Below are 57,671 nucleotides of genomic sequence, written 5' to 3'. Positions count from 1 at the left end.
TGCGGAGCACGAAGCGGGTCTGGGGCAGCGGGCCCTCAGAGGCGTCCACGAGGAGGACGACCGCGTCCACCATCGACAGGCCGCGCTCGACCTCGCCACCGAAGTCGGCGTGGCCGGGGGTGTCGATGATGTTGATGGTGATGACGTCTCCGCCATCCTTGGGGTGGTACTTGACGGCCGTGTTCTTGGCCAGGATCGTGATGCCCTTCTCACGCTCCAGGTCGTTCGAGTCCATCATGCGGTCGTCGAGGGACTCGGCTGCGTGCGCGGCGAAGGAGCCGGCCTGCTTGAGCATGGCGTCGACCAGGGTGGTCTTGCCGTGGTCGACGTGGGCGACGATGGCAACATTACGAATGTCATGGCGCGTGGGCATACGAGCTGCGCTTCTCCCGGGAAGAGTGGATGGCCGCGCGTACGGTCTGGCACGCGTGCCCTGCCGGGCAGAACACGCCACGGCCTCACCCCAGTCTACGGCCCTTACGTGGAGGTCACCTCCGCGGGGCCCTCCTATCCAGCCTGACCTGGGGTTATAAGGGGTATCAGGGGGTGCTGGGCCCGTGCGGGGGCGTGGGGGGAGAACGTACAGGTCAATGGGTGGAAACGACCTTGCCCGCCGGAGGCGCCGGCGGGCAAGGGAGTTGAGCGGAATCTGAGCCTGACCTGCGGCGGAGCTACTTCGCGGCCGGCTTGCCCGAGGGTTTCGCGCCCGGCTTCAGGAAGCCCATGTCCTCGAAGTTCGGGGACTGGAAGCCGAACGCGCCCGCGTTCGCGAGGTTCGTGCGGGCCGCCATCAGCTGGGGGCGCTGATAGAGGGGGATGGAACCGGCCTCGGCCCAGATGCGGGCGTCCGCCTTCTTGACCAGGGCGCGGCTCTCGTCCTCGTCCAGCTCCCCCATCGCCTGATCGAACAACTGGTCGATGTGGTCCGTACCGACCCGCGTGTAGTTCTGCTCGACGTTCAGCGAACCGTCCGCGGCCGGCACCGGCTTGGCGAAGATCGGGCGCGCGTCCGTGGCCGGGAAGGCCGAGGCGGGCCAGGAGTAGAGGGCGAGGTCGTACTGACCGGACGCGATGTGGTCCTTGAAGTAGCTGTCGTCGGCGACCTTCGCCGTCTCCGTACGGATGCCGATCTTCTCCAGCATCCGCGAGATCCGGTCGGCCACCGTCCGCAGCGACTCCGAGCCCTCGCCGGACGGCAGGACGAAGCGGAGGGTGAGGGGCTTGCCGTCCTTCGCCATGGGGCCGCCCGCCGCCGGGGTCGCCGCGGCGGGCGCCGCGGTGCCCTTGGGGGCGTACGCGCCGGGCGCACCGCCCTTCGCGGCCTGCTTGTCGGCGCGCTTCTCCGCCTGCTGCTTGGCGTGCCCGCCGGGGTCCTTCTTCTTCTCCTTGTCCGCCTCGCGGGGAGCCGTGAGGGACGCCGCCTGGCGGGTCAGCGCCGCCTGCTGGTAGGCCGCCGCGGGAGCGGGCGCCAGCACCGAGGTGCCGCTGTCGCCCGGCTTCTGGTCGTCCTCGCCGACGACGTACGAACCGTCGTCATCCGAGTCCTCCCCCGCGTCCGCGTCGGACTCCGAGCCGGAGTCCCCCTTGGCCTTCTTGGCGTCGGCCTCACCGCCGGCCGTCTTCCCCTTGGGCTCCTTCAGCGGACCGCCCGGCGTCCACCCCGCGTCGGCGAGCAGCGCCCGCGCCTCGGTGGTGTCCTGGTCGCCCAGGGCCCCGCTGTTGTCCGCGTACGCCTGCTGCCCGGCGAGCGCCAGATGGCTGCCGACCGGTTTGGCGGGCAGGCCCAGCGGCGAGAGGACCGCCTTGGCGAGCTCGTCGCGGTCGAGGGCGCGGGCCACCGCGCGCCGCACCCGGTCGTCGGCGAGCGGGCCCTCGGTGCCGTTGAGGGCGAGCTGGGTGTAGGCCGGTTCGAGGGACTTGCGGACGGTGTAGCCCCGCAGGCCCGACTGCTCGGTGGCGTACTTCTTGATCGCCTTGTGGGTCTTCGCGCGGACCTCCTGCTCGCTGTCGGCCGCCTCCTCGTCGGAGCCGTTGGCGATCGCCCAGGAGCGCAGCGCCTTGGCCGGGGTCAGCCGCGCCTCGGGGCCGTGGGCGAGCGGACCCTGGGCGCCCTGGTCGCGCGCCGCGTTCGTGATGCGTCGCGCCTCCGGGGCGTCGATCTCGGCGAGGTCGACCTTGCCCTGCGCGAGCGCGGACGCCCGCTCGTCGCGCGGCACCTCCCGCAGGACGACCTTGGAGAGCTTGGCGGGCCTGCCCCACCAGCGGGGGTTGCGGACCAGCGTGACCTCGTCCGCCTTGCTGTCGAAGTCCTGCACCGCGAAGGGGCCCGCGCTTACCTTGAGCTTGCGCCGCGCACCGTCGTTGAAGGTGTCGGGAGTGCCCATGACCTCCTTCGGATACAGCGGCGAGAAGAGCGAACGCCAGTCCGCGTACGGCTTGTTGAAGGTGACGCGCACCTCCAGGTTGTTCTCGCCGCGCTCGATCTTCTCGATGCGGTCGTAGCCCGCGTTGCGTGCCGTCCAGTACGCGCTGTCCTTCCCGGACAGGGCGCGCTGCTGCGCCGCGAAGTCGTCGGCCCCGATCTCCCGGCCGTCGCTCCACACCGCCTGCTGGTTGAGCTTGTAGAGCACGACCTGCTTGGGCTCGCGCTCGACGACCTTCGCCGACTCCAGGAAGTCGGCGTTCTGCTGCGCCCTGCCCTGTGCGTCGAGGCGGAACATCGACGGCAGGACCGCGCCCGCGATCCGCGACGTGCCCGCGTCGGCGTCCGACTGGAAGGAGTTGAGGGTCTCCGGCATCGCGTCGACGGCCCAGTTCATGGTCCCGCCGTCGGCGACGAGGTCCCGGGCCGCGGGCGCGACGTCCTGACCGGCGGTCGGGGCGCCCGCCTCGTCCTGAGAGCTGCAGGCGGCGAGGGCGGGCAGAGCCAGCACGCCCGTGGCGAGGAACACGGCAGATCTCAGTCTGGCGCGGTCTGGGGTCATGGCGGGTACCTCCGGGGCTCGCCCGGCCGCCCGCTACCAGGACCGGGGCCGGGTTTGATCACGTTTGGCGGTATATGGAGCTGATCACATCTATCGACCCACTGAAGGGGACGAGGTCCGGCACACGGGAGCGACACGGCGTGGGTGCGTCAGATCCCACTCGTGCGGCCCAACCAGGCGTGACCGAGCGTGACGACGGCGGTCGACAGCGGAGGACGGGCAGCCACGTGCGCCCCGAGGCGCGGCCGTGACGGCGGCGTGCACCCCGGCGCGTTTCAGCGCGTACGAGCCGGGAATCCCGGCAGATCCCTTCACAAGCCGGGATGTGACGCGCGACACTCGCAGGCGCATGAACGTTGCCGCCGCACCCCTGAAGTGAGGGCAAGTCATGGCTCTGCAGGATGATCTGACGGCTGTTCAGCGATGCGTCGACGATCTGGTCCGCACCGTCGGCAAGCTGGAGCAGCAGGTCGGCGAGGGTTCCCAGGGTGGTCTTCCCGGACTCGACGTCCGCCGCGTCCGCACGGACGCCGACCACTTGCGCGAGAGCGTCGCGCTTCTTCGCGCCACGGCCCCCGATCCGGGCGCCGCCCCCCAGAAGAAGCGGCCCGACCTGGTCACCATCCCCGATACGCCCTACGACAGCTCTCTGTGGACGGACTCGGACGACGAGGGCCTCGGCGCGAGCGACCGGCATGCCCCTTGAGCCGGTGTGCACCTTGAACCGGTGGGACCCATGAACCGGCCCGCCCCATGACCCGGCACGCCGTCTTGAGGCGCCGCACCCGCCCTGAGCCCCGCCGCCGACCTGAGGACAGTCGACCGAAGGGCGGTCGCCGCGACGACCGCCGACGTGAGGACTGCCGATCTGAGGACAAAGGAGTGGAGCCTCGTTGGCCACTGGCACGGAACCCCATCTGAAAAGCGGTCAGGATTCCGGCGGCGTACGAGCGGCGACGCGCGCCGCGATCAGCGCTGCCCATCTGCGGACCGACCGCTGGTGGCTGGCGCCCGCCGCGACCGCCGCCGGCCTCTTCGCCTTCATCGTCTACTCGACGTGGCGGGCCTTCGCGAACGCGGACTACTACGCGGCCCCCTACGTCTCGCCGTTCTACTCGCCCTGCCTCGCCGAGAACTGCGAACCGATGCGGTCGGGCCCCAACTGGGAGATCTTCGGCAGCTGGTGGGGCCTCTCCCCCGCTCTGCTGATCCTGATCTTCCCGCTCGGCTTCCGCCTGACCTGCTACTACTACCGCAAGGCCTACTACCGCGGCTTCTGGGCCTCACCGCCCGCCTGCGCGGTGGCCGAGCCGCACAAGAAGTACTCCGGAGAGACCCGCTTCCCGCTCATCCTCCAGAACATCCACCGCTACTTCTTCTACGCGGCGGTTCCGGTGGCGGGCATCCTCACGTACGACACCGTGCTCTCGTTCCGCGATGAGCACTACGAGTGGGGCCACATGGGCCTCGGCACCCTCGTCTTCCTGGTCAACATCGTGCTGATCTGGGCGTACACGCTCTCCTGTCACTCCTGCCGGCACATCGTCGGCGGCAAGCTCAAGCACTTCTCCAAGCACCCCGTGCGCTACCGCATGTGGCAGTGGGTTGGAAAACTGAACGCACGGCACATGCTGCTCGCCTGGGCCTCCCTGGTGAGTGTGGCGCTCGCCGACTTCTACGTGTACCTGATCGCGTCCGGCGCCTTCGACGATCCGAGGTTGTTCTGATGTCTCAAGTGGAGCGGCAGCAGTGGGACGTTGTCGTGGTGGGAGCCGGAGGAGCGGGCCTGCGGGCCGCGATCGAGGCACGAGAACAGGGCGCGCGCACCGCCGTGATCTGCAAGTCCCTGTTCGGCAAGGCGCATACGGTGATGGCCGAGGGCGGCATCGCGGCCTCCATGGGCAACGTGAACTCCGGGGACAACTGGCAGGTCCACTTCCGCGACACCCTGCGCGGCGGCAAGTTCCTCAACCAGTGGCGGATGGCCGAGCTGCACGCGCAGGAAGCGCCCGACCGGGTCTGGGAGTTGGAGACCTGGGGCGCCCTGTTCGACCGTACGGCGGACGGGCGGATCTCCCAGCGCAACTTCGGGGGGCACGAATACCCCCGCCTCGCGCACGTGGGCGACCGGACCGGCCTCGAACTGATCCGCACGCTCCAGCAGAAGATCGTCTCCCTCCAGCAGGAGGACGAACGCGAATTCGGCGACTACGAAGCCCGCTTGAAGGTCTTCCAGGAGTGCACGGTCACCCGTGTGCTCAAGGAGGACGAGCGGGTCAGCGGCACGTTCTGCTACGACCGCGAGACCGGCCGCTTCTTCGTGCTCGAAGCCCCGAGTGTGGTCCTGGCGACCGGCGGCATCGGCAAGTCCTTCAAGGTGACGTCGAACTCGTGGGAGTACACCGGAGACGGCCACGCGCTCGCGCTGCTCGCCGGGGCGCCGCTCCTCAACATGGAGTTCGTGCAGTTCCACCCGACGGGGATGGTCTGGCCGCCCTCGGTGAAGGGCATCCTGGTCACCGAGTCGGTGCGCGGCGACGGCGGGGTACTGCGCAACTCCGAAGGCAAGCGGTTCATGTTCGACTACGTACCGGACGTCTTCAAGGAGAAGTACGCGCAGTCCGAGGACGAGGGCGACCGCTGGTACGAGGACCCGGACAACAACCGGCGGCCACCGGAGCTGCTGCCGCGCGACGAAGTGGCGCGCGCCATCAACTCCGAGGTGAAGGCGGGCCGCGGTTCGCCGCACGGCGGAGTCTTCCTGGACGTGTCGACGCGCATGTCCGCCGAGGTCATCAGGCGCCGACTCCCCTCCATGTACCACCAGTTCAAGGAGCTCGCGGACGTCGACATCACGGCCGAGGCCATGGAGGTCGGACCGACCTGCCACTACGTGATGGGCGGCATCGCGGTCGAGTCGGACACGGCGGCGGCCCAGCGCGTGCCGGGTCTGTACGCGGCCGGTGAGGTCGCCGGCGGCATGCACGGCTCCAACCGGCTCGGCGGCAACTCCCTCTCGGACCTGCTCGTCTTCGGCCGGCGCGCGGGCCTGCACGCCGCGCGGTACGCGGCCGGGTTCCCCGCGGCCGACGCGCGGCCCCAGGTGGACGAGGTCCAGGTGGACACGGCCGCGGCCGAGGCGCTGCGGCCGTTCAGCGCGGAGGGCCCCGAGGACGGGGCGACGCCGGAGAATCCGTACACCCTGCACCAGGAACTCCAGCAGACGATGAACGACCTGGTCGGCATCATCCGCCGCGAGGGCGAGATGGAACAGGCCCTGGAGAAGCTGGCGGAACTGCGGGTGCGGGCACGGCGGGCAGGCGTCGAGGGCCACCGCCAGTTCAACCCCGGCTGGCACCTCGCGCTCGACCTGCGCAACATGCTGCTCGTCAGCGAGTGCGTGGCGCGGGCCGCCCTGGAGCGCACGGAGAGCCGGGGCGGGCACACCCGCGAGGACCATCCGGGCATGAACCGCGAATGGCGCCGCGCGAACCTGCTCTGCCAACTCACCGATCCCTCCGGAGGGTTGGCGGCCACGGACCCCGTACGCGGCCAGATCGATCTGGTGCGGGTCACCACCGAGCCCATCCGTCCCGACCTGCTTGCTCTCTTCGAGAAGGAAGAGCTGGTCAAGTACCTGGCCGAAGAGGAGCTTTACGAGTGAGTACCGCTACGCCGAGTCCTTCGGCTTCTTCAGGTCCTTCAGGTCCTTCAGGTCCTTCAGGTCCTTCAGGTCCGTCCAGCTCTTCGAGTACGTCGTACGACGCTCGGTTCCGGATCTGGCGCGGGGACATCGAGGGCGGCGACCTGGAGGACTTCAAGGTCGAGGTCAACGAAGGCGAGGTCGTCCTCGACATCATCCACCGCCTGCAGGCGACCCAGACGCCCGACCTGGCGGTGCGCTGGAACTGCAAGGCGGGCAAGTGCGGTTCGTGCTCGGCGGAGATCAACGGCCGACCACGGCTGATGTGCATGACGCGGATGTCGGTGTTCAGCCGCGAGGACGTCATCACGGTGACCCCGCTGCGGGCCTTCCCCGTGGTGCGGGACCTGGTGACGGACGTCGGCTTCAACTACACGAAGGCACGGGAAGTACCGGCCTTCGTGCCACCGGCGGACCTCGGTCCCGGCGAGTACCGCATGCAGCAGGCGGACGTGGACCGCTCCCAGGAGTTCCGCAAGTGCATCGAGTGCTTCCTGTGCCAGGACACGTGCCATGTGGTGCGTGACCACGAGGAGAACAAGGCGGCCTTCGCGGGCCCGCGTTTCCTGATGCGGGTCGCGGAGCTGGACATGCACCCGCTGGATGCGGCGGCCGAGAGCGGCCTCGACCGCAAGCAGACCGCCCAGGACGAGCACGGACTCGGGTACTGCAACATCACGAAGTGCTGTACGGAGGTGTGCCCCGAGGGCATCAAGATCACGGACAATGCCCTGATTCCCTTGAAGGAACGGGCAGTCGACCGGAAGTACGACCCGCTTGTGTGGCTCGGGAACAAGATCCGGCGGCGGGGGGAGAAGTAGTAGCGCCGCTCGCAGGCTTCGGCGGGGCGTGGAGGTCGCGGCGTGGAGGGGCCTGGGGGTAATCCCCCAGGCCCAAGAGTCGAGATTTCCCCCATGGTCACGGGGCCGGGGCGAGATCAGCATTGAGGCATGAACTCTTCCTCGGCGGTGACTGGTTCGGATTCTCGGTCAGCTCCTCGTTCGGCGGTGACCCGGCGCTCGGCGCTCGGCCTCGCGGCGGCCGGTCTGGCGGCCACGGTGCTGGCCGCCCCGGCCCCCGCGCAGGCGCGGTCCGCGCGATCCACGCGGTCCATGCGGTCCATGCGGTCCACAGGCATCGCGGCGAAGCTCCCCGTGCCCACGGGCCCGCACCGGATCGGCACGGTGTCGACGCGCCTCGTCGACACCTCACGCCGCGACCCGTGGGTGAAGTCCGTGCCGTACCGGGAGCTGATGATCAGCATCTGGTACCCGGCGGCGGAAAGGCCGGGCGGCGCGGGACACCGTCTCGCTCCGTACATGACGCCGGGCGCGGCGAAGGCCTGGAACGCGACAGCACCCCACGGCATCCCCCAGGACGCGATCGACTTCGCGGCCATGCGGACACACGCGCGGGAGGGAGCCCCGGCCGACACGAGCGGGGGCCGACGACCGGTCCTGCTGTACGCGGCGGGCGCCAACGACCCGCGCACCTGGGGCACCTCGGTGGTCGAGGAGCTGGCGAGCCACGGCTATGTGGTGGTGACGATCGACCACACCTACGAGGCGCCGGGGGTGCAGTTCCCCGACGGCTCGGTCAAGGGCGACGCCCCGCTCCTCAAGGCCTTCGAGGAGGCGCAGCGGAACGATGCGGTGCCTGCGCTGCTCAAGCGGGTCCTGGACATCCGGGTGGCCGACTCGAAGTTCGTCCTGGACCGCCTCGGCTCACTGCCGCACGGCCTGTCCGGGGTCGTGGACCAGCAGCGGGTGGGCATGCTCGGCCAGTCGGCGGGCGGGATCGCGGCCGCCGAGACGATGTACGAGGACGACCGGGTCAAGGCGGGCCTGAACATGGACGGCACCCTGGAGAACAACCCCGAACCGAACGGCACGAACCTGACGCCGGTGGCCCGGCACGGCCTGACGGGACCGTTCCTCCTGATGGGCAGGCAGGGCAGCGACCGCACGACGGAACCGTCGTGGCGCGCGTTCTGGTCCCACACGAGCGGCTGGAAGCGGAATCTGACCCTGCGCGGCTCCATGCACCAGACGTACACGGACCTGGCGGCGCTGCTCCCCCAGGCCGGGGTGGACCGCAAGATCATCGAGGAGAACCTGGGCACGGTCGACCCGAGCCGCGCGGTGGCGGCGGAGCGGGCGTACGCGCGATCGTTCTTCGACCGCTGGCTGCGCGAACGGGACGACCACCTCCTTGACGGGCCTTCGGGTAGGTATCCGGAGATGGAGTTCGCGGGGTGAGCGAGGTCGGGCGGCGGCATGTCCTCCCAGCCCCCGGTCGCGCACCCCTCAAGACGGCCATACGCTCCCAAATGTGACGCCGTCCTCGCACCCGACCGTGCGGGCGACAGCGGCAGCCACCGCACTGCTCACGTGGTGCCTGCTGCTCCTGTCCGCCCCCGCGGCATCCGCCGCCCCGGCCGACGACCCGGTCACGCTCTCCCGCGACGGCCAGATCACCGACAAGGTGGGCGCGCTCGGCGACCGCCGGGACGCCACCGGACGGGCTCTCGACCAGCTCTACGACGACCGCGGCCTCCAGCTCTTCGTCGTCTACGTACGCGACTTCTCCGGACGCGGCGCACAGGACTGGGCGGACGCCACCGCCGAGCGCAACGGGCTCGGCCTGGACGACGCGCTGCTGGCCGTCGCCACGCACGACCGCCAGTACGCCTACTCCGTAGACGTCGGTTCCCGGCTCACCGAGGCCCAGCTCCAGGACGTCGCGACCACCGCGATCAAGCCCGCGCTGCGGCAGAACGACTGGGCCGGCGCGGCCATCGGCGCCGCGAACGGCTACCGCGCGGTCCTCTCCGGGCAGCCCGTCCCCACCCCGACGCCCACCCCTGGGGAGGCCGACCCTGGCGGCGGCAGCGGCAGCGGCGACGACGTGGCCACCGGCGACCTCGTCCTGCCCATCGTGGCGGTCGGCGGCGCGGGCGCCCTCGCCGCGGTCGCCTACAGCCGCCGCAAACGGCGCACCAACACGCGTACGACGCCCGGAGGCGGTGGCTGGGGCAAGGGAGCGGCCGGCGAGCAGCCGACCCCGCTGCCGGAGCTCGACAAGCAGAGCAAGCAGCTCCTGGTGGAGACCGACGACGCGATCCGCACCAGCGCCGAGGAACTCGGCTTCGCCACCGCACAGTTCGGCGACGAGGCGGTGCGGCCCTTCACCGAAGCGCTCGCGTACGCACGCGCCGAGCTGACCGCGGCCTTCAAGCTGCGCCAGCGCCTTGACGACGCCCATCCGGAGGACGACGCGACCAAGCGCACCATGCTGGACGAGATCGTCTCGCGCTGCACCGAGGCGGGCCGGCGTCTGGACGCGGAAGCCGCGGGCTTCGACCAGCTGCGCGCCCTCGAACGTGACGCGGCGCAGGCCCTGGAGCACGCCGAAACGGTGTTCCGGCAGGTCACCGGGCGTACCAGCAGCGCGGAGAGCACCCTCGGCACGATCCGGGAGCGCTACGCCCCGTCCGCGTCCGCGCCGGTCGTGGGCCACGTGGAGCAGGCCAAGGACCGCCTCCTCTTCGCCACGACGCACCTCAACGAAGCCCGGCAGGCCATCGACGCGGGCGACAACGGCAAGGCCGCCGTCCATCTGCGGGCCGCCGAAGGCGCCGTCGACCAGGCGGGCACCTTCGTGGACGCCGTCGAGCGCCTCGCCGAAGAGCTCGCGCTGGCCGCGGAGAAGCTGCCCGACGCGCTCACCGAGACGGAGACCGACCTCGCCGAGGCGCGCGGCCTCCTGGAGGGCACCATGGCGGGCGCCTCCACGGCAGACCTGCACGGGCGCATCGCCCGCGCGGAGACGGTGGTCGCCGAGGTCCGCAAGAAGATGGCGGCGGGCCCGCACGACCCGATCGACGCCCTGCGCCGGGTCGAGGAGGCCGACACGGTCCTCGACGAGTCGCTCACGGGCGCCCGTGAGCGCGAGGTCGGCCGGCAGCGCGCCTCCTCCCTCCTCGGCCAGGCCCTGCTCACCGCGCGCAGCGCCGTGGGAACGGCTGCGGACTTCGTCGACACGCACCGGGGCGCGGTGGGCAGCGAGGCGAGGACCCGCCTTGCCGAGGCACAGCGGCACCTCTCGGGCGCGGAGGCCGCCCAGGACACCGACGCCGCCTCGGCACTCGCCGAAGCCCAGCAGGCCGACGCCCAGGCCCGCCAGGCGCAGCAGCTCGCCGAACGCGACGTACGCGGCTACGGCAACCCCTACGGGAGAGGCGGCGGGCGTGGCGGCGGCATGGGCGGCGCGGTGCTCGGCGGCATCATCCTCGGCGAGCTCTTCGGAGGCATGGGCCGCGGGACGGGCGGAGGGGGATTCGGAGGCGGCGGTTTCGGAGGCGGCGGCCCCGGGAGCTTCGGCGGAGGCGGGACGCGGGGGCGGATGGGCGGGGGCGGGAGGTTCTGAGACCGGCGCATCATGCCGCCGCCCTCGCGGCGGCCCTTTCGTACGTCCCCTGGAGCCCTCGCACAGAGCCCTCGCACCCCGATCACTCCTACCACCCCACATAGAAGGAGCTCGTCATGACGAAGCAGACGATCCTCGGCCGCGTGGCACAGCTCGCCAAGGCCAACATCAACTCGCTCCTCGATCAGGCCGAGGACCCGCAGAAGATGCTCGACCAGCTGATCCGCGACTACACGAACAACATCCGGGAGGCCGAGGAGGCGGTCGCGACCACCATCGGCAATCTGCGGATGCTGGAACTGGACCACAAGGAGGACCAGGACGCGGCCGACGAGTGGGGCTCCAAGGCGATCGCCGCCAGCAAGAAGGCGGACGAGCTGCGGTCCGGCGGGAGCGCCGTGGAGGCCGACAAGTTCGACGGCCTGGCCAAGGTCGCGCTGCAACGGCAGCTTCAGTCCGAGCGGGAGGCCAAGGACGCGGAGCCGACGATCGCCTCGCAGACCGAGGTCGTCGACAAGCTGAAGTCCGGGCTCGACCAGATGAAGATCAAGCTGACCCAGCTCCAGTCGAAGCGCGATCAGCTGGTGGCCCGCGCCAAGACCGCCCAGGCGCAGAACCAGATGATGGACGCCGCGCAGAGCATCGATGTGCTCGACCCGGCCAGCGAGTTGAGCCGTTTCGAGGACAAGGTGCGGCGCGAGGAGGCCAGGGCGCTGGGCAAGCAGGAGCTCGCCGCGTCCTCCCTGGACGCGCAGTTCGAGCAGTTGGACGGCATGGGCGACGAGGCGGAGGTCGCGGCCCGCCTCGCTGCCCTGAAGGCCACCACGTAACCGGCCGCCCGTAGAGGAGCGGGAGCCCTCAGCACAGGAGGGCTCAGAGCGGGAGCCCTCAGAACAGGCTGAGCAGCGCCTCCGCCGCGTCCATCGGCTCCACGCCGCTCTCCGGCAGCGGCATCTCGAACCACACCGTCTTGCCGCGCGGCGTCCTGCGCGAGCCCCACGCGGCGCTCAGCAGACCGACGAGCTGAAGCCCGCGGCCGCCCTCGTCCGTGTCACGCGCCCGGCGGCGGCGCGGCTGGACCAGCCCCGCGTCCCACACCTCGCACACCAGGGTGCGGTCGAGCAGGAGCCGCAGCCGGATGTCGCCCTCGCCGTACCGCAGCGCGTTGGTGACCAACTCGCTGACCAGCAGTTCGGTCGTGTCGCAGAGCGGTTCCAGGTCCCAGGTGCGCAGCTGCTCGCAGGCCAGTTCGCGGGCCCGGCCCACCGACTTCGGGTCGCGCGGCAGCGTCCAGTCGCCGACGGCCTCGGCGGGCAGGCCCTGGATGCGGGCCATGAGCAGCGCGATGTCGTCCTCTCCGTGGTGCGTGTCGAGGGTGTTCAGGACGTGGTCGCAGACGTCCTCGAGAGCGGGCGCGGGGTCGTCGAGCGCGCGGACGAAGGCGTTGAGGCCCTCGTCGAGGGGATGGTCGCGGGATTCGACGAGACCGTCCGTGTAGAGCGCGAGCAGGGCGCCCTCGGGCAGTTCGACCTCGACCTCCTCGAAGGGTTCGCCGCCGACGCCCAGCGGCATGCCGGGCGGCACGTCGAGCATGAGCGGCGATTCGCCGGGCTCGACGAGCACGGGCGGCAGGTGGCCGGCGTTGGCGAACGTGCAGCGACGCGTGACGGCGTCGTAGACCGCGTAGACGCAGGTGGCGAGGTAGACCTCCGAGAGGTCCGTGCCGTTCGCGGAACGCGTCTGGCGGGCCGCTCGCGTGGCCTGCTGGGTGCCTGAGGGGTCGCCGAGGCCGCGGGCGATCTCGTCGAGCGCGGAGAGGACCTCGGCGGGCTCCAGGTCCAGGAGCGCCAGGGTGCGTACGGCGGTGCGCAGTTCCCCCATGGCGACGGCGGCGCGCAGGCCGCGGCCCATGACGTCGCCGACGACCAGGGCGGTGCGGTGGCCCGGCAGCTCGATGACGTCGAACCAGTCGCCGCCGACCTCGGTGGCCGCGTTGCCCGGGAGGTAGCGGCAGGCGATGTCGAGGCCGGACGCCTCGGGGTCGCCCGGCGGCAGCAGGGAGCGCTGGAGTATCAGCGCGCGTTCGTGCTCGCGGCGGTAGAGGCGGGCGTTGTCGATACAGACCGCGGCGCGCGCGGCGAGCTCGACGGCGAGGGAGCGATCGCGCTCCCCGAAGGGCTCGCTTCCCTTCGTGCGGGAGAACTGGGCGATGCCGACGACCGTGTCGTGGGCGACCATCGGCACGGCAAGCGTCGACTGGATGAGCCCGCCGGTGAGCCTGCTCGCGGAGCCGTCGTCGGCCCCGGAGACCAGCCGCGGCCGTGCGGTGCGCAGGGCGTCGGCGCAGGGCGAGGTGAAGGCGAAGCGGTGCACGGCGCCCACGTCGACGGGGTGGCCGCCCTCGGGGAAGGGCGCGTCGGCGACGGCGCTCGCGAAGGCGACGCGGCGCAGTTCGGCGCTGCCGTCGGCGAGGCCCGGAGGCGTCTCGTCGCCGTCGAGCAGCCCCTGGTAGAGGTCCACGGACGCCAGGTCGCAGAAGCCGGGGACGGTGACGTCCAGGAGCTCGCGCGCGGTCGTCTCCAGGTCCAGGGAGTTGCCTATGCGGGCGCCCGCCTCGTTGAGCAGGGCGAGGTTGCGGCGGGCGTGGGCGGCCTCGCGGGCGGCGGCGTGCCGCCGGGTGACGTCGGTGCCCAGGCCCGCGACGCCTATGGGGCGGCCCGAACCGCTGTGCACGCGGTAGAGGTTGATCGACCAGTGGCGGCGTTCGTTGCTGCCGGGGGCGGGGCCGACGATCTGCATGTCCGTGACGGAGTCGCCGGTCTCCAGGACGCGCTTGAGCGCGGCGGCCATGCGGTCGGCCTCGTGCCGGGGGAGGTAGTCGTGGACGGTGCGTCCGCGCTGCTCGTCGACGCCGCCCCCGAAGACCGCGGCGAAGCGGCGGTTGGCCCGCTGCACCTTCAGGTCCGTGCCGAACAGCAGGAACCCGAAGGGAGATTGGCCGAAAATCGCCTGCGACGCGGCGAGGTCCGTCTCGATCTGCCGGAGCGCCCGTACGTCGACGACGATGCAGACGGCGGCCCGTTCCCCCTCCTCCGTCTCGGTCGGCATCACATAGACCTCGGCGATGCCTTCGGAGCCCTTGAAGACCCCCGCGCCGGAATCAGCACCGGAAGCCGCGCCGAGACCCGCGTCGGGCTCCGCACCGGAACCCGCGTCGGCCTCCTCGGCCTGCCCGGGCGCCCGGAAGGGGACCGACCCGGTCCACTCCCTGCCGTCCAGGATCTCCGCCATCTTGCGGTGCCCGCTGCTGCGCAGCTCAGGCGCCACGAAGGCTTCGATCGGGTCCCTGCCCACGGCGTCGTCGGCGGACACGCCGAACAGCCGCTCGGCCCGCAGACTCCACTGGTCGATGAGACCGTCGGGGCCGATCGAGAACGAGGCCACCTTGATGTAGTCGTAAATCGAACCGGGTGGACTGCTCTGCCACATCACGTCATCCGCAGCTTCGCCCCTAGCGTCACCCGACGGCCCGTCCTGCTCCGTCGCCTTCGCTGGTATCTCGCTCACGCGAACCGTCCCCTCCAGCTCACCACGTCCGGCACCGGTCACCGGATGCGGCTGCCCGCAGTATCCAGCACTACGGAGCCACGCCACACGGCGTTCACGATCACAGCACGGACTCAACTCTTTTTGGCCCGCCACCGTCTTGTGTCCGTCCTACGCTGCCAGTCTTCTAACCCGGCAGCACCAGCTCGAACCACACCGTCTTCCCCGTCTTCCCCGTCCTGCCCTGTCGTGTCCCCCAGCGCCGTGACACGCGGGCCACCAACTGGATGCCTCTGCCCCCCTCGTCATCGGGGGTGGCATCGCGCTCCAGGGGCGGGTCGGGGAGCGGATCGGAGACCTCCACGAGAAGGGTGCCGGACGGTCCGGCAGGGCGTACGAGACGTACGCCGATGGGGCCGGAGGCGTGCCGCAGGGAATTGGTCACCAATTCGCTCACGAGAAGGACGGTGATGTCACCGAGGGCGGCGAGGTCCCAGGCGGCGAGCTGCTTGCGGACGACGGCACGGGCCGTGCGCACGGCGCCCGGGTCCGCGGGAAAATCCCACTCGGCGCAGTCGCCTTCGGTGTCGATCACGCCGATCACTTCCAGACCAGCAACAGCGGACCCTTGTCCGGTTTCATGGGGTTAATGGGCACATACCCGATATCCCGCCGGAACTACCGCGCACCTGGGCGCACTGTGGCACGAACGGCGTAGGTGGGGCTCAAGCGCGGGGAGAGATGACCTCGCGCGCTCCCCCGCCCGGCGGCACCCGATCCGCCCAGCGACAGTCGATCCGCCTAGCGGCAGTCGATCCGCCTAGCGACACTCGATCGCGGCCGCCACCGCGGGGACGTCCGCGTCCAGCCACTCCACCGACCAGACCTCGTCCGGCGCGAGCCAGCGCAGTTCGTCGTGATCCTCCAGGGGCTCGGGGGCTCCCGAGCGGAGCTTCACCGTCCACACCCACAGGACGTATCCCGGCTTGAGCGGCCACTCACCGGGGACTCGCGCGACCGGTTCGGCGTCCACGCCCAGCTCCTCGCGCAGCTCGCGCACCAGGGCTTCCTCGGGGTGCTCGCCGGGCTCGACCTTCCCGCCGGGCAGTTCCCAGCGGCCCGCGAGCTCAGGGGGCGCGCTGCGTCGCGCGGCCAGCAGGCGCCCGTCGTCGTACAGGGCGGCGCCCACCACGATCCGTTCCGTCATGCGACGGAGCCTAAGCGGTCAGTGGGCGTTGCTGTTCTGGCTCAGCTTCTCCACCCAGTACAGCTGCTGGTGGCCGTGCTCGTCGAGGCTGTCCGCGATCTTCTCGGCCTCCGCCTTCGTCGCGTACCTGCCCACCCTGTAGCGGTTGCCGTTGTCGTCCTGACGTATCACGAGCCAGGGAAGTACGACCGTCCCGTCATTCATCGCGCCCCTCCGCTCGCCGCCCCCGGCGCGCGCCACGCCTCGATCAGTAAGGAAACCGCAATCCGCATATGCCCGAGCCTACGCCCGACCTTTACTCAGCGGATACGACTTTGCACAAAGAGGTACGCAATTGGCCAACGTCGAGGGGGCGCACTTTGTCGGGTGCGCCCCCTGGTGAGGTTGGTTCAGTCGGTGCGGGCGCGCGTCAGCCTGCGCGACCCCGGCCCCGCGTCACTCGGCGCGCACCGTGGGCATCGGCATGAGCACCGGCACACTCGACGGCGACGTACGGCAGACGTCGCCGCACTCCGCGTCCAGCGAGCAGCACAGGGAGCAGATCGGGCCCGACTGGACCGGGCAGTCGGCGATGTCCGGGAGTTCGTACTCCGTCTCGCAGACGGCGCACGCGTGCGTGGCCGTCACGTCGGGCACCTCGACATGCGGCCCGTTCACCGGGTTCGGGCGCGCAAGGTAGTACTTGCCCTTCGTGGCCCAGGCGATCAACGGGCACAGGACGACGGCGAGTCCGGCCGCGATGAACGTCGAGAAGGCCTCCGCGTACCGGCCGAAGAGGCCGAAGAAGGCCAGGATCGACACCACGGAGGCGATCACCATCGAGCCGAAGCCCGCCGGGTTCACCGCGTACAGGTAGGCCCTCTTGAACTCGATGTACGGGGGACTCCAGCCCATCCTCTTGTTGATGACGAGGTCGGCGGCGACCGCCACGATCCACGCGATGCCCACGTTCGAGTAGAAGCCGAGCAGCTTGTTGAGGGCGGCGAACATGTTCATCTCCATCAGCGTCAGCGCGATGGCGAGGTTGAGGAAGATGTACCAGACCCGGCCCGGGTGCTTGTGCGTGATGCGGGAGAAGAAGTTCGACCACGACAGCGAGCCGCTGTAGGCGTTGGTCACGTTGATCTTGATCTGCGAGACGATCACGAACAGGGCCGCCGCGGGAAGGGCGAACGAGCCGAGCCAGGGCTTCAGGGCCTCGATCTGCGGGGCGATCGGCTCCAGGGCGTGCGTCTTGCCGACGGCTTCGAGGGCCACGAACGCCAGGAGCGCGCCGCCCAGCTGCTTGGCCGCGCCGATGACGACCCAGCCGGGGCCCGCCGCGAGAACGGCCAGATTCCAACGCCTCTTGTTCTGCTCGGTCTTGGCCGGCATGAACCGCAGATAGTCCGCCTGCTCGCCGATCTGCGCGATGAGCGAGAGCGCGACGCCCGTGCCGAGCCCGAAGGCGACCCACGAGAAGCCGCTGCCCGCGCCCTCGGTGCCCCCGAAAGAGGCGAAGGCGCCCCAGGCGTCCGGTGCCTCGAAGGCGAGCACCACGAAGGGCAGCACCATGCCGACGAGCCAGATCGGCTGCGTCCAGGCCTGCACCTTGGCCAGGGCTCCCATGCCGCGGAAGACGATCGGGATCACGATGAGCGTCGTGATCAAGTAGCCGATCTCCACCGGGAGTCCGACGGCCTGGTGCATGGCCTGGGCCATGATCGAGCCTTCGAGCGCGAAGAAGATGAACGTGAACGAGGCGTAGATCAGCGACGTCAGCGTCGAGCCGAAGTAGCCGAAGCCGGCGCCCCGGGTGACCAGGTCCATGTCCAGGCCGTACTTGGCGCAGGCCCGCGCGATCGGGATGCCGGTGACGAAGATGATCGTCGCGGCGCACAGGATCGAGGCGAGTCCGCTGGTGAAGCCGTAGGTGAAGACGATGGACGCGCCGATCGCGAAGTCCGCGAGGTAGGCGATGCCGCCGAGCGCGGTCGAGGCCACCATCGTCGGCGACCAGCGCCGGAACGAGTGCGGCGCGTACCGCAGGGAGTAGTCCTCGCGGCTCTCGTCGGCCGCCATCTTCGCGTAGCTGCGCTGGGGCGGCGGGCCGGCGGCGGCACTGGTGTCGCGGGTGGCCGTATCCGTCATGTGGGCTCCTGTCGTCCGACCGGATTGCGGGTACGGGCGACGAAGTTAGGAGCCGTGCATGACAAGTTGCCGCAGGGGACGATTGCTCCGGCGTTACGGAAGTCGGGCGCGGGTTAACTCGCGATCACGGCGGGCGGACGGGCCCGTCCGGATTCCGGGCGTGCGGGCCAGTCCTGATTCCGGGCGTACGCCGGAGCGTCCGGTCACCTCACCGGCAGGTGGTATGCGATCCGATACCGGTCCGCGGGCACCACGACGTCGGCCGTCTCGACCGGCTTGCCCGACGCGAAGTACGTCCGCTGCACGACGATCACCACATGGCCGGGGACACCGCCGAGCGCCATGAGCTCCTCCGCAAGCCCCGGGCGCGCTCCGACCTCCTCCGCGACGTTGTCCACGATCACGTCGATGGCCGCCATGCGTTCGACCACTCCGCAGCCGCCGAGGGGTCCCTCCTCGGGGAGCATCACCGGAGTGCGTCCGGTGACGGCGAGGGGCTCCCAGGAAGTGGAGAGCATCATCACCTCGCCCGCGTCGCGGTAGACGTACTTGGTGCACATCACGCGGTCGCCCGCGCGGATGCCGAGGCGCTCGGCGACCGCGCTGGTCGCCTCCGCCTGTTCGCTGCGGGACTCCCAGGTGCCGCGCGCGCCGTCCTCCGCCTGCTCCTGACGGAAGGGTGTCGAGCCGCCGGAGCCGCGGTAGCCGGTGCGGGCCACGCGGCGGGGCACCGGTCGCTCGCGCACGTACGTGCCGGATCCGGAACGTCCCTCGACCAGGCCTTCGGCCATCAGGACCTTGCGTGCCTCCAGGGCGACCGTGTCCGACACTCCGTACTCCTCGCGGATCCTGGCCTGCGAGGGGAGTCGGGTGTGCGGCGGCAGGGAACCGTCGACGATCTTCTTGCGGAGATCACCCGCGACACGCAGATACGCCGGCTGTTCACCGAAAGTCACTGGCCACTCCCATCAGGTTGACAGACAGCAACAGCCTGGCAACCGTCGGTTGTTGGCCGCAACCCAAGGCCAATGAATCACCCGATGTGATGAAGTCTGTGCGTGCAGGGCTTTACGCAGGGGCTTTCCCCAGCTATGGCGATCACCCTTCCGCGGCGCTCCAAGGGGCCGCGACGGCACTCCAGAAGGGCCGTGATCAGGCGCTCGCGCCCCGGACGGCGAGGAAACGGGAGACCGCCGAGCGCGCGATCTGGCTCCCCCAGCCGCCCCAGTTCACGTCGAAGCAGTGGTCCGCCCAAGGGAGTTCGACATACGTCGCCGGCGCTCCGGCCGCGTCCAGGCGCCGCGCCAGCTCACGCGCCTGCGCCACCGGCACCGCGCGGTCCGCGCTGCCGTGCAGCAGGAGCGTGGGCGGCACATCGGTCCGTACGAGCCTCGCGGGCGAGCCGAGGAGGTAGCGGGCGGGTGCGGTCTTCGCCGAACCGCCCATCAGGCGCGGGATCATGGGGTCGGCGCGCAGCGCGGTCCCGGCGACGAGGCGCGCCATGTCGGTCGGCCCGTAGAGGGAGATCACCCCGGCGACCGAGCTGTCACGCACCGCACAGGACGCGGGGACGCGGTCATCACCCTCCGTGTAGGCGGCCGCGAGGGCGAGGTTGCCGCCCGCCGAACTCCCCGCGAGGACAAGGCGGTCGGGATCGATGCCGTACGCGCGCGCGTGCCGCCGCACCCACCCCACGGCGCACTTCACGTCGCCGATCTGGTCGAGCTGGGTCACGCGGGGCGCGAGCCGGTAGTCGATGTCGAAGACCGACCAGCCCTGTTCGTTGAACCAGCGGTTCCATGCGGGGCTCTGACCGCGGTGCCCCTTGTTCCAGCCCCCTCCGTGCACCCAGACCACGGCCGGGTGACGCACCCCGGCCCGCTTCGGCAGGGTCCAGAGGTCCAGCTTCTCGCGCCGCTCGCCGATGCGGGCGTAGCGGCGGGTGCGCTCCCCGTCGGGGGCCTTGGCGTAGTTGACGCCCTCGAAGTAGGCGGTGGGGGCCAGGGGTTGCCCGAAGGCCTCGGCGGCGCGGTGCGCGGCGGCGTACGGCATGACTCCGTAGACGAGCGCGAGGAACGCGGTCAGGACGGCGAACCCGGCGCACCAGGGGTACCGCCGCCCCGCGAGCACGCCGGCCGCCAGGCCGACGACCGCGGGCGGCACGAGCACGAGCCCCCAGGAGGTGATCGCCGCCGCGACGAGCACCAGGAGGGGGATGCGGGGCAGCGGGGCGGCGACGAGCACGACAAGGGCGGCGTTCAGGAGGGCGACGAGGACGAGGAGCCCGCGGGAGAGGTGCGCGACGCACGAAACCCTGGGCCCGTTCCTGCCGTTGCGGCTGCCCCTTCGGGGAGAGTCCGGCGCCGCGGGCCCCGGAGTGCGCTGGGCCGCGACGGTCGGCGTCATGACGGTCGTCACGCCGAAGAACTATCACAGAAGCGGACAAAAAGCCCTTAAGGTGAGTGGTGTGAGCGGCCGTTGCGGCGACCGGCCCCGCGGCCGACGCACCCCACGCCACACCACCACCAAGCCACACCACCGCCCCCTTCCGTCACACCGCGGCGCCCGCCCCGCCCCCGGCGCCCCCGGCGTCTTCGTGGCTCCCGCCGCCCCCCGGCACGTCACGAGGCGAAGTGGTCGCCAGGCCCAGGGGTTTGCGGGCCGCGGCCTCGCGCTCGCCGCTGATGTGCCGCTGCGCCGGCACGTAGTACGCGTCGAAGGCGTCGGCGTCCTTGGCGGTGGACGCCTTCTTCCACTGCTTGCGGTTCTGCTCGATGGCGTCGACGAGGGCGGCGACATCGGCGTCCGCCTTCGCGGGCCAGTCGTGCGCGCGCAGCAGCCGCGCCTGCTCGGCGAGGCCCTTCTCGACGCGGCCCGCCCACTCCTTGTGGCCCGGCAGGTCGTCCGCGAAGCGCTCCGTGTCGGGTTCGGTCCCGTACGCGTCGTAGAGGGCCTTGTCCGCCTTCAGGTAGGCCAGCTGGTCGGCGTCGAGGTTCGTCGCGTCCCGCCGCACCGTTCCCTTCAGGGTGCGCTCCCGCTCCACGACGCCGTAGAGGCAGGTGATGTGGCGGTCCCCCTGGCTCCAGGTCTCCCGGTCGGGCATGAAGTACGTGAGCTCCGCGTCCCCGATGTCGACCCAGGAGTCGAGCACGTAGGAGGCGTCCAGGTCGACGCACTTGCGGGCGGCGAGCGAGGTGAGCGCGTCCTCGCCCGGGAAGGTCGCGTGGTTCACCCGGAACTGGGCGATGACCTCGCCGTCGTGCCGGTCCGAGCACGGCGCCTCGTCGATCTCGAAGGCGTACTTGGCGCCTTCGAGATCGCTGCCGGGGACGTTGAAGCACTCCCCCTTGCCGATGGGGAACCCGGAGCTGTTCCGGGATTCACGCGCGGCGTCCCTGAAGCCGTCCATGAAGTCACGCGCACCCCCGGTGACGACGGCGAGCACCAGCAGCACGATGCCGAGGGCGGACAGGATGCTGCCCGCGATCGCCATACCCTTGCCGCGCTCGCCCTTCTTCGCGATCTGCGAGAGCGCGACCAGGCCGAGGACCAGACCGACGGCGGGTATGCAGCACAGGATGCCGAGGACGAGCGAGGCGATCGCGAAGCCGTTGACCGGAGGGCGCGCGTACGGCGAGTACGCGCCGGGCCACCGCTGGTACGGGACCTGGGGTCCGCCCGGGTACGGGGGCTGCGCGGGCGGCCCGTACGGGGCCTGCCCGTAGGGCTGCTGAGGGCGGCCACCGGGGTCGGGCGGCGGGGGTATGTCCACGGGTCCGTGCTCCTGCGTTCGTGCCGGTCGGTCGATGCGGGGGGCTTCGCATCGTATGCGGGGCACGCGCGGGAGACTGAAGAGGCACATCGGGCGACATACGACGCGCTCTCGGCCCCGGAGCGGACCGGGTCGAGGACCCGAAGCCCTTCCCCGAGGACGAGAGCGCGTACGGAGCGGAGCGGCTCAGCTCAAGGCCTGTGGCCTAGAACTGCAGCCCCCAGGAGTCGATCTTGCCGACGTCCTGCGCCGCGTTGTCACTCACCCGCAGCTTCCACGTCCCGTTGGCCGTCTCGGACGACGCGTTCACCGTGTACGAGGTGTTGATGTCGTCCGAACTGCCGCCGGTGCCGTAGCCCTTCAGCGTGTACGCGGTGCCGTCGGGCGCGATCAGCTGCACCTGGAGGTCACCTACGTAGGTGTGCTTGATGGCGACCGGCACGCTCAGGGCGGCGGGGGCGTTGCCCGCGACGCCGCTCACGGTGACCGGCGATTCGACCGTGGCGTTGTCGCTGATCGCGAAGTCGGTCGTGTTTTCGAACTTGGGGCCCGGAGGGTTCGTCGAGCCGGGACCCACGTTCAGGAGGCGGTTGGGCGAGCCCGTCCCCGGGCTGGTGACGACGCCCGTCGATGAGGCGCTGACCAGGGCCGCGGACACCTGCGCCGGGGTCGCCGTGCGGTTGTCCGCGAGGTAGAGCGCCGCGGCGCCCGCGGTGTGCGGGGACGCCATCGACGTACCGGAGATGGTGTTCGTCGCGCTGTCGCTGGTGTTCCAGGTCGAGGTGATGGACGAGCCGGGCGCGAACAGGTCCAGGACGCTGCCGAAGTTGGAGTAGCTCGCCTTGGCGTCGGTGTTCGCGGTGGCGCCGACCGTGATGGCCTCGGTCACGCGCGCGGGAGAGCGCGTCGAGGCGTTGACCGACTCGTTGCCGGCCGCGACCGCGAAGGTGATGCCGGACGCGATGGAGTTGCGTACGGCGGTGTCCAGGGCGCTGTCGGCGCCGCCGCCCAGCGACATGTTCGCGACGGCGGGCTTGACCGCGTTCTGGGTGACCCAGTCGATGCCGGCGACGACCTGCGCGGTGGTGCCCGAGCCCTGGTTGTTCAGGACGCGGACGCCGACGATCTTCGCCTTCTTGGCGACGCCGTGCAGGGTTCCGGCGACGGTGCCCGCGACGTGCGTGCCGTGTCCGTGGCCGTCCTGCGCGGTGTTGTCGTTGTCGATGGCGTCATAGCCGTACGAGGCGCGTCCGCCGAAGTCGCTGTGGCTGATGCGGACTCCGGTGTCGATGACGTACGCCGTGACGCCCTCACCGGCGGAGTCCGGGTAGGTGTAGGAGTTGTTCAGCGGGAGCGTCTTCTGGTCGATGCGGTCCAGACCCCAGGACGGCGGGTTCGGCTGGGTGGCGTCGACCGTGAAGGTCCGATTCTGCACGACGGAATCGACCGCCGGGTCGGCTGCGAACTTCTTGGCCTCGGCCGCGGAGAGCTCGACCGCGTAGCCGTTGAGCGCCTTCTTGTACGTGCGCTCGATCTCGGCCCCGTACTTCGCGGCCAGGGCCTTGCCCGCCTTGGAGCCCGCCTTCGCGGCGTCCTCGTCGAGGCTGACTATGTAGCTGCCCGGTATCGCGCCGGGGGCTCCGGCGTTCTCGATCGTGCCTTCGGCCTGACCCGGCTGGGCGGTCGCGGGGAGGGCGGAGACGACGCCGAGGGCGAGGGCCGCGACCGCTGTCGCGCTGATCCCGGCCAGTCTTCGGCGGGTATGACGCATCACTGCCATCTGAGGGGTCCTCCTCAATAGGTGGTGCGCTGGTGGGGGATGGTGCCAGAAGTGCCAGAGGTACTGGTGGCGCTGGTGGTGCCCACACGCACGGAGGCAAAAGGCAGGGACATGTCAAGAACCCCGCCCACTCTTGCCCTCGTCGGGACGAAAGATTGGCGGATCCATAGGAATCCCACAAGAGCCAGGACCGGACGTAACACGACCGCCACGCACCCGCCATGACACACCGGTCCCAACCGGCCGAACTAGCCTGCCCGCATGACAGCATTGCCGGATTGTTTCTGCCCCACCGACGGAACGCGGGTCCCCGCGGGCACCCTCGCCTGGTGCTGCCCCGTCTGCCGCGGCCCGCTCGACCTGGACTTCTCCCCCAATCCCGCAGCGCTGAAATCCCTGAACGGAAGGGTCAATTCACTGTGGCGGTACGCGGAGTCCCTGCCGCTGCCCGTCCCCGCGTTCTCGCTCGGCGAGGGCCGCACTCCGCTCGTGCCGCTGGATGGCGCGATCTCGGCCAAGCTCGACTTCCTGATGCCGACGCTCTCCTTCAAGGACCGCGGCGCGGTCATGCTCGCCGCGCTCGCGCAGCGGCTGGCCCCGGAGCGGGTGATCGCCGACAGCAGCGGCAACGCCGGCACGGCGATCGCCGCGTACTGCGCGCGGGCCCGACTGCCCTGCACGGTGTACGTCCCCGAGGGCACGTCGGCCAAGAAGCTGGAGCAGATCGGCGCGCACGGCGCACGGCTCGAAGTCGTCCCGGGCGGCCGCGAGCAGACGGCGCAGACGGCACGGAAGGCGGCCGACGAACCCGGCGTCTTCTACGCCTCGCACGTCCACAACCCCTACTTCCTCCAGGGCACCAAGACGTACGTCCACGAGCTGTGGGAGGACCTGGGCGGGCGCCTGCCGGACGCGCTCGTCGTGCCCGTGGGCAACGGCACCCTGCTGCTCGGCGCGGCCCTCGCGGTACGGGAGCTGCACGCGGCGGGCCTGATCGCGAAGGCGCCCGCGCTGTACGCCGTGCAGGCAGCGGCGGTCGCCCCGCTGGCCGAGGCGTGGCGCACGGGCGCCGACGAGCCCCTGGGCACCACCCCGGCGGCACCCACCCTCGCGGAGGGCATCGCGATCCCCCGGCCGCCTCGCGCACGGCAGATCCTGCGGGCGGTGCGCGGCTCGGGCGGCGGCTTCCTCACGGTCACGGAGGACCAGATCCGGCACGCCCAACTGGATCTGGCGGGGCGCGGCTTGTACGTGGAGGCGACCGGCGTCGCGTGCTGGGCCGCCGTACGGGACGGCGCGCTCGGCGAACGCACGGCGGTGGTTCCCCTGTGCGGGGCGGGTTTGAAATCAGGACTCGCGAGCGCTTGAAAACCGCCCACGGCACCCACCGAACCCGACACCCGTCCGCTACGTAACACTCACGGCGGGTGCGGCGAAGAAGGCCCCAATTCGAACGAACTGATCGTTGACGCAAGGAAGTTGGCATCCAACGACCGATGGTCACGGCTGTGTCCTGCTCATGGCCGGAGGCCTGCCCTGAGTCGGACAGGGGCCGTACGCTTGTCGCCACCATCGATATGACGGTGCCGCACCATCGATACATGAGTGCTGACTGCTGACTGCTGGTGGCGATCGGGAGGTCACGGGGGTGGAAGGGCGCAGCCCGGCAAGGGTTCGCAACGAATTGGTCGCCGACATCGTCGACGTACTGCAGGAATCGAGCACGGTACGACAGGAGAACAGCGCCGATCTATGGGTGCGCATGCTGAGCGACGAGCTGGAATCCCCCCTGGAGCCCTTGCGCAACGCGGCACTGCGGCCCTGGCTGCTGAACCTGGTGGAGCGCTGCGCGGAGGTCCCCGACGGGCTGCCGTGTCTGGTGCGCTGCCTGAAGTATCTGGAGCAGCAGTCTTCCGCCATTCTGTCGCTGCTGCGCCTGGTGGACGAATGGGAGGCCGTGGACTTCTTCGACGGCGCCGACCTGCACCCCTTGCAGCCCGTCCTGCGGGACATGCGCTCATCGGCCGAACTCGCCACGCTCGCCCGGCGGGCCAGCCGTTCACGCACCCAGGAGTTGCCCGCGTGGTGCGACTCGGGATGGGCAGTCTTTCTACGACTGGCCGGCGGCAACTCCGCCGCGAAGGAACTCCCCGTGAGCATGGCGTTCCTGGCCCTGGCCGCCGATCGGCTCGTGGAGGACGGACAGATGGAGGCAGCGGAGGAACTGCGTCGCTGGAACCGTCAGCAGGCCAGGACGTGGGGGCTCGAGGAGAAGATGACCGACTGGCAGCGCAGCGGTATCGCGCTGCAGGCGCCGCCGCCCATGGTGCCCGCTTATCTGATGATCCAGTTCGAGCCCGACGGAGTGGATCCCGACCGCTATTTCCTCTCGCACTGGCGCCAGTCGGACGCCGAGGGCTGGCATCCCGTACCGGGCGAGACCCTGCACCTGCACCGCGACGACCTGCCCGCCGAGGTCGAGGTCCTCATCGAGCAGACCGAGGAGCGGTGGGCGGACCTGAGACAGCCGGTCGTCCTGGAATTCATCCTCCCGTGGGAATTGCTCGGGGAACCGGTGGAGTGGTGGCACAAGGAGTCCTCGTCCTCCGCACCGACGCCTCTGGTGATGGACTACTCCGTCCTGATCCGCAGTTTCGAGCGCCTGCGCAAGGCCGCCTGGCACCGGCCCTGGCACAAGAAGTGGCGTCAGCTCAAGGAGCAGCCCGCCGACAGCCATTCGTACTTCAACCGTCCCGGCCAGTCGCACTTCCACCTGGAGCGCGAGCTGAAGGAGGACGACCACGCGGTCTGTCTGGTGCTGAGCCAGCCCCCGGGCACCGACTCGGCGGCGAGTCACCAGGAGTTCATGGCGGGCCTGCGGGCGGGGGTGCCCGCGATGATCTGGCACCGGGGCGACTGCGGGGACCCGGCGTTCAAGGAAGCGGTCGCCGAGATGGTCCAGGACAGGGGCCTGTCCAGTCTGGTGTCGCGCGCCGGAAATTGGCGCAAGGAAGCCCTGGCGCTGGGACCCGAGGGCTGGGACAACCACGTGGGGCGCCATCTGGCGATCCTGCTCGACGATCCGGAACGCAGACCCGGGCCGCCCGGCCCCGACCGTGCGGCGGTGACGACTTGACCGGGCCCGCCGGCCACATGTCCGTGAACCTCCCGCACACGGCGAGAGGGGGTGCCGCGCCGTGAACGCGCCGGCCTCCACTGCCGTACGGCCGTCTCCCGCAGGGCGCACGCAGCGCCCCGCGGGGAGCTTGACGTTCTCCGCCGGAGGCACGGCTTCCGCCGCCGGACGCGTGACTTCTAGCACGTTTTCCGTGCGCCCCGGCCCATGCCGCCGTACCCCCTTGCTTGCAGTGCGGGCGCACTGTCACGCTGCGCTTGTGGATGTCACGCACGCCCGCGCTCTGCGGGACTCCGCACAACTGTCCTGGCCGCCACGACGCCTTGAGGGCGCATATGCATGACGACGGAGGACAGCGGCAGGGACCGGCAACGCGGGCACGTCGTGAGGCCGCGTCCGTTCTCGGCCGACTCGGCCGTGCGCGGCCAGGCCGGTCGGGCCGACAGGAGCGCGCCGAAGCGGTCCTCGTCATCGACGGTCACGTGACGATGAAGGTCTGGGAACAGGCGGTCGACGACCTGGTCGACGAGCTGAACCGCGAAGGCGACTTCACCCGCGTGCGCGTGGTGCGCCTGCGCCGGACCGACGAGACCGACCCCACCCGCCTGAAGCCGCAGGAGAAACTCGCCGACACCGGGGCCGGCGGGGACACGCGCCGCGTGGTCCTCGTGCTCACCGACGGCCTGGCGGCCGGCTGGCGCTCGGGCGCGGTCATGCCCCTGCTGCGTGCCTGGGGGCGCAACTGCCCGGTCGCCGTGGTGCACGTGCTCCCCCAGCAGTTGTGGTTCCGCACGGGTCTCGACGTCTGCCGGGTGCGGCTGCGCGCCCCCCGCGCCTGGGCGGCCAACGCCGACCTCGACTGGGAGCTGCGCGAGGCCCCCATCGAGTCGCGCGACCCGGACGAACCGGAGGTCGAGGGGGACACGGTCCTCGTGCCCGTCCTGGCCCTGACCAACCGCTGGGCCGAGGCCTGGACCCGGCTCGTCACGGACCCCGAGGCACAGTGGCTCGAGATGTCGGCGGTCCGGGCGCGCGAGTGGAAGCGCAGGCCCGACGCCGCCCGCGCCCTGCCCTGGACGGACGACGTCCCGGACCCGCGCAGCACGGTGCCCGCGTCCGAGCGCGTGTCGGACTTCCGCGCCGGAGCCTCGCCCACGGCTTTCACCCTGGCCACACGCTTATCCGCCGTCCCCTTGAGCATCCCCCTCATCCGCAAGGTCCTGGAGACCACACCGGGAGCGGGCCCCGCGCACGCCTCGGAGCTCCTGATGAGCGGCCTCGTCCGGCCCAGTGGGGAACAGGGCGACGACATCACGGACGTGGCGTTCTCCTTCGCCCCCGACATCCGCGAGGAGCTGCTGGCGCTCGGCCGCCGCAGCGACACGGCCCGGATACTGCACGACGTGCGCGCACTGCTGGCGGGTGACGGCACGGAGACCGCCTCGCTGCTCCCCTCCCCCGCCGAACCCCTCGACACCCTGGCCATGCCCCGGGTGAACAGCCGCAACATCGGCTTCCTCCGCGTGGAACTCGCCGCGCTGAGAGCACTCTCCGGACGATTCATGCAGCGCGCCGCCCTGCTGGCAGGGGTACTTGGCTGGCACGATCGTCGGTACGCAGTCAGCCTGGAGAAAAGCGGAGGAACCTCTGTCTCTCGGCCCGATCCTGAAGGAGCATCGGCGATGTCGACTACGCCCCAGCAAACGGTGGAGGGGGACCGCACTTCACAGCCGCGCGTCTGGGGAAACCTGCCGCCGAGGAACCCCAATTTCACCGGCCGCACAGAGCTACTCGAACTGCTCGGCGAGCGCTTGCGGGAGGGCACGACCACGGTCCTGCCCGAGGCGATCCACGGCATGGGCGGCGTGGGCAAGACCCAGCTGGCCATCGAGTACGCGTACCGGCACCAGGGCGAGTACGACATCGTCTGGTGGATTCCCTCCGAGCGGCCCGGTCAGATCGGCCAGGCCCTGGTGGAACTGGCCGGGCGCCTGGGCCTGGAGACCAGCACCGAGGCGAACATCGCGGGTCCCGCGGTGCGCGAGGCGCTGCGCGAGGGCCGCCCCTTCTCGCGCTGGCTGCTGATCTTCGACAACGCCGACAACCCCGAGCAGGTACGCCACTACTTCCCCACCGGGGGCAACGGCACGATCCTGGTCACCTCCCGCAACCGGCGCTGGGGCCTGGTCGGCGGCTCGCTCGAGGTGGACGTCTTCACCCGCGAGGAGAGCAAGGAACTGCTGCGCCACTCCGGGCCGCCCCTCCAGGAGGACGAGGCCGACCGCCTGGCGGAAGCCCTGGGAGACCTGCCGCTGGCCCTGGAGCAGGCCGCCGCGTGGCGCGCCGAGACGGGCATGCCGGCGTCCGAGTATCTGCGCCTCTTCGAGAACAAGCGCACCGAGCTCCTGGAGACGTCTCCGCCCCCGGACTACCAACTGCCGGTCGCGGCGGCGTGGAACGTCTCCCTGGACCACCTGGAGACCCGCAGCCCCTCGGCCCTGCGCCTGCTCCAGCTCTGCTCGTACTTCGCGCCGGACCCGATCTCGCGGTCCATCTTCTCCGGCCTCGGGAACAGCAGCATCTTCCCCGAGCTGGACGCGACGCTGAACGACCCGATGCGGCTCGCGCGCGCCATAAGGGAGGTCAACCGCTACTCCCTGGCCCGCATCGACCACCGTACGAACTCCATCGAGATGCACCGCCTCGTCCAGCTCGTCCTGAACAACCGCATGACCCCCGAGGAACAGGTCCGCATGCGTCACGGCGCCCACACCCTGCTGGCCGCCGCCGACCCCAAATCTCCGGTGTCGCCCGCCAACTGGCCCCGGTACGCGGAGCTGTACAGCCACGTCATCGCGTCCGAGGCGGTCAAGTCGGACCAGCCCTGGGTGCGCCAGCTCGTCCTGAACGTCGCCCTGTACCTCTACCACTGGGGCGACCACGACGTGGCGCTCGACTTCTCCGAGCGGGCCTGGGCGACCTGGCGGGAGGTCTTCGGCGAGGAAGACCAGATGACGCTCATCATGGGGCAGAAGCTGGCCTTCTTCTACTGGAGCGTCGGCCGCCACCGCGAGGCCGCGGCGCTGGTGGCCCAGATCAGGGAGATCTACGAGCGCACGGCCCCGACCGACCGTGAGGACGCGCGCGAGGACGCCCTGGACGCGATCAACCTCGAAGCGGCCGTGCGCCGCGTCGAGGGCGACTTCGCCCTCGGCGCCCAGCTGGACGCCACGGTGTACGAGCGGGCGCGCAGGGCCTTCGGCGAAGAGGACCCGACCACCCTGAACACCGCGCACAACCTCGCGGTGAGCCTGCGTCTGATGGGGGACTACCGCCAGGCGTTCGAACTGGACCAGCAGACCCTCACATTGAAGCTGCGGGTGCTCGGACAGGACCATCAGCAGACGCTGCACACCGAACTCAACGTCGCCATCGACATGCGCGAGACCGGCGACTACGTAGGCGCACGCGCCCGGCAGGAAGCCGTCCTGAACGCCTACCGCGAGGTCTTCGGCCGCGGCAACCCCGCCACGATCGAGACGATGCGCCAACTCAGCGAGGCCTGCCGCAAGGAGGGCGACCACGCCAAGTCCCTGGAGCTGGCCACCGACGCCAGCGCCCGCTTCACGCGCCGCTACGGCGACACCCGCCCCCAGTCGCTCTCCGCGGCCCTGACGCTCTCCATCGCGCTGCGCGAGAACGGCGACCTCGACGCGGCGCGCGAGCGGGGCGTCAAGGCCTGCCGGGTCTACCGCGACATCTTCGACCCCAGCCATCCGCACGTGCTGGCCGCCGACATCGACCTCGCGGTGACGCTGCGGCTCCTCGGGCAGCCCGACGAGGCGCGCCGGCTCGACGAGGCGGCGCTCTCCTCCCTGACCGAGCGGCTCGGCCCGGGGCACCCCATCGCCCTGGCCTGTGCCATCAACCTGGCCAGCGATCTCGCCGCGCTCGGCGACGAGGCGGCGGCCCGCGTGCTCGGCCAGGAGACCCTGGAGCGCTGCCGGTTCACGCTCGGCGAGGACCATCCCACCACGCTGGCCTGCGCCATCAACCTGGCGGCTGACCTCATCGCCCTGGGCGAGGAGGCCGACGGCAATACGTTGCGGGCCGACACACTGGCGCGGATGGAGCGCGTGCTCGACGAGCCCCGGCTCCGCACGGCGACCGCGGCTCCGCACCCGGCCACCGTCCAGGCCAAGGCGGGACAGCGGGCCAACTGCGACATCGACCCCGTGCCGCTGTAGGCCGCAGGGGCGGGGGCCCGCGCCCTCGCCCCGCTAGCTCTCCTGCGCCTCGCCCCGCCCCAGCCAGCGGGCCAGCTCGACCGGGTCGGCCCCCTGCCCCGTGACGTGCTCCAGCGCGCTCTGCACGGCGCAGGCCCGTTCCGGGAAGTGGCGCAGGAGACGGGACGCGTCCCGGAGCTCCGGCGTATCCGCGATGGCCCGCCCCAGCCCCGCCCAGGCGGCGGACGGCGGCTGCTTCCCGCCGAGTTGGGCGAGGAAGGCCTCGCGCGCGCCCGGCAGGTCGCCCCGCGCCAGGAGGAGGTCGGCTGCGCAGGCACCCTCGACCGCGCTCGGGTCGGCCGCGGGGTCACCGAGGCGGTAGCGGGCCAGGACGGCCGCGGTGTCGAGGTAGCGGGTCTCGGCGTCCGGGACCAGCTTGGGCCGCACGGCGAGCGCGGCGGGAGGCCGGTCCGCGCCACGCCGCCAGGCCCAGACGGCGTCCTCCACGGCTGCCGCGGGCGGCCGCAGATGGTGCGCGCGCCAGCGGGCGCGGTGGTCGTCCGCCGCCTCCTGGGCCAGCGCGAGCTCGGGGGGCAGCACCGGCTCGGCCATCCACTGGAGGCATCGCCCGCGCAGCGCGCCGAGGAGCCGCCGCCCCAGGGCGGTCAGGTGTTCGTGGCGGTGGACGAGCTCCACGGTGGACGACACCTGGGCGCGCCACAGCGCGAACTCGAAGTGCGCCATCGGAGCCTGCGCGGCATCGGCCGCATGCCGGTGGACGCACCAGAACCGGGCGACGCCCGCGAAGGCGTAGATCCCTTGGAGCAGCCCGCTCAGCGGCCGCGGATCGTCCCGCCAGGGAGCGTAGAACAGCTGCTCGCGGGCCCCCTTCGGGGCCGGTGGCGCGCTCAGCGGCCCCAGATGGATCAGACCGCCCAGCTTGGTGTGCTGGAACTCGTGCACCAGCGTGGCCGCGAGCTGCGCCACGTCGTCGGGCCGCGACGCCATGACGCCGCCGAACGCGTCCCCGGCCGTGACGCTGTGTGGCCGATACCTTTCCCTGGCCGGCGTGGGGGCCAGCGACATCAGCCCGACACGCATCGCCTCCGCGCTCTCCGGCTCGTCGCGCCGCAGGATCTCCCACGCGTGGCTGATGAGGTCCTGCCAGGTGCGCGCCTCGGCGGCGGACAGCAGGCGGGGCGGGCTCGGGTGCGGGAAGGTGCGGTAGGGGTCCAACTCGTCGAGCACCAGGAACTTCCCCGATCCCGTGCCGTCCAGTTCGAGGCGGCGCACCGCGTGCCAGCCCGGCGCGGCCCGCGACCACGGGGGGCCTGCCGTCACCGTCTCCCGGCCGCCGGTGATCCGCAGCAGTCCGTCCCGCGCCTGAACCTGCGCCGTGCCCCACGGCTCCGTCGCCTCCGCGAGCACCGCGCAGCCCAGGGTGGGCAGCGGCACCCGGCCGTGGCGGACCGGAACGGTGAGGGTGAAGTCGAGGCCCGCGCGGGCGGCCGCCGCGGCGGCCAGCGCCGACAGGTGCCCCACGACCACCCACAGGGGTGCGTCCTCGTAGGCCGTCGCGCCCCGCATCCTGCGCAGGGCGAGCGACAGCCACATGCCGGTGTGCGGGCACATCAGGATGTCCTCGAAGGCCTGCGGCGCCTCCCGCTGGGCGCGTCCGAGCAACGACCAGGCCGCTCCGTGCGACATGGGGTCCGTCCCCGCGGGCTGCGCCGGGTCGCCCCCGCTCAGGCCGTCGGCAAGGGCCCGCAGGAGCAGCAGGCGCCGGCTGCGCTCTGCGGTGAGGAGCTCCTCCACGGCCGCTCTGCCGCCCTCGCCCCGCGCGAGCGCGAGGACGCTGGGCGCCGAAAGCCGGTGGAACGTCAGGCCGTTCGCTGCCCCGCGGCTATCCGCCATGGGTGCTCCACGGCGCGCACACGGCCGCGGCCGTCCCGGCCGCTCCCACCGTGTCAGTCGAAACGGGAGGGGCTGTACGACATCGTGACGGCGCGGGCGTCGTCGATGTGGCGCAGCAGGGGCTCCAGCGACCCGGCGATGGCACTGCCGTCCATGGAAAGCAGCGCTTCAAGAGAAACCCCCGAGAGATCTACGAGATCGGACTCGACGGCAGGCATCGATTGCTCCACGGCTGCCAAGTCCCCTCCCGCGATTCCGTGCATGCGCAGTCCCTTTCCCCCTCATGATGACCCAGCACGGCACGCTGCGAAACCCCGCATCCGAGCCGTGCCCGACATCAAGTCAGCAGTAACGCTTGGCCAGTTGAGCTGCTTCACGGTCGACGCGTGCTACTTCCACCGACCGCCCCTCCAGGAGACGGACGGTCTCCAGGAGCTGATCGAGTGTGCCCCGGTAGCGCAGACAGGTGCGCACGATGCCGTAGATGTCCATCCTGAGCCGGGAGTCCCGCGGCCGGTTCGCGGCGATCTCCGCGTCGATGCTGGAGAGCACCAGACCCAGGCCGTTCGCGTCCCCCAGCGAGGGGATCTCCACCAATGCGTCGACCAGTCCCACGAGTTCACGCAAGGGCAGGTCAGAGGGGAGATCGGCCAGGCTCGCGGGGACCGTCGCACCCTGCGGACCCGCCGCGGAAGCCAGCCCTCCACGCACGGGCAGACCGGCCTCCCGGTGGAGCTGTTCCAGCGCGGCCGACGAGAGCACGTCGTACCAGTGCTCCACCCTGCTGGCCGCGAGCCGCCCCAGCCCGTCCGAGCGGTGGTGGGCACTGATCACACCGATCACCGCGCCGCCGGACCAGACCACCGCGCCGGACATTCCCTCCCAGGGGGAACGCCCGGGTTCGGGGTCCGCGCGCGGTGCGAGAACGGCCAGTTCGAGTGTGCCCTCGCGGCGGTTGGACAGCACGGAGACGGTCCCCGAGGCATGGCAGGAGTCGCGGTACTGACTGGGAGCGCCGTCGTCGAGAAGCCGCATGCCGTCGTCCCGCAGCTTGAAACGGGGAAAGCCCATCGCGCTGACGGGCAGCACCACATCGGTCTCGGGCACGGCCGCGTAGCGAGGACTCCCGACGCTCCCGGCGCCGGGCGGCGTCGTCATGGTCTCCGTCGTCATGATCTCGAGGAGCGCGACATCCGCGGCCTCGGCGAGCAGCACGACGCGTACGTCGGCGCTCCACTCCCCCGACAGATCGGCGTCGAAGCGCACCCGCACCGATGCCACGGGACCGGTGACCACATGCGCGGCCGTCAGCACGGTCCTGTCCCCCACGCGGTATCCGGACCCGCGCCGGCCGGGCTCGCGGCCCTCCGTCTCCACCAGCACCTCGGCGACCCGCGACGCCTCAAGACCCCCTGGAACCGACATGAGGGCCGGGCTCAGCGCTCGCGTGCGGTCTGGTCACCGCGGACCCAGGGCCGCTGATCGGTGCCGCGCACGCGGGGTTCCAGGCTGAGGGTGACGCGATGGGTGGTGCTGTTCGTCTGCTGGCCGGAGGCGCCTGCCTCGACGACCCAGAAGCGGATCCTGCCGTCCGCGGTGCCCGACCGCTGGACGGCGAACTCCGCCTCCAGCTGTACGGGGCCCAGCTCGAAGCGCAGCTCCTCGTCGTCCGCCGCGGCCATGGCGGCGGCGAGTTCCCCACGTAACTGCGCGATCATCTCGGCGAGTTCAATCACGCCGAGCCCCTACCCCCGGCGTGTCACCTCCACACGGTGGGGGCGACACGGGGAAACCCGCAGGGGCCGGCCGGCACGACTACGGCCGGCCCCTGGCAGGTTCTCAGCCGTTGCCGGCGCCGTTGCCCGACAGGACCGGGATGTCGGAGAGGATGTGCGACAGCGGCTCGTCGCCCTTCGCCTGCGTGGAGTTCTCGGTGCACTGCTGGTTCTGAGGCGCCGACAGGACCGGGATGTCCTGGACACCGACGTTCACGAGCGCGACGAGCGACTGGAGGTTCGCCTTGACCGGCAGACCGACACAGGGCTTGTTCAGCGAACCCTGGACCAGCGTGAGCTGGGGGCTCTGGTTGCCCTTGGTCGCGGAGTTGCCGAACGCCGTCTCGGCTCCGTTGCCGCTCAGGGACGTGGTGCCCGAGTCGTCACCGATCGCCATGGCCTGGGGGGCCATGCCCGCCGAGATACCGGCGACGGAGGCGGCAATGGCCGCGGATGCCAGGAGCTTCTTCATTTTGATTCCCTTCAAGAGCGGGCTCCGTTGGCAGAGCCGCGCGATGATGAACTGCCTGATCGGTCGATGGTTTCGGCCTTTGCCCCGGCTGGCCTAGTAATCAGACGGCCGTCAACGGCACTCCAAGGTGTCGCCCCGGACGGTCGCCGGGCTGCCGAAACGCGGCGGATCGCTCAGCCTGGCCTGCGAGTTGACGGGCGTCAGGGCCCGATCCTTCTTGAGGGCGCGGAAGACCTTGTCGGCCTTGGCCCTGTCCCACTCCAGCGCGCCGTTCAGGGCCGTACTGAAGCCGCTGATCGGCACCGTGGTGAACTCCGTGGACGACGCCGGGAGCCTGCCCAGATCGGCCGCGAGCGTCAGGATCTGCCGGGTGCTGAACCCCCGGTCGACCTTCGCGGAGCCCGCCAGCGACCGGCTCAGCCGCGCCGCCCTGACCGGGTCGGCCAGCACGTTCTCCGTACGTACGCTGCTCATCGCGGCGATCAGGAAGCGCTGCTGGCGCTGGATCCGCCCGAAGTCGGCGCTCATGTCCACGTGGCGGGAGCGCACGTACTGCAGGGACCGGCCGCCGTTGAGCAGATGGCTGCCGGGGGCGAGGTCGAGCTTCGTCGTCCTGTCCTTGAGGGCGCGGGGCGTGCAGACCCGCACGCCGCCGACCGTCTCGACGCTGTCCATGAAACGGCGGAAGTCGAGCTGCAAGTACCGGTCCACGCGGACGCCGGTCATCGCCTCGACCGTCCGCACGGACAGCGCGGGACCGCCTTCCGCATAAGCCCCGTTGATCTTCCCGGGGTGGGCCGGGCGCTCTTCTCCCGTGGCCTCGTCACGGTGCGCCGGAATGTCGGCGTAGGAATCGCGGGGAAGGCTGACGACGCTGACGCGGTCCCGGGCCTCGGAGACATGGACCAGCATGAGCGTGTCCGTGCAGTTGCAGGCGACTCCGCCCGCGTGGAAATCCCGCTTCTCCTTGCGCGTGATGGTGTCGCGGCCGTCCGTCCCCATCAGGAGGATATTCGTACCGTTTCCCTCGTTCGGTCGATTCCTCATGTCACCGAAGACATCGACACGTTGGACAGGAAGAGGCAGCGCGGTGGCATTCCCCGTCGCAGCGGCGGCGGCGATCAGCAGGACCGCCGGAATGGCGAGGCGCAGCCGTCGTGCCCGCCGGGATCCGGTCGGTGAGTAGAGGTGAGTGAGCAAGCTGATCTCCGCTGCGGGGGTACCGGGACGAAGAAACGGTAAACCGCTCGACGGCACTCCATGGCGTGGGAGTTCGCGGCGCGCACGAACAACAACTCGTTCGCCCTAAGCGTTCGGTTTCGCCTGATCCCGCGTCTGGAACAGATCGCTCGACACACGCCGTCGAAGGCGAGGGAATATGGCTGACTTCAAGCAGCAGTGGAAGCGTCAGGGCCTCATCCCCGTGAGCAGAACTTCTCCGGAACGCCGCGTCGAGGATCCCATCTACAGTTCGTTGCAGGATTCTTGGGAAAGGCAGGGAAAGACCGTTCCTGGCCGCCCCGATCAGGAGTGGCAGGCTCTCATGTCACGCGATCCCTGGCCACGGGGCTGAAACCCGGGCGGAGTTGAACACGACAGCGGGCCGCCGGTGGACGGCGGCCCGCTGTGCGATGCGTGGGGAGATCAGCCGTTGCCGGCTCCGTTGCCCGACAGGACCGGGATGTCGGAGAGGATGTGCGACAGCGGCTCGTCGCCCTTCGCCTGCGTGGAGTTCTCCGTGCACTGCTGGTTCTGCGGGGCCGACAGGATCGGGATGTCCTGGACTCCGACGTTCACGAGCCCGACGAGCGACTGGAGGTTCGCCTTGGCCGGGAGACCGATGCAGGGCTTGTTCAGCGAACCCTGGATCAGCGCCATCTGCGGGCTCATGTTGCCGTACGTGGCGGAGTTGCCGTAGGCCTGCTGGGCGCCGTTGCCGCTGAGCGACGTGGTGCCGTGGTCGTCGCCGATGGCCAGCGCGGACGGAGCTGCGGCGGCGGACATGCCGACGACGGAGACGGCAACCGCGGCTGCAGCCATACCCTTCTTGATCACAACTAATTCCCTTCTGGAGAAACCCCGTTCGCCGGAGCGTGCTGATTAACGCAACGCACCACCCTTAGTTGCTCCGGTTCACTCCATTGGCCCAATACGGGGCGGGTACGGACCCCAACCGAGTGAAGCCCCGAAACTCAAACTCCTGCGGACCGGTTGGGCAGCGCGCAGTGACTCGAGCTTCTGCCAGAAAAGGAACAGACAAAATGATGAAGAAGGCTATGGCCACGGCGGCAGTTGCCGTTTCCGTCGTCGGTATGTCCGCTGCCGCGGCCCCGTCGGCACTGGCCATCGGTGACGACCACGGCACGACCTCCCTGAGCGGCAACGGCGCCAAGCAGGCGTACGGCAACTCCTCGACGCACGGCGACATGAGCCCCCAGCTCTCCCTCGTCCAGGGTTCGCTGAACAAGCCCTGCATCGGCCTCCCGGCCAAGGCGAACCTCCAGTCGCTCGTCGCGCTCGTGAACGTCGGAGTCCAGGACATCCCGATCCTGTCGGCGCCTCAGAACCAGCAGTGCACCGAGAACTCCACGCAGGCGAAGGGCGACGAGCCGCTGTCGCACATCCTGAACGACATCCCGGTCCTGTCCGGGAACGGTGAGTTCAACGGCTGATCTGCCGGTGTGAGGCCGCTCGGGCTGCCTGCCTTCTTCAAGGCCTGGCAGCCCGAGCTCCTTCGTTTTTGTATGCGGTAATTCGGGTGAATTTACTGAACGGGCGGAACCAGCGGTTTCTTCCGCCCCCTCAACTCGTTTGCAGACTGCAGGTCATGGTGCGAGACGTAAATGGAGTTTCGCTCGGTTTCGACTGCCAGATCGGCATGACCACAGAGAAGGGAACATCTGTGAAGCACAAGAAGAGCGCAACGATCATTGCTGGTGTCGTGATGGCCATGAGCATGGCGGCCCCCGCGTTCGCCGACGCCGGCGCCGAGGGTGCGGCCGTCGGGTCCCCGGGCGTTCTCTCCGGCAACGTCGTCCAGGTTCCGGTCCACGTTCCGGTCAACCTGTGCGGCAACAGCGTGAACGTGATCGCCCTGCTGAACCCGGCGTTCGGCAACACCTGCGCCAACGTCTGATAGCACCCAGCTCACCAGGCTGATTCATGGCCGGCCTTGGACTGTCGCTTCGACTCCAAGGCCGGCTTTCCACTTGCTCAGAGAGAAGACGAACTAGATGCGACAGGTCATTGGTAAAGGGATGCTCGCGACCGCGGCCGCGACCAGCATCCTCTCCCTGTCCGGCGGCTCGAGCGCGTTCGCCGCGGGCGCGGACGCCGTGGCGACGGACTCGCCCGGGATCTTGTCGGGGAACAGCGTGCAGGCCCCCCTGGACGTGCCGGTGAACGCCTGCGGCAACACCGTGGACGCGGCCGCCGGACTGAACCCGGCCTTCGGCAACAACTGCGCGAACTCCGAGGCCCCTTCGAAGGGCCACGCGAGCGCGCCGCACCGGGCGACGCCGCCGAAGAGCGCGCCGCACCGGGCGACCCCGCCGAAGCACGCGGCCCCCAGGGAGGACGGCGGGTACGGCGACGCCCCGGACACGCACGCGCCCCCGGCGTCGCACGCGGACACGCGCCCGGGCCCGCAGCACGCCGACACGTACCCGGACACGTACCCGGGCACCCAGTCGGTGGCCCAGGGCAGTGCCACGAACTCGCCCGGTGTCCTGTCGGGCAACAACGCACAGGCGCCCGCGGACGTCCCGGTCAACGCCTGCGGCAACACCGTGGACGTGATCGCCCTGCTGAACCCGGCGTTCGGCAACACCTGCGCCAACGGAGCGCCCGCGCCCAAGCCTCCGCGGCAGGAGACGCCCCCGCAGCACGAGACGCCTCCCTCCCACGAGACGCCTCCGCAGGCCGGTGAGCCGCCCGTCGACCGCGCCGTCCCCCAGCCGCCGGTGCGCCCCACCGTGCCGCCGCAGCACGTCGCGTCCTCGACCGACCGGGAGATGCCGTCGGTGGCCCCCGCCGCGCGGCACGCCGCCCCTCAGCTCGCCGAGACCGGTAGCGACCAGGACCTCCTGGCCGCCGCCGCGGCGAGTGCCGCCCTGCTGATCGGCGGAGGAATCCTCTACCGCCGCGGGTTCGCCTCATCCGGCCGCTAGCCGCCCGGACATGCCGCTGGCGGGGAAGAGACACCCGAAGGTCTCTTCCCCGCCAGAACGGGAGGGGGGCCGGCCCGCGAGGGGGTGTTGCCTACCCACGGCTAAGACGCCGACGGCTGGCGGAAGACAACCAGGCCCGTCCCATGACGACAGAGTCCACCACCTGAAGGCCGCCCGCGAAGAACCGATTCACCCGTTCGCCGACCGCATCACCTGATCGAGTCTCCGACGGGCGGGGCCGCCGCCCGGCGCTTGACGGCGCCCAGGGGCGCCCGGCGGCCGAGCTCACCGACCGGCGCCGGGACGGCCGGGCCCACGGGCCCCCGCCGCAGGCTCCGCCGAACGCCCCGCACCAGCCGCTGTGCCGTGAAGGACGCCCCGTGCACGAAGCGCATGGCCGGGCCGAAGCTGGACGCCGTCACCAGGCCCGCGAGGAACAGACCGGGGTACGAGGACTCGAACTCGACGGAGGCGTACGGCTCTTGGGCGGCGTTCACCGCCAGGCCGCGGCGCACGTCCGGGGCCAGCAGGCCCAGGCGCGCGCTCGTGGCCCGGAAGCCGGTGGCCGCGATGACGTGGTCCGTCTCGAGGTCCGGCCCGCCGCTCGCGTTGCCCACGGTCTCCAGGCGCACCCGGCCCCCCGCCACCGAAGCCGTGGCGACCTCGTGGTCGAGCAGCACCTCCACGCGTGACTCGACCCGGTCGCGCACCCACCAGGCCCCGGCGGGGCCGAGCGCCGACGCGCTGATGCGGGCGCGCGTGGCCTCGGGGAGCCGCCGGAAGCCGCCCGGCACCTCGGCGTAGAACCAGTTGCGCCATCCGCAGCCCAGGCCGCTGTGCGGAGCGCGGGCGGACTCGCGCCACGGGCGTTTCCACTCCGGAGGCGTGCTGTTCCAGTTCAGCCGGTGCGACCGGGCCAGGACCCGCACGCGCGTTCCCTGTTCGGCGAGGAGCGCCGCGGTCTCCAGGGCGGCCTGGCCGCCGCCGATCACGGTGACGTCCTTGCCGCGGAAGCGGTCCAGGTCCCGGTGGTGGCTGCTGTGCGAGACGTGCTCGGTGCCCAGGCCGTGCAGCGCCGAGGGGATCTCGACGAAGGGGATCACCCCCACGGCCAGGGCCACCGTGCGGCCGCGGACGGTCTGGCCGTCCTCGGTGACCGCCTCGAACCCGCCGGGGCAGGCGCTGACCGACGCCACCATGCGTTCGTCGACGTCCGGCACGGCGTGCTGCGCGAACCACAGTCCGTACGAGGCGAAGGTCTCCACGGAGATCGGTTCGCCGTGCCGGGCCCGCATCCCGTTGCGCCCGCAGTACTCGGCCAGGCCGTAGCGGCGCCGTGGGTCGGAGAGGTTCGACGCCCAGGGCTCCGACTTCAGGAACATGCCCCGCGGCATGTGGTCGCGCCAGGACGCCATGGGTCTGCCGAAGATACGTACGTCGAGTCCGGCGTCGGCCGCGTGGGAGGCGATGGAGAGCCCGTAGGGGCCGGCTCCGACAACCAACAGGTCATGCATCAGCAACTGCTCGCTCTCTCGTCGTCGATACGGGCGGCGTCGGCGCGTCCGGAGCCCTCCGGCGCGCCCGCCTGGCGCACCATCCGCACCCGCACCTCCTCCCCCGGTGGCCCGGTGGGACGGACCGTGCGCCGCATCCGGCCGAGCAGCCGGCGCGTCACGTGCCGGCACCACAGCACCCACATGGCGAGCGCGGGAGCCATGTCGTCCTGGGCGTGCCAGGCGAGCTCGCGTCGCCGGGACGCGGTGGAGGCGGGCCCCGCCGTCAGCAGGACGCGCAGCGCGGCCAGCGGGGAGTAGTTCTCCACGACGAACGCGCGGCCCGGGAGGACGGCGGCGGCCGGCAGCGGGCGGTGCGTCATGTCCAGGTGCTGGGCGCGCACCACGTCCAGGTCGGCCCCGTCGGCGAACAGCCGGAACTGGGCGCCGGGCCGGGGGTTGAAGTCGAGCAGGCAGTGCTCGCCGGTCGCGGAGTCCACCCGGAAGTCGAGGTCGAAGATGCCCCGGTAGCCCAGCGTGTCGACCAGCCTCTCCACCCCGGTCCGCAGGCCCGGGTCGGGCGTCCACTCGCCGACCGCCGTCAGGCCCGCCCCGCGGGGCCAGGAGCGGTGCTTGCGGCCGGAGCCGCCGCCGCGCACGGCGCCCGTACGGTCGACGTATCCGTGCACGAACCAGTCGCGCCCGGGGCCGTCCGGCAGGAAGGCCTGGAGCAGGAGGCGGCTGCCCGCCTCGTCGCTGCGCCGGTAGAGCTCCTGGGCCTCTTTCGCCGACCGCACCAGGACCGTGCTGCGCAGGTCGGTTCCGGCCGGGACCAGCCACGGGCGGCTCCACTTCGCCACCACGGGCAGTCCCAACTGGCGTACTGCGGAGGCTGTTTGTGCGGCGGATTCCGGCTGGAGCGTCACCGGGTGGGGAATGCCGGCCGAGGCGCACACCTGGGCCAGCGTCGCCTTGTCGGCCACCCGTTCCGCGAGTCCGACCGCCTGGTCCGGCAGGAGATAGACGTCGGCCAGTTCTCTCTGCAGGCGACCGATGGCCAGGGCGCCCGCGTCGTCCATCGGAATGAGCACGGACGGCCGAGCCACCCGGTGGGAAATGCGGCGCAGTACGAGGGCGATTTCCTGGAGAGACGCTCCCGGCGGCGGCGGAGGGTGTGTCTGGTGCAGATAGCGGGATCTGCGTACCGGGCTCTCCGCGGAATCCGCGGCCGCCACATGTACCTCCACTCCCGCGCGGCCCAGTGACCGAACAGCTCCGAGCGTGCCGTGATGAAAGGGATTCCGGTCGATCCGCAGCAGAACCGCGGGGACCCGGGTGTCGAGAGTTAGCACGGCCAAATCCTCTCAATTCGATCCCCCATGCGGGCGATGGGCACGCCCAAAGGATTAGGGGCTCGATTGGCGCAATAGAAATACATATGACTGAGTGTCAGTGGACGAAGGAGCAGCATGAGGAGCGGCCATGGCTTTGCAGAGACGCCGGACCACCAGTAGACGGCTGGCATTCATCGCCACCGGAATCGTCGTGTCGGCAGCGCTCGCCGTCGGACCCGGCTATGCGTGGGGAGCCGGACAGGACCCCGATCCACCGGTCCAGATGCCCGCCCTGCCCGGGCTGCCGACGACGGTGCCCGTCCCGTCCCCCTCCGCGGCCCTCCCGGCGACCCCTGCCGTCCCGACCGGCGCGGACCCCTCCCCGACGCCCAGCGCCACGGGCACGGGCACGGGCCAGGCCCCCAAGAAGCCCGCCTTCGGCGCCTACCTCAATTACGGGCCCCAGGGCGTGGAGCGCATCGCCGAGCTCAGCAAGTGGCTGGGCGGCGCCGAGCTGCGCGTGGGGCACACCTACTTGCCGGGCGACCTGTGGAGCAATATCGAGGGGGCGCCGAACTTCCTCGAGAGCTGGGCCGAGTGGCGGCGCGAGAAGGACGACCGGCTCTTCGTGCTCAACGTCCCCATGCTGGAGCGCAACGAGGACCGCGTCGGCGACGCGGAGGTGCGCGCACAGCTCCGCCGGGGCGCGGCGGGCGATTTCGACCAGCACTACCGCGTGCTCGCCGAACGGCTCGTGAAGCTCAAGGTGCCCGACACCGTGGTGGTGCTCGGGTGGGAGATGAACGGCACTACGTACACCCATCGCTGTGGTCCCGACCCGGAGGCCTGGAAGAAGTACTGGAAGCGCATCATCACGACGATGCGGTCGGTGCCGGGCCAGAAGTTCAAGTTCGACTTCACGCCGAACAGGGGCCGGGACGCCATTCCGTGGACCGAGTGCTATCCGGGCGACGACGTCGTGGACATCGTCGGCATGGATTCGTACGACCAGCCGACGGGCACTGATTTCGCCGAGCAGGTCAGCGAACCGTACGGCCTCAGGCAGCATGTGGAATTCGCGAAGTCCCACGGCAAGGAGATCTCCTATCCGGAGTGGGGTCTCTTCCGCAACGGGGACAACGAGGAATACATGCGGAAAATGCTCGCCTGGATGGACGAGCACAAACCGCTGTACAACACCGTCACCGACTACTGCCCGCACGGCGTGTGGCAGTGCGACGACAATCCCAAGTCGTCCAAGGCCTACCGGTCCCTGCTCTTCGGCCGTACGGACACCGAGCCGACCGCCCCGGAGCCGACGCAGCCGGCCACGCCCACGACGCCGCCGAACTGTTCGCCGCTGAACCTCGGCGACTGGGTCGAGCACTGGCTTGGCGGCAAGCTGTGCATGCGCCTGGACTGGTACAAGCGGCCGTAGAAGAGAGCGCTCAGGACCGCTCCCGGCGTTCCCTGCGCCCGCGCAGGAACTCCTTGCCCCGGCTGCGGGCGGCCGCGTCCCACGCGGCGGCCCGCAGCACGGGGGCGGTGCGCCTGCGGGCCAGCAGGAAGCGGTGGTTGGTGGCCTCCTCGGGGCGCCAGTGGTGCTTGTACGGTTCGTTGCCGCGCAGGAGGCTCAGGACACGGCTCCGGTCGCCCTCGGCGTGCTCCGTGCAGGCGTTCAGGAGCATCGTCGCCACGTCCACCTTGCGCTCGCGCAGCTGCGGGTGCGCCCCGTAGAGGTAGCCGCCGACCAGGTGGGGCGAGAGCAGGGTGAGATCGGCGGCCACCACGGCGTCGTCGAGCCGGAACTCGGTGACCACCGCGTCGCCCGCCCTGACCATGAGCCCCACCGACCTGATCAGGTGCTCGGAGAACCGCGGCTGGAGGTGCTCGGAGGTCACCTTGCGCCCCTGCCACTGGAGCTGATGCAGGTGCAGCAGCGTGCGCACGGAGGCATCCACCTCGTCGTGGCGTACGATCCGCCGCTCGACGCCCAGCGCGTCCATCTTCCGGATCTTGGCGCGCGCCCGCTGGGCCCGGGGTGCGGGCAGCCGCCCGAGCAGCTCCTCCATCGACGCGGCGGGCAGCTCAAGGCAGAGCGAGTCCACGAGGCGGAGCCGGGGCCCTCGCCAGCGTTCGTAGATGTGCTCCACGGCGGCTCCTGACCGCACCTCGCGGAAGTCGATCAGGGCGCTGCGGGCCAGCTTCGCCAGGCCGTCGGCCAGCGCGTCGGCGGCCTCGTCGGCGAACGCGTCGTCCAGCAGCACGTCGGTGAAGTCGGAGATCGCGCCGCCCAGCGGCACGAGCGCGGGGAGCGGGACGTAGGCGCGCATCAGCGGCGCCGTCGCGACGAGCTCGCCGTCCTTGCGTACGAGGACGACGCGCAGCCGCCCGCGGGTGCCGTAGGAGAGCCACCACGAGTGCAGCCACGCGTGGCTCTGGAACGGCGTCGCCGTCCGGCACCTGCGGTGCAGCCGGGCCCAGGCCGCCGCGAGATCCCCGAACTCGCCCTCGTCCGTGCACAGTTCGATGGTCAGGGAGCTGTCGGCCACTCCCATCACCTCTCCCGGTTGGCGTCGGCGGACTGTGCGGGGCTCGGCACGGAGGCCGGTGCTGCGTCGTCGCCGTTCTCGCCGTGCTCGCCGCGCCGCGGGCGCACGAGGAGGGCGAGCCCGCCGATCAGGCCTCCCGCGCAGCCGCCCACCAGGGCGGTCATGGGCGCCGACGCCGACGCGGGGGCCTCGGGCTTGACCGCGCGCGAGAGCTGCAGGAGGCGCACCTGCGTGCTGTCCTTGGTGTGGTTCGCGTTGTTGGTCAGGGAGCGCGACACCGCGTTGGCGATGTCACGGGCCTTGCCGGGCTTGGCCGCGGTCGCCGAGATGGAGATCATCGGGGCGTCGGGCGACGTGGCCGCCTGCACGCTCTCGCGCAGCGTCCGCGGCGAGACGCCCGACTCCACCTGGGCGTCGCCGAGCACCGCGACCTGCGTGGCGACCCTGCCGTACGCGGTGGCGAAGCCGAGGGCTGCGGTGGGGTCGGAGCCCTTCTGCGGGACGGCGATCACATAGCTCGTCGCGGTGTACTCCGGTGTCTTCACCAGGCCGTACACGCTGCCGGTCAGGGCGCCGAGCGCGGCGCCCGCCGGCAGGATCCACCAGGCGGGCAGGCGCTTGACGCGGGCGAGGATCGGGGCCGGGAGACCGGCCGGGCGGTGCCGCCTGCTGAGGGTATCGGTCATCAGGAACTCACTCTCGGGGTCGAGCCGGAGGCAGCTGCCTCGTACACATGCATCAGCTGTGCTGCGCTGCGGGTGATGCTGTAGTGGCGCGCGGCCTCCGGGGCGAGGCGCGCCCGCGCCCCCGCCGACCGGACCCCCAGCAGCGCCCGCGCGAAGGAGTCCGCGTCGCCCGTGACGCGCCCGGCGCCGGTGGCGGCGTCCGGCGGGAGGTCCTCCACGGCGGGGCAGCGGACGTAGAGCACCGGCAGACCGGCGGCCAGCCCCTCCACGACGGCAAGACCGAAGGCCTCCTCGGACGACGGCGAAGCGAGGACGTCCATGGCGGCGAGGAACGCGGGGAGGTCGGTCGCCTCCGTGGACAGATGGGGCCGCTCCCCGGCGAACACCACCCGGTCCGCGAGCCCCAGTCGAGCCGCCGTCGCGCGCAGGCCGCCCTCCTCGGGGCCGCCGCCGATCAGCAGCAGGCGTACGTCCTGGGGCAGCGCGGCCAGGGCGTGCAGCAGGACGTCGAACCGCTTGCCCGGAGCGAGCCGGCCCACCGCGCCGACCACGAACGCCTCGTCCGGGAGCCCCAGTTGGCGGCGGACGGCGACCCGGGCCCGCGGGTCGAAGCGGAACCGCTCCACCTCGATGCCGTTCGGCACGACGTGGATGCGCTGCCGGGGCACCCCCCACCGGGTGAGCCGCTCGGCGACGGAGGGGGACACCGCCACCGTGGCCCGCCCCAGACGCTCGCCGGTCAGGTACAGCGCGCGGACGCCCGCGGTCAGCGGCCGTCCCTCCATCTGCGAGTCGCCCAGGGAGTGTTCGGTGGCCACGACGGCGCGCGTCCCGGCCAGGCGGGCGGCGATGCGCCCGTACAGGCAGGCGCGGAACAGGTGGGTGTGCACGAGGTCGTATCCACCGCCCCGGATGACCTTCACGAGGCGGGGCACGGCGCCCACGTCACGGTTGCCGGACATGCCCAGGTGGATGACGCGCACCCCGTCGGCCGTCAGGCCGTCGGCGACCGGGCCGGGGTTGGTGAGGGTCACGACGTCGCAGGCGGCGGGCAAGTGGCGCAGGAGCAGGCGCAGTTGCTGCTCGGCGCCGCCGACTCCCAGGCCGGTGATGACGTGCAGGGCCCTCATTCGGCCACCGCCGGTTCGCGGACCGCACGGCGGCGCAGCCGGTTCAACCGCAGTTTCAGCTGGAGCCGCAGGGCGGTGTCCTCCTGCCCGATGTGGACGCGCGGCAGGGCGTGGACACCGGTCAGCGGGCCCGGGGAGATCGCGCACGCGTAGCGGTAGCCGGCCGCTCGTACGGTGTCGGCGACGCGCTGGTCCACGGTGCCGTACGGATAGCAGAAGCCCTCCACCTCGCGGCCGATCAGGTCGGAGAGCGCGAGCCGGCTGCCGCTGGTCTCCTGCCACAGCAGCCGGTCGTCCGCCCGGGTGAGGTCGACGTGGGTCAGGCCGTGCGAGGCGACCTCCATCCCCTCGGCGGCGGCGTGCCGGATGCCCTCCGCGCTCAGCAGCGGCTTGCGGGGGCCCAGCGGGTCCCAGGCGTTGTCGCCCGCGAGGCGGCCCGGGAGCACGAAGACGGTGGCGCCGAAGTCGTAGCGGCGCAGGAGCGGCAGGGCGTGGTCGACGAAGTCGGTGTATCCGTCGTCGAAGGTGAGGCCGACCAGGCCGCGTCCCTCGCCGCGGGCGCGCGCCGTGAGGAGCCGGGTCATGCTCACCCCGCGCAGCCCCTGGCGGCGGAGCCAGCGCAGTTGGGCCGCGAGGCGTTCGGGCGAGACGGTGATCTTGTAGGGGTCGTCCGCGCAGTTGTCCACGGAGTGGTACATCGCCACCCACATCGGCGCCTGGGGCAGCCAGTGCCGCATGCGCCGCGAACGGGTGGTCTCACCGAGTGCTGTGTCAATGGACATGCCAGAGCTTCCGTGTGGCGGATGTGACGGAACGGATGACGGGCTCGAAGGCCTGGGCCTTCAGGGCCCAGAGCACCAGGAAGAAGACGGCGGCGACGGTCGTGGAGCCGACGGCGAAGGCACTGAAGGGCGCGTCGACGTGGCTCGCGAAGGCGCCGCCGAACCCGGTGGCGCACACCGTCGCGGCCACCGGTTTGACCAGCTCGCCCAGGACGCGGCGGACCCGGATCGGCACGTTGCGCGGGCCCATCCCGCACAGCAGCACGAAGGCCGTGACGCTGATCCCCGCCGCGTTGGCGAGCGCGATGCCGCGTACGCCCCACAGGTCCACCGCCCAGGTGCCGATCCCCGCGGTCGCGGCGATCCCGACCGTCATCGCGCCCAGCGGGAACCACGTGGCCCGCCCGCCGGAAAAGTAGGAGCGCACGAGCGCGCCCACCAGCGTGTGGCCCAGGAGGCCCAGCGCGTACACGCGCATCACGGCCGCCGTGGCGACGGTGTCGTCCGCGGTGAACGCGCCTCGCTGGAACAGGAGTTGGATGAGCTGCGGCGCACAGGCGATGACCACGGAGGTGCCCAGCAGCACCACGCAGCCGGCCAGGCCCAGGTCCCGCTCGACGCGCGACCTGGCGCGCTTGACGTCGCCTTCGGCCAGGGCCCGCGCGACGACGGGGAGCGTGACCGTGCACAGCATCAGGGAGAGGATCATCGGCACCTGCGCCACTTTTTGCGCGTAGTTGAGGTGCGAGATGGCCCCCGAGGGCAGCGAGGACGCCAGGAAGCGCTCGATGAGCACCTGCGACTGCCGGCACAGCGCGAAGAGCAGCACGGTGGCGACGACGGCCCTGCCCATCAGCGCCGGGGCCGAGGGACCCGTCGCGTTGTCGTTCGGCGCGTCCGCCGTGTCGCGGGTGAGCTGCCGCCAGAGCGAGGGTGCCTGGACGAGCACCATGAGGACGCCGCCGACCGCGACGCCCAGCGCCGCCGCCCTAACGCCGTAGCGCGGGGCGAGGACGAACACCGCGGTGATGATGCCGATGTTGTAGAAGACGTAGATGGCGGCCGGGGCCACGAACCTGCGGTGGGCGCGCAGGGCCGCGCTGCAGTACCCGGCCAGGCCGAACGTGAAGACGCAGGTGGCGGTCAGGAGCGTGCAGTCCACGGCGAGGCGCGGGTCGGGCAGGCCCGGCGCGAGGACCTCCACCAGGACCGGCGCCCCGGCCATTAGGATCAGCGCGACGGCCCCGGAGGCCACCATCAGGCGTGGCAGCGACGCGGCCACCAGGGCGCGGACCGGGTCGCGCCGCGCGCCCTGGCCCCGGCGGGCGAGCGCCATGCTGAAGGCCGGTACGAGGGCGAACGCGAGGCCGTCCTCGATGAGCAGTGTGGTGGCCACCTCGGGGACGGTCCACGCGACGAGGAAGGCGTCGGTCTCGGAGCCCGCCCCGAAGAAATGGGCCAGGGCCTGGTCGCGCACGAGCCCGAGTACCGATCCGGCCACCGTGAGGACCGCGGTGATCAGAGCGGCCTTGGCGAGAAAGCCGTTGGAGGGGTCGGAGCCCCTGACGGGCTCGGCCTCGGTGGCCGGCGCGGGCACCTTGCCCGCCGGTGCCGTGTCCACGGAGTGGGTCGTGGAGGTCATCGCGGCGCCTCCCCCGGCGCGGGCGCCGCGAGGGCACGGCCGGACAGCGCCCACCAGGCCACGAGCCCCAGGACCACGGCCATGAGCACCGTCGAGGGCCCGCCGATGTCGGCGTACGCGAAGTCCACCAGCTGCCAGACGAGCAGACCGCACGCGACGAGCGCGCAGTCCGTGCCCGCGCTCCCGCGCACCCGGGTCAGCCGCCGCAGACCGAGCAGCAGGAAGGCCGCCCAGCTGCCCACCAGCGTGCACAGGCCGAGCAGCCCCTGCTCGCTGAGGACGAGCAGATACATGTTGTGCGGGGAGAGCAGCGGCTGCCGGGCGAAGGCGGCGCCCGCGCCGGCGGTGTCGCTGGCCGAGGAGAGGGCCAGCGACGCGTGGCTGTCGCGGTGGTCGGGGAAGGCCTTGAGCCCCACGCCCGACACCGGCTCGTCGCGCCACATGTCCACCGCCGCAGCCCACATCGTGTACCGGTCGGTGACGGACTGGTCGGGGGCGTCGGTCACCTGCGTGATGCTGGTGATCCGCTCCTGCAGCATCTGCGTGCCGATGCCGAGGCCGCCCACCAGGACCACGGCCGCGGCGGCCACCGCGGCGAGGGCCCGCAGGGCGCGCCGCACCCCCGCGAGCCCCAGCTGCGCGCCGCACGCCACGACGGTGGCGATCCAGGCGCCGCGGCTGAAGGAGAGCGCGAGCGGGACGGTCAGGAGCAGCGCGCACACCAGCGCGATCTGCCGCTGGCTCAGGCCTGCCTGACGCCCCTTCGGGGAGGCCGGGCCGAGCGCGAGGGCCACCGCGCACACCACTCCGTACGACACCACGGTCGCCATTCCCATGACGTCCGTCGCGCCGAAGGTCCCCACGGCCCTGACATCCGAGCCCATGTAGGAGGCGCCCGTCCCCGTGACGTACTGGTAGACGCCGACCGAGCCCTGGAAGAGGGCCAGGCCGACGATCGACCAGGCCACCAGGCAAAAGTCGCGGCGGTCGCGGACGAGCATCAGGACCGCGGCCGGTACGAGGACGAAGATCTGCAGGTAGCGCACCAGGCCGGTCATCCCGGCGGAGGCGGTGCTCGCGCCGACCGCCGCGACCGCGATGCCGATCACCGGCAGGCCGAGCACGACGGCGGCGGTCCGCGTCAGCGGCCGCCGCGCCCCGCGCACGGCGCGGGCCACGCACCAGCACACCACCAGGGCGGAGACGGCGTCGGCGGCCGTGCCGCCCCCGGAGCCGCCGTCGCCCGGCGGTACGGGCAGCGCGAGCAGGGCGACCACGGCCATGACGGGCAGCACGGGCCCGGCACCGCGCAGCGCCGATGAGATCGCGGCGGCCGGTGAGCCGGGCGGGAGGAGCGTGATGGAGGCACCGTTCACCCGGGTCAGCTCCCCGTCGGACGTACGAGGGAGGCGGCGGTGCGCAGCAGGATGCACAGGTCCTGCCAGAACGACCAGCTGTCGATGTAGGCGTTGTCGAACCGGCACCGGTCCTCGATCGAGGTGTCGCCGCGCAGCCCCTGGATCTGGGCGAGCCCGGTGATGCCGGTCGGCATGCGGTGGCGCTCCGCGTAGCCGGGGTAGGTCTGGCTGAACTTGCCCACGAAGTAGGGGCGTTCGGGGCGCGGGCCGACCAGGCTCATGTCGCCCCAGAAGACGTTCCACAACTGCGGCAGCTCGTCGAGCGAGGTGCGGCGCAGGAACTGGCAGAACCGGCTCATGTGCTGCTCGCCCGCGACCGTCCACCGGGTCGCGGCCTCCTGCGGGTCGACGGGGCGGTGCGTGCGGAACTTCAGCAGGGTGAACGGCCGCCCGTCCCTGCCGATGCGCTCCTGACGGAAGATCACCCCGGGTCCTTCGGTGGCCCGCAGGACGGCGGCGCAGGCGAGGAGCACGGGGCTGATGAGCAGCAGCAGGGTCCCCGAGGTCACCAGGTCGAGGGCGCGCTTGCTGACGCTGAAGTGCCGGGACCTCGCGGGCACGAGCAAGCGGCAGGGGAACCCGGCGAGCCGCCCGGATCTGGCCTGTCTCCCCGGCGCGTCGTAGCCCGGCGGCTGCGTCGCGTCGATCGCCCACACGTCGCATCCGGAGCCGCTCAGCGCGCGCAGCCACCCGATCTGCTCCGGTCCCGGCGTCGGCCCGACGACCAGGACGGTGCGTACGGCGTTCTGGATGACGGCGCGGCGCAGCTCCTCGATGGTGGAGAGCACCGGCAGTTCGGCGGCCCCCTCCGGCTCCGTGCGCTCGGCGGGCGCCTCGCCCACGATGCCCACGGGCCGCACCCCGGCCTGCGGATGGCGCAGGACCGCCTCCGCGACGCGCCGCGCGACGGCGCCGTGGCCGACCACCAGGGCCGGGCGCGGCTGGCGCAGCGTGGCCCTGCGGGCCCACCAGTACAGGGAGCCGCGGCCCGCGCAGCACAGCACGCTCTGCAGCGCCGCCGCCGTGCACAGGGTGGTGAGGGAGAGCGGGCTCAGGGCGGGGAAGCTCGCGGCCACCAGTCCCACGGCGCACCAGCTCAGCAGGGCCTGCCAGGCCAGCGACGGCAGTTCGTCGAGGGCGGAGGGCACGGCGAGCGGGCGGTACAGCGCGGCCCGCGTGTTCAGGCCGGTCACGCCGGCCAGGAGCAGGACCACCAGCAGGGGGTGGCGCTGCGGATCGGCGAGCAGCACGCTGCCGAGCAGGGCGGCGGTGCAGTCCACGGCGACCAGGGGCAGGGCCGACGAACGGCGTGTCGATGACCCCCAGCCGATGCTCGTCCTGCGGCCGCCCCCGGCCCCGCGGGGAGGGATGACCGAGGCGGTGGCGATGGCATGGTCGGCCGCCCGTGGCTGCGCGGCAGGGGCGACGGTTCGTTCCGCACTCACGGGTTGATGGACTCCCTGCACTTGATGGGCCCCACGCCCAGTAGCTCGCGGTACACGGCCGCGACAGCGTCCGTGGTGCGCCGCACATCGTGGGTGGTCGATACGTGACGGTGCGCTGCACGGCCGAGGGATTCGCACAGGGGCGGATCGCCGAGCAGTCCGACGAGGGCTCGCGCCAGCGCGTCGGGGTCCTCCGCGGGGACGAGACCGTGCGGCACGAGTGCGGGCGGCAGGCTCTCGCGCGCGCCGTCCACATCGGTGACCACCACGGGCCGGGCGCAGGCCATCGCCTCCAGGGGTACGAGGGCCATGCCCTCCCAGCGGGACGGCAGGACCACGACGTCGGCCGCCTGGTACCAGGAGGTGGCGTCCTGGACGGCTCCGACGAACCGGACGGAGGCGGGCGCCCGTTCGCGCAGACCGGCCGCGTCGGGCCCGTCCCCGACGAGGACGAGCCGGGCCATCGGCATCCACGCGCTGACCGCGGCCCAGGCCCGCAGCAGGACGTCCTGCCCCTTCTGCCGGCAGAGCCGCCCCACGCACACCACCAAGGGCGCCTGCTCGGAGATCCCCAGGGCGCTCCGCGCGGCCTGCGCGGCCATGGGCCGGAAGTGCTCGGCGTCCACCCCGTTGGGGATCACCGACCAGCGCGCGTCGATCCCGGAGCGCCGCCCGGTGAGCCGTTCCGCCTCGCTGACGCAGACCACGTGCGTGGCCCAGCGCGCCCCGAAGCGCTCCCAGCCCAGGGCGAGCCGCGCGGTCGCGCCGCCGACGGCCTCGAAGGACCACGCGTGCGGCTGGAACACCGTGGGGACCCTGCCGCGCAGGGCGAGCCGGGCGGCGAGCCCGGCCTTGGCGCTGTGCGCGTGCACGACGTCGGGCCGGAGCGCGTCGACGATGCGGGCGAGGCGCCGCACCTCGCCCGGCAGGCCGGGGCCCGGGGAGCGGGTCGCCGCCCAGCCGTGGACATCGCTTCCCAGGCCGCGCACGGCGTCCGGCAGACGGCCGCCGTCCGGACACGCCACGTGGACCCTCATCCCGGTGGACAGCTGGGACTTCACCAGGTCGGTGACCACGCGGGCCACTCCGCCGTCGACGGGCTGCGCGACATGAAGGACGCTCAGCCGGGGGTCAGATGATGACAGTTGCATGCACGGCGCCTTGCTCAGGGGGAAGGTGGTGCGCTACCGCTTCGCGTCCACAGCGGCGAAGAGCACACCGGTCCACGCGGACTCTCGCTGCGAGGCGAGACGGATGAGCAGGCCCTTTCGGTCGGCCTTGAGGGCTCCGTCGAGCCGGAAGATGTCGGAGTCGTAGCCGAGCGTGTTGGCGTACGCGGGCGTCCTTGCGATCTGCCTGCCCGGCTCGCTGATGGTCGAGTTCAGTACGTCGCGGGCGGGGTTCGCCGCGTCGGAGAGCCGCACGGGCCTGCTCCGGTCGGTCGACACGGTGAGCGTGTCGCCTCTCGTTCCGCGGTCGCCGTTGTACGCGACCATGCCCACGCTGCCCTTGGCACGGGCCGGCACCGGCGCGCCGCCGAGCCGGACCGCATGGCTGCGCCGGCGCGCGTCGAAGGAGTCGAAGCCGTCCCACACGGTCAGGTGCCGCAGCGGCGCGGTCTCGTTCTCGTACGCGACGACCAGCGTCCAGCCGCCCCATGCCCCGGCCTTGGAGTGCCCCATCGCCACGTTGACCTGGGCGACGGTGTAGAGCCCGGCGCCGCTGGCCCTGACGAGGGGGGTGACGTCGGCCGACGCCTGGAAGGCGTCCGCTCCGTTGGCGGTGCGGTGCCCGACCAGGGTGTCGGCCTGCACGTCCCGGTAGCTGCCGCCGGGCTCGGCGATCAGGGCCCTGCCGTTGTCCTTGGGCGGCTTCTGCTCGCCGACGCGGAGGTTGCCGCCCCAGTACAGGCGCGCGTAGGAGACCCGGGAGCCCTGCGGCAGCCGGACCTCTCCGCGGCTGGAGTTGTAGGTGTTCGGGTCCTTGTCGACGTCGACGTAGAACATGTCGAAGTCGTTGTTGGCGGCCGCCTTGCCCCCGCGCGCGGAAGGGCAAGACACCGCGCGCGGGGCCATCGGCTTGCGGCACGTGATGGCCGTGTTGGCGGCGCGGGTGATCCCGCCGTGCTGGAGGGCGTGATAGCGCTGCGCGAACTTGATGCCGGCCGCTTCGGCGGCGGGGGGTGCGGGTGCGGCCAGGGCGGGGCCGCCCGGCGTGGCGACGACCACGAGGGAAACGGCGCACAGCGTCACACGACGCAGCAAGGGGCCCAGGGAATTACGCATGACCGGCGTTGCCCTTTCGGGAAAGGTTCCGGACCAGGAGGGAGAATGTAAATGCGACAGTCACACTCGTCTCGTAACTTCCCGCACTTGTTCTTTCAAATGGCTTCAGGAGGGAGCAACACTAGCCGCTTTCCGCATTAATCCAGGAAGGCTGTCAAGTGTGTCGGAATCGTGAAGTGAGTAACGCTCGGGAGCCTGCCGGGAGCCTGCCGGGAGCACGGGCCGGGGCCTCGCGTTAACCCTGCGCCGACAGATCACCCTTTTGGGCCCACAACCCTTGCGGGCGAGTTCCGTTGATCCATGGGCCGGGCACCCCGCCCTGCCGATGCATCAACTCACCAAGGAGCAACTCTCCATGTCGCGTACCGCGAAGGCCCTCGCCCTCTCCACCGTTGCCGTGGCCGCCATGGCCGGCAGCGCCGGCATCGCCGCCGCCGACGCCGGTGCCCAGGGTGCCGCCACCAACTCCCCCGGTGTCATCTCCGGCAACGCCGTCCAGGTCCCGGTCCACATCCCGGTCAACGCCTGCGGCAACACCGTGAACGTCATCGGTCTGCTGAACCCGGCGTTCGGCAACACCTGCGTCAACAGCTGACGCTTCGGCAGCACGCACTGAGCGACGGCCGTTCTCCCCTGAGGAGGACGGCCGTCGTCCGTTCCCCGGCATGCCCCGGACGGCCGCCATGCCCCCGAATGGCAGTCGCTCGGTTGCGGACGGTGTCCACCGCTTTCACGGTGAACACAAGATCCGACGCATCACCGAAGGGAACATTCATGCGCGCTCTGCCCGTACGGCGTATCGCGACCACCGTCCTCTGCGCTTCGCTCCTCATCGGGACGGCCGGTCCCGTCATCGCCGCCGAGAGCGACTCCCCTCCCAGCAACGCCCAGGAGGCGGCCCGCGCGCCGGTCGCCGGAGCGGACGCGCTGCTGGCCCAGGCCAAGACCCTGGGCGACGCGGGCGGTGTGCTCACCCCGGTCACCGACCTGCTCACCGCCGTACTGAAGGCCGACAAGGGTCAACTGCCCGCCGCGGAGGCCGCGAAGCTCGCCGAGCCGGTGAAGGCCGCCATCACCAAGGCCTCGGCAGCGGCCCCCAAGGCTCCGGAGGCCCCGGCCCTCCCGCAGACGTCCACGCTCCCGGAGGCCCCGGCGCTCCCCAAGGCGATGCCGGACGACGCCAGGGCCGCGGCCGACCCGAAGGCCGACGCCCTGAAGGCACTGCAGACCGCGGTCGACACCCTGCTCAAGGCGGCGACCGGCGGCGACGTGGCCGCGGTGGCGGGCGCGGTTCCGACCGTGCTCACCGGCCTCGTCAACGTCGTCGCGGCCACGCTGCTCGGCGGCGGCCTGCCCGCGCCGGATCTGGCAGGCCTTCCGGCCCTGCCCAAGCTGCCGGAGGCCAAGCTGCCGGCCGCGCCCAACGTGCCCCAGGCGCCCGCGCTGTCCTGAGCCTCGGTCAGCACACGTCGGCACCCGTCAGCCCCCGTCAGCATCGATCTCCACCCGTCGCGTCGGCCTTCCCGGTCGGCGCGACGGGCTTTTCATGTCCCCATCGCCATCCATCTCACGGCCCCTCTCACGACCCCTCTCGCCGCCCATCTCGCCGCCCATCTCATACGAGAATGAGACACCGCCTTCGTTCGGGTGGGTTCCGTGAATTTCCGCCGCACAGAGTTTCCGCCGTACACAGCGCTCGTTACCCATGGCGAAGTGAAAATCCCCTCTGGCGACCGTCCGTCGCCGAAGAAAGGAACACGATGAAGCCCCTGAAGGCTGCCGCCGTCGTTGCCGGATCCATGGTCATCGCTGGTGCCGCCGCACCCGCCTTCGCCGCCGACCTCACGCCCACCAGCCTGAACGGTGCACTGGACACGATCGCCAGCCAGACGTCGTCGCTCGACGCGGCCCCGCTGGCCACCAACGCCCTGGACACCGAGAACAAGGACTCCGTCGTCAACACCGTTTCCGGTGCCGCGAAGGACCTGCACGCGGGCGGCGGCGCCGGCAAGCTGCTCGGCGGACTCCCCGTCGGAAAGTAGAACCCTTCCCGCTTTCCCGCGGACGGCGTATCGCGCCGAATGAAGGCCGAATGAGGGCCGAATGAAGGAAGCAATTGCCTGGGCGTGTTTCCTGCGGAGGATTCCGCGGACCGCTCCATGAGGCAACGCCTCGCCGCCGACGGCAGCGGTTCCAGTGCCGGGAGCGCGGCCGGCGGCTCGCCCGGCGTCATCTTCGGCACCCTGGCCGAGGTCCCGGTCCACGTACCGGTGAACGTCGCGGGCGACGCGGCCGTCACCAGCTGACGTTCTCCCCGAGAAGTGCTGCCGCGAGCGAACGGCACGCGGCGATGAGGGCCGGTTCCGCAGACGCATTCTGCGGAACCGGCCCTCGGGGTTTTCCCGGCCCGCACGCCTTCCCAGGGCCTCAGTTCGACTGAGGGGCCCCGGAGTTCGACCGGCGCGTGCCCCGATCGTGTGATGGCTGGCCCCCACTCACCCAGTCAAGTGACAGACGGGTCCGAGGCGTAGGGACACATCGATACGGTTCCGGGATGACCTCGACATCGAGCGAAACCCGCACCTTCCGGCCCGCCGATCTGGGCACCCTCACCGTGGTCCCCTGGAGTGGTGAACACCCCGAGGACGAGGAGGACATGCCCTTCCTGCTCGCGTACTCGCTGGGCGACGGCGAAGGCGGTCCCGAGGCCTCGACCGAAGCCATCGAGATCCTGCTGCAGAACACCGGGCTCCCCATCGGCGGCCCCGTCGTCGAGAGCTCCCGCAACCCGAGCCTGCCCGTCACCCTCCTCGTCGAGGCCGGCCAGGCCGTCCTGAACATGCCGCACCTCAACGCCCAGTGCGTCGTACCGCCGGAGTGGCTCGAGGCGGTGGGCGAGCGGGGCCACGCCTACTTCATGTTCACCACGCGTCCCTGGCCCGAGGCCAAGCCCGGGGTTCCGCTCGCCGAGGAGGCCCTCGCCGCCTTCGCGGGCGCCGAGGAGACCATGACCAACGCCGCGCACTGCCTGCTCTCCGCGCGAAGCCTGCGCGGCTAGGAGCGGCCGAGGGGGTGCCCGGACGCGGCGGGGCCCGCCGGTCGGGACGGACCGGCGGGCCCCGGCGCGGTGGTGACGCGGGTGGTCGCCCACAGGGCCTGTCCTGCCGAGAGATGCCCCACTACTGCAAAGGGTGCCGGGCTGCCCCGCAGCCCATGAACCCAGTGAGGACCGCAGCCGATGCACACCAAGACACCTCTGCCCGAAGCTCGTCAGCCCGAAGCCCCCTCAGGGCGCGTGGAGCCGCCACCCGCTGGCGTCGGTGGGAGCCGTGCGTTCGCGCTGCTCCTGGTGATCACGGGTGCGGCGGGGCTGCTGGCGGCGTGGGTCATCACGCTGGACAAGTTCAAGCTGCTTGAGGACCCGGACTTCACGCCGGGGTGCAGCCTCAATCCGGTGGTCTCCTGCGGCAACATCATGAAGAGCGAGCAGGCGTCGGTCTTCGGGTTCCCGAACCCGATGCTGGGCATCGCCGCGTACGCGGTGGTGATCTGTGTGGGCATGAGTGTGCTGGGCCGGGCGCGGTTCCCGCGCTGGTACTGGCTGACGCTGAACGCGGGCACGCTGTTCGGGGTCGGTTTCTGCACGTGGCTGATGCAGCAGT

The 57,671-nt window shown here is 71.3% G+C and carries 49 protein-coding genes (1 of these 49 running past the window's edge); 20 read left to right on the top strand and 29 right to left on the bottom strand.

Annotation, left to right across the window (positions count from 1 at the left end; genetic code table 11):
- Nucleotides 1-373, bottom strand: partial view of a translational GTPase TypA gene (gene typA / locus ACIGXX_RS25480; RefSeq protein WP_351163390.1) — the start only. Its footprint begins 1,502 nt before the window's first position; the window shows 373 of its 1,875 coding nt (coding positions 1-373); the start codon lies at nt 371-373; its stop codon lies off the left edge, out of view.
- Nucleotides 374-671: 298 nt separating this feature from the next.
- Nucleotides 672-2,984, bottom strand: a complete 2,313-nt coding sequence (locus tag ACIGXX_RS25475) for an ABC transporter family substrate-binding protein (RefSeq protein WP_351163388.1) — start codon at nt 2,982-2,984, stop codon at nt 672-674.
- 388 nt (nt 2,985-3,372) lie between these two features.
- Between ACIGXX_RS25475 and ACIGXX_RS25470 the strand changes: the two genes are divergently transcribed.
- The 7 genes from ACIGXX_RS25470 (at nt 3,373) to ACIGXX_RS25440 (ending at nt 11,945) form a co-directional block, all read left to right on the top strand.
- The gene (locus tag ACIGXX_RS25470) at nt 3,373-3,690 is read left to right on the top strand and encodes a hypothetical protein (protein WP_399979082.1); all 318 of its coding nucleotides are present in this window, start codon (nt 3,373-3,375) and stop codon (nt 3,688-3,690) included.
- Between the two features lie 187 nt (nt 3,691-3,877).
- Nucleotides 3,878-4,711, top strand: coding sequence for a hypothetical protein (locus tag ACIGXX_RS25465; protein ID WP_351163384.1), 834 nt, complete (start codon nt 3,878-3,880; stop codon nt 4,709-4,711).
- A complete protein-coding gene (locus tag ACIGXX_RS25460; RefSeq protein ID WP_383820648.1) occupies nt 4,711-6,648 on the top strand; it encodes a fumarate reductase/succinate dehydrogenase flavoprotein subunit in 1,938 nt (645 codons plus the stop codon). The genes ACIGXX_RS25465 and ACIGXX_RS25460 overlap by 1 nt, the downstream gene beginning before the upstream one ends.
- Complete coding sequence (locus ACIGXX_RS25455) at nt 6,645-7,508, top strand: succinate dehydrogenase/fumarate reductase iron-sulfur subunit (RefSeq protein ID WP_399979079.1); 864 nt, start codon at nt 6,645-6,647, stop codon at nt 7,506-7,508. The genes ACIGXX_RS25460 and ACIGXX_RS25455 overlap by 4 nt, the downstream gene beginning before the upstream one ends.
- A 186-nt stretch (nt 7,509-7,694) precedes the next feature.
- Entirely contained in the window at nt 7,695-8,945 is a 1,251-nt protein-coding gene (locus ACIGXX_RS25450; RefSeq protein WP_399979076.1) for an alpha/beta hydrolase family protein, read from the top strand.
- A gap of 73 nt (nt 8,946-9,018) precedes the next feature.
- Entirely contained in the window at nt 9,019-11,115 is a 2,097-nt protein-coding gene (locus ACIGXX_RS25445; RefSeq protein ID WP_399979073.1) for a TPM domain-containing protein, read from the top strand.
- 116 nt (nt 11,116-11,231) lie between these two features.
- Nucleotides 11,232-11,945: a PspA/IM30 family protein gene (locus ACIGXX_RS25440; protein ID WP_366463364.1), complete on the top strand. Its 714-nt coding sequence runs from the start codon at nt 11,232-11,234 to the stop codon at nt 11,943-11,945.
- A gap of 58 nt (nt 11,946-12,003) precedes the next feature.
- Here the strand turns inward: ACIGXX_RS25440 and ACIGXX_RS25435 are convergent, their stop codons facing one another.
- From ACIGXX_RS25435 to ACIGXX_RS25395, 9 genes are all read right to left on the bottom strand, one after another.
- On the bottom strand, nt 12,004-14,682 hold the full coding sequence (locus ACIGXX_RS25435) for a SpoIIE family protein phosphatase (RefSeq protein WP_361464459.1): 2,679 nt from the start codon (nt 14,680-14,682) through the stop codon (nt 12,004-12,006).
- A gap of 166 nt (nt 14,683-14,848) precedes the next feature.
- On the bottom strand, nt 14,849-15,265 hold the full coding sequence (locus ACIGXX_RS25430; protein ID WP_351163369.1) for an ATP-binding protein: 417 nt from the start codon (nt 15,263-15,265) through the stop codon (nt 14,849-14,851).
- 216 nt (nt 15,266-15,481) lie between these two features.
- Complete coding sequence (locus ACIGXX_RS25425) at nt 15,482-15,868, bottom strand: (deoxy)nucleoside triphosphate pyrophosphohydrolase (protein WP_399979068.1); 387 nt, start codon at nt 15,866-15,868, stop codon at nt 15,482-15,484.
- Nucleotides 15,869-15,886: 18 nt separating this feature from the next.
- Nucleotides 15,887-16,072: an SPOR domain-containing protein gene (locus tag ACIGXX_RS25420; protein ID WP_351163366.1), complete on the bottom strand. Its 186-nt coding sequence runs from the start codon at nt 16,070-16,072 to the stop codon at nt 15,887-15,889.
- A 231-nt stretch (nt 16,073-16,303) separates the two neighbouring features.
- Nucleotides 16,304-17,998 carry a hypothetical protein gene (locus tag ACIGXX_RS25415; protein ID WP_351163364.1) on the bottom strand — a complete coding sequence of 565 codons (1,695 nt, stop codon included), beginning with the start codon at nt 17,996-17,998 and terminating at the stop codon, nt 16,304-16,306.
- A gap of 203 nt (nt 17,999-18,201) precedes the next feature.
- Nucleotides 18,202-18,954, bottom strand: coding sequence for a GntR family transcriptional regulator (locus ACIGXX_RS25410; RefSeq protein WP_351163362.1), 753 nt, complete (start codon nt 18,952-18,954; stop codon nt 18,202-18,204).
- 196 nt (nt 18,955-19,150) lie between these two features.
- Entirely contained in the window at nt 19,151-20,416 is a 1,266-nt protein-coding gene (locus ACIGXX_RS25405; RefSeq protein ID WP_399979063.1) for an alpha/beta hydrolase fold domain-containing protein, read from the bottom strand.
- 133 nt (nt 20,417-20,549) lie between these two features.
- Complete coding sequence (locus ACIGXX_RS25400) at nt 20,550-21,770, bottom strand: DUF4190 domain-containing protein (protein ID WP_399979060.1); 1,221 nt, start codon at nt 21,768-21,770, stop codon at nt 20,550-20,552.
- Between the two features lie 205 nt (nt 21,771-21,975).
- A complete protein-coding gene (locus ACIGXX_RS25395) occupies nt 21,976-23,550 on the bottom strand; it encodes a S8 family peptidase (RefSeq protein WP_399979057.1) in 1,575 nt (524 codons plus the stop codon).
- Between the two features lie 261 nt (nt 23,551-23,811).
- Between ACIGXX_RS25395 and ACIGXX_RS25390 the strand changes: the two genes are divergently transcribed.
- The 3 genes from ACIGXX_RS25390 to fxsT all read left to right on the top strand — a co-directional run bounded on the left by ACIGXX_RS25390 (nt 23,812) and on the right by fxsT (nt 30,933).
- Nucleotides 23,812-24,918, top strand: a complete 1,107-nt coding sequence (locus tag ACIGXX_RS25390) for a threonine synthase (protein ID WP_399979054.1) — start codon at nt 23,812-23,814, stop codon at nt 24,916-24,918.
- Nucleotides 24,919-25,234: 316 nt separating this feature from the next.
- Nucleotides 25,235-26,686: a hypothetical protein gene (locus ACIGXX_RS25385; RefSeq protein ID WP_351163352.1), complete on the top strand. Its 1,452-nt coding sequence runs from the start codon at nt 25,235-25,237 to the stop codon at nt 26,684-26,686.
- A gap of 263 nt (nt 26,687-26,949) precedes the next feature.
- Nucleotides 26,950-30,933 carry an FxSxx-COOH system tetratricopeptide repeat protein gene (fxsT, locus tag ACIGXX_RS25380; protein WP_399979049.1) on the top strand — a complete coding sequence of 1,328 codons (3,984 nt, stop codon included), beginning with the start codon at nt 26,950-26,952 and terminating at the stop codon, nt 30,931-30,933.
- Between the two features lie 33 nt (nt 30,934-30,966).
- On the opposite strand, the gene ACIGXX_RS25375 is transcribed toward fxsT, so the two are convergent.
- The 7 genes from ACIGXX_RS25375 to ACIGXX_RS25345 form a co-directional block, all read right to left on the bottom strand.
- Nucleotides 30,967-32,826: an HEXXH motif domain-containing protein gene (locus ACIGXX_RS25375; RefSeq protein ID WP_399979046.1), complete on the bottom strand. Its 1,860-nt coding sequence runs from the start codon at nt 32,824-32,826 to the stop codon at nt 30,967-30,969.
- 53 nt (nt 32,827-32,879) lie between these two features.
- Nucleotides 32,880-33,065 carry a hypothetical protein gene (locus ACIGXX_RS25370; RefSeq protein WP_351163344.1) on the bottom strand — a complete coding sequence of 62 codons (186 nt, stop codon included), beginning with the start codon at nt 33,063-33,065 and terminating at the stop codon, nt 32,880-32,882.
- 103 nt (nt 33,066-33,168) lie between these two features.
- Complete coding sequence (locus tag ACIGXX_RS25365; protein WP_399979043.1) at nt 33,169-34,251, bottom strand: trypsin-like peptidase domain-containing protein; 1,083 nt, start codon at nt 34,249-34,251, stop codon at nt 33,169-33,171.
- A gap of 11 nt (nt 34,252-34,262) precedes the next feature.
- A complete protein-coding gene (locus ACIGXX_RS25360; RefSeq protein WP_351163340.1) occupies nt 34,263-34,562 on the bottom strand; it encodes a trypco2 family protein in 300 nt (99 codons plus the stop codon).
- A gap of 103 nt (nt 34,563-34,665) precedes the next feature.
- Entirely contained in the window at nt 34,666-35,073 is a 408-nt protein-coding gene (locus tag ACIGXX_RS25355; RefSeq protein ID WP_351163338.1) for a rodlin, read from the bottom strand.
- A gap of 111 nt (nt 35,074-35,184) precedes the next feature.
- A complete protein-coding gene (locus ACIGXX_RS25350; protein WP_399979038.1) occupies nt 35,185-36,075 on the bottom strand; it encodes an LCP family protein in 891 nt (296 codons plus the stop codon).
- Between the two features lie 642 nt (nt 36,076-36,717).
- Complete coding sequence (locus ACIGXX_RS25345; RefSeq protein WP_351163334.1) at nt 36,718-37,128, bottom strand: rodlin; 411 nt, start codon at nt 37,126-37,128, stop codon at nt 36,718-36,720.
- 206 nt (nt 37,129-37,334) lie between these two features.
- Here ACIGXX_RS25345 and ACIGXX_RS25340 point away from each other — a divergent pair, with 206 nt between their 5' ends.
- The 3 genes from ACIGXX_RS25340 (at nt 37,335) to ACIGXX_RS25330 (ending at nt 39,242) form a co-directional block, all read left to right on the top strand.
- The gene (locus tag ACIGXX_RS25340; protein WP_351163332.1) at nt 37,335-37,745 is read left to right on the top strand and encodes a rodlin; all 411 of its coding nucleotides are present in this window, start codon (nt 37,335-37,337) and stop codon (nt 37,743-37,745) included.
- Nucleotides 37,746-37,951: 206 nt separating this feature from the next.
- Nucleotides 37,952-38,209 (top strand): chaplin, encoded by a 258-nt coding sequence (locus tag ACIGXX_RS25335; protein WP_383821045.1) that lies wholly within the window; start codon nt 37,952-37,954, stop codon nt 38,207-38,209.
- Between the two features lie 121 nt (nt 38,210-38,330).
- A complete protein-coding gene (locus ACIGXX_RS25330) occupies nt 38,331-39,242 on the top strand; it encodes a chaplin family protein (protein WP_399979033.1) in 912 nt (303 codons plus the stop codon).
- A gap of 209 nt (nt 39,243-39,451) precedes the next feature.
- Here ACIGXX_RS25330 and ACIGXX_RS25325 read toward each other — a convergent pair whose 3' ends face one another.
- On the bottom strand, nt 39,452-40,756 hold the full coding sequence (locus tag ACIGXX_RS25325; RefSeq protein ID WP_399979030.1) for an NAD(P)-binding domain-containing protein: 1,305 nt from the start codon (nt 40,754-40,756) through the stop codon (nt 39,452-39,454).
- Nucleotides 40,756-42,087, bottom strand: coding sequence for an ATP-grasp domain-containing protein (locus tag ACIGXX_RS25320; RefSeq protein ID WP_366463373.1), 1,332 nt, complete (start codon nt 42,085-42,087; stop codon nt 40,756-40,758). The genes ACIGXX_RS25325 and ACIGXX_RS25320 overlap by 1 nt, the downstream gene beginning before the upstream one ends.
- Nucleotides 42,088-42,217: 130 nt before the next feature.
- On the opposite strand from ACIGXX_RS25320, the gene ACIGXX_RS25315 reads away from it, so the two are divergent.
- Complete coding sequence (locus ACIGXX_RS25315) at nt 42,218-43,507, top strand: glycosyl hydrolase (RefSeq protein ID WP_399979026.1); 1,290 nt, start codon at nt 42,218-42,220, stop codon at nt 43,505-43,507.
- A 10-nt stretch (nt 43,508-43,517) separates the two neighbouring features.
- Here the strand turns inward: ACIGXX_RS25315 and ACIGXX_RS25310 are convergent, their stop codons facing one another.
- The 9 genes from ACIGXX_RS25310 to ACIGXX_RS25270 form a co-directional block, all read right to left on the bottom strand.
- Complete coding sequence (locus tag ACIGXX_RS25310; protein ID WP_399979023.1) at nt 43,518-44,627, bottom strand: GNAT family N-acetyltransferase; 1,110 nt, start codon at nt 44,625-44,627, stop codon at nt 43,518-43,520.
- Nucleotides 44,627-45,307 (bottom strand): lipopolysaccharide biosynthesis protein, encoded by a 681-nt coding sequence (locus tag ACIGXX_RS25305; protein ID WP_351163320.1) that lies wholly within the window; start codon nt 45,305-45,307, stop codon nt 44,627-44,629. The genes ACIGXX_RS25310 and ACIGXX_RS25305 overlap by 1 nt, the downstream gene beginning before the upstream one ends.
- Nucleotides 45,307-46,437 (bottom strand): glycosyltransferase, encoded by a 1,131-nt coding sequence (locus tag ACIGXX_RS25300; RefSeq protein ID WP_399979019.1) that lies wholly within the window; start codon nt 46,435-46,437, stop codon nt 45,307-45,309. Before ACIGXX_RS25300 ends, ACIGXX_RS25305 begins: the two co-directional genes overlap by 1 nt.
- Nucleotides 46,434-47,174 carry a polysaccharide deacetylase family protein gene (locus ACIGXX_RS25295; protein ID WP_351164008.1) on the bottom strand — a complete coding sequence of 247 codons (741 nt, stop codon included), beginning with the start codon at nt 47,172-47,174 and terminating at the stop codon, nt 46,434-46,436. The genes ACIGXX_RS25300 and ACIGXX_RS25295 overlap by 4 nt, the downstream gene beginning before the upstream one ends.
- Before the next feature lie 34 nt (nt 47,175-47,208).
- Nucleotides 47,209-48,861 carry a lipid II flippase MurJ gene (gene murJ, locus ACIGXX_RS25290; protein WP_351163316.1) on the bottom strand — a complete coding sequence of 551 codons (1,653 nt, stop codon included), beginning with the start codon at nt 48,859-48,861 and terminating at the stop codon, nt 47,209-47,211.
- Nucleotides 48,858-50,144, bottom strand: coding sequence for an O-antigen ligase family protein (locus tag ACIGXX_RS25285; protein WP_361464547.1), 1,287 nt, complete (start codon nt 50,142-50,144; stop codon nt 48,858-48,860). Before ACIGXX_RS25285 ends, murJ begins: the two co-directional genes overlap by 4 nt.
- Before the next feature lie 98 nt (nt 50,145-50,242).
- Entirely contained in the window at nt 50,243-51,724 is a 1,482-nt protein-coding gene (locus tag ACIGXX_RS25280) for a sugar transferase (protein WP_399979014.1), read from the bottom strand.
- Nucleotides 51,721-52,875, bottom strand: coding sequence for a glycosyltransferase (locus ACIGXX_RS25275; protein ID WP_351163311.1), 1,155 nt, complete (start codon nt 52,873-52,875; stop codon nt 51,721-51,723). The genes ACIGXX_RS25280 and ACIGXX_RS25275 overlap by 4 nt, the downstream gene beginning before the upstream one ends.
- Before the next feature lie 33 nt (nt 52,876-52,908).
- Nucleotides 52,909-54,009 (bottom strand): DUF3344 domain-containing protein, encoded by a 1,101-nt coding sequence (locus tag ACIGXX_RS25270; RefSeq protein WP_399979011.1) that lies wholly within the window; start codon nt 54,007-54,009, stop codon nt 52,909-52,911.
- Nucleotides 54,010-54,364: 355 nt separating this feature from the next.
- Between ACIGXX_RS25270 and ACIGXX_RS25265 the strand changes: the two genes are divergently transcribed.
- From ACIGXX_RS25265 to ACIGXX_RS25240, 6 genes are all read left to right on the top strand, one after another.
- The gene (locus tag ACIGXX_RS25265; protein ID WP_351163307.1) at nt 54,365-54,604 is read left to right on the top strand and encodes a chaplin; all 240 of its coding nucleotides are present in this window, start codon (nt 54,365-54,367) and stop codon (nt 54,602-54,604) included.
- Nucleotides 54,605-54,783: 179 nt separating this feature from the next.
- Entirely contained in the window at nt 54,784-55,461 is a 678-nt protein-coding gene (locus ACIGXX_RS25260; RefSeq protein ID WP_399979006.1) for a hypothetical protein, read from the top strand.
- A 308-nt stretch (nt 55,462-55,769) separates the two neighbouring features.
- Complete coding sequence (locus tag ACIGXX_RS25255; protein ID WP_351163303.1) at nt 55,770-56,051, top strand: hypothetical protein; 282 nt, start codon at nt 55,770-55,772, stop codon at nt 56,049-56,051.
- Nucleotides 56,052-56,168: 117 nt separating this feature from the next.
- Complete coding sequence (locus tag ACIGXX_RS25250; RefSeq protein WP_351163300.1) at nt 56,169-56,315, top strand: chaplin family protein; 147 nt, start codon at nt 56,169-56,171, stop codon at nt 56,313-56,315.
- Nucleotides 56,316-56,563: 248 nt separating this feature from the next.
- Nucleotides 56,564-57,067, top strand: coding sequence for a DUF5949 family protein (locus ACIGXX_RS25245; protein WP_351163297.1), 504 nt, complete (start codon nt 56,564-56,566; stop codon nt 57,065-57,067).
- 180 nt (nt 57,068-57,247) lie between these two features.
- On the top strand, nt 57,248-57,671 hold a 424-nt coding region (locus tag ACIGXX_RS25240; protein ID WP_399979001.1), incomplete at its 3' end, for a vitamin K epoxide reductase family protein.

This window comes from Streptomyces sp. NPDC055243, from assembly GCF_044544025.1.
In the GTDB taxonomy this organism is placed as follows: Bacteria; Actinomycetota; Actinomycetes; order Streptomycetales; family Streptomycetaceae; genus Streptomyces.
This window is presented reverse-complemented; position numbering and strand designations above follow the sequence as displayed.

What these genes read in the sequence shown, in the direction of transcription:
- ACIGXX_RS25260 (WP_399979006.1), top strand. Translation starts at nt 54,784, where the DNA reads ATGCGCGCTCTGCCCGTACGGCGTATCGCGACCACCGTCCTCTGCGCT.
- ACIGXX_RS25315 (WP_399979026.1), top strand. Translation starts at nt 42,218, where the DNA reads ATGGCTTTGCAGAGACGCCGGACCACCAGTAGACGGCTGGCATTCATC.
- ACIGXX_RS25335 (WP_383821045.1), top strand. Translation starts at nt 37,952, where the DNA reads ATGACCACAGAGAAGGGAACATCTGTGAAGCACAAGAAGAGCGCAACG.
- fxsT (WP_399979049.1), top strand. Translation starts at nt 26,950, where the DNA reads ATGTCACGCACGCCCGCGCTCTGCGGGACTCCGCACAACTGTCCTGGC.
- ACIGXX_RS25330 (WP_399979033.1), top strand. Translation starts at nt 38,331, where the DNA reads ATGCTCGCGACCGCGGCCGCGACCAGCATCCTCTCCCTGTCCGGCGGC.
- ACIGXX_RS25425 (WP_399979068.1), bottom strand. Translation starts at nt 15,868, where the DNA reads ATGACGGAACGGATCGTGGTGGGCGCCGCCCTGTACGACGACGGGCGC.
- ACIGXX_RS25295 (WP_351164008.1), bottom strand. Translation starts at nt 47,174, where the DNA reads ATGCGGCACTGGCTGCCCCAGGCGCCGATGTGGGTGGCGATGTACCAC.
- ACIGXX_RS25375 (WP_399979046.1), bottom strand. Translation starts at nt 32,826, where the DNA reads ATGGCGGATAGCCGCGGGGCAGCGAACGGCCTGACGTTCCACCGGCTT.
- ACIGXX_RS25270 (WP_399979011.1), bottom strand. Translation starts at nt 54,009, where the DNA reads ATGCGTAATTCCCTGGGCCCCTTGCTGCGTCGTGTGACGCTGTGCGCC.
- ACIGXX_RS25310 (WP_399979023.1), bottom strand. Translation starts at nt 44,627, where the DNA reads ATGGGAGTGGCCGACAGCTCCCTGACCATCGAACTGTGCACGGACGAG.
- murJ (WP_351163316.1), bottom strand. Translation starts at nt 48,861, where the DNA reads ATGACCTCCACGACCCACTCCGTGGACACGGCACCGGCGGGCAAGGTG.
- ACIGXX_RS25415 (WP_351163364.1), bottom strand. Translation starts at nt 17,998, where the DNA reads ATGACGGATACGGCCACCCGCGACACCAGTGCCGCCGCCGGCCCGCCG.
- ACIGXX_RS25355 (WP_351163338.1), bottom strand. Translation starts at nt 35,073, where the DNA reads ATGAAGAAGCTCCTGGCATCCGCGGCCATTGCCGCCTCCGTCGCCGGT.
- ACIGXX_RS25365 (WP_399979043.1), bottom strand. Translation starts at nt 34,251, where the DNA reads ATGTCGGTTCCAGGGGGTCTTGAGGCGTCGCGGGTCGCCGAGGTGCTG.
- ACIGXX_RS25305 (WP_351163320.1), bottom strand. Translation starts at nt 45,307, where the DNA reads ATGACCGATACCCTCAGCAGGCGGCACCGCCCGGCCGGTCTCCCGGCC.
- ACIGXX_RS25265 (WP_351163307.1), top strand. Translation starts at nt 54,365, where the DNA reads ATGTCGCGTACCGCGAAGGCCCTCGCCCTCTCCACCGTTGCCGTGGCC.
- ACIGXX_RS25325 (WP_399979030.1), bottom strand. Translation starts at nt 40,756, where the DNA reads ATGCATGACCTGTTGGTTGTCGGAGCCGGCCCCTACGGGCTCTCCATC.
- ACIGXX_RS25340 (WP_351163332.1), top strand. Translation starts at nt 37,335, where the DNA reads ATGATGAAGAAGGCTATGGCCACGGCGGCAGTTGCCGTTTCCGTCGTC.
- ACIGXX_RS25300 (WP_399979019.1), bottom strand. Translation starts at nt 46,437, where the DNA reads ATGAGGGCCCTGCACGTCATCACCGGCCTGGGAGTCGGCGGCGCCGAG.
- ACIGXX_RS25440 (WP_366463364.1), top strand. Translation starts at nt 11,232, where the DNA reads ATGACGAAGCAGACGATCCTCGGCCGCGTGGCACAGCTCGCCAAGGCC.
- ACIGXX_RS25390 (WP_399979054.1), top strand. Translation starts at nt 23,812, where the DNA reads ATGACAGCATTGCCGGATTGTTTCTGCCCCACCGACGGAACGCGGGTC.
- ACIGXX_RS25460 (WP_383820648.1), top strand. Translation starts at nt 4,711, where the DNA reads ATGTCTCAAGTGGAGCGGCAGCAGTGGGACGTTGTCGTGGTGGGAGCC.
- ACIGXX_RS25250 (WP_351163300.1), top strand. Translation starts at nt 56,169, where the DNA reads ATGAGGCAACGCCTCGCCGCCGACGGCAGCGGTTCCAGTGCCGGGAGC.
- ACIGXX_RS25470 (WP_399979082.1), top strand. Translation starts at nt 3,373, where the DNA reads ATGGCTCTGCAGGATGATCTGACGGCTGTTCAGCGATGCGTCGACGAT.
- ACIGXX_RS25350 (WP_399979038.1), bottom strand. Translation starts at nt 36,075, where the DNA reads ATGGGGACGGACGGCCGCGACACCATCACGCGCAAGGAGAAGCGGGAT.
- ACIGXX_RS25475 (WP_351163388.1), bottom strand. Translation starts at nt 2,984, where the DNA reads ATGACCCCAGACCGCGCCAGACTGAGATCTGCCGTGTTCCTCGCCACG.
- ACIGXX_RS25275 (WP_351163311.1), bottom strand. Translation starts at nt 52,875, where the DNA reads ATGCAACTGTCATCATCTGACCCCCGGCTGAGCGTCCTTCATGTCGCG.
- ACIGXX_RS25395 (WP_399979057.1), bottom strand. Translation starts at nt 23,550, where the DNA reads ATGGCAGTGATGCGTCATACCCGCCGAAGACTGGCCGGGATCAGCGCG.
- ACIGXX_RS25245 (WP_351163297.1), top strand. Translation starts at nt 56,564, where the DNA reads ATGACCTCGACATCGAGCGAAACCCGCACCTTCCGGCCCGCCGATCTG.
- ACIGXX_RS25285 (WP_361464547.1), bottom strand. Translation starts at nt 50,144, where the DNA reads ATGGCCGTGGTCGCCCTGCTCGCGCTGCCCGTACCGCCGGGCGACGGC.
- ACIGXX_RS25255 (WP_351163303.1), top strand. Translation starts at nt 55,770, where the DNA reads ATGAAGCCCCTGAAGGCTGCCGCCGTCGTTGCCGGATCCATGGTCATC.
- ACIGXX_RS25420 (WP_351163366.1), bottom strand. Translation starts at nt 16,072, where the DNA reads ATGAATGACGGGACGGTCGTACTTCCCTGGCTCGTGATACGTCAGGAC.